This window comes from Microbacterium sp. NPDC003461 (assembly GCF_053588335.1).
On the sequence record NZ_JBSFPT010000003.1, the window covers coordinates 112,892 to 161,674 of the forward strand.

The following is a 48,783-nucleotide window of genomic DNA, read 5'->3' on the forward strand; positions in this document are numbered from 1 at the left end:
TCGCCGCGGGGGCTCCTAGGCTGGGGGCATGGCGACGCCCGACTTCATCCTGCGGCTGCGCGAGCGGATCGGGCACGATCCGCTCTGGCTCACCGGCGTGACCGCCGTCGTCGTGAGGGACGACGCGGTGCTGCTCGTGGAGCGCGCCGACAACGGCAGCGTCACGCCCGTCACGGGCATCGTCGATCCGGGCGAGGAGCCCGCCGTCGCGGCCGTGCGCGAGACGCTCGAGGAGGCCGGCGTCGTCGCCGAGCCCGAGGCCCTCGTGTGGGTGCACGCGCTGCCGCCCATGCGGTACGCGAACGACGACGTCGCGCAGTACCTCGACATCACCGTCCGCTGCCGCTGGGTGTCGGGCGATCCGCACCCCGCCGACGGCGAGAACGTGCGGGCCTGGTGGTGCCCGATCGACCGGCTGGCCGACGAGCGGATGAGCGACGACATGCGCGAGCGGATCCGCGTGGCGCTCGAGCACCCCGGATCGGCGCGCTTCGAGACGACGACCGGCCTCGAGAACGCGGCGGAGCCGGCGTGAGCGCGCATCACGCGCTCGACCACGCCGCGCGCGTCGTCACCGTCAGCGCCGTCGTGCTGCGGCACCCGGAGACCGGCGACATCCTGGCCGTGCGCAAGCGCGGCACGAGCACGTTCATGCAGCCGGGCGGCAAGCCCGAGCCGGGCGAGTCGGCGCTCGACGCGGCCGTGCGCGAGCTGCGCGAGGAGCTGCAGCTGGAGCTCGACCCGGATCGGATGACGCTGCTGGGCACCTTCGACGCGCCGGCGGCGAACGAGTCGGGATGGACGGTGCGCGGCACGGTGTTCGTGCACCCGCCCGTGTCGGAGATCCGCCCCGCCGCCGAGATCGAGGAGATCCGCTGGGTGCCCGACACGGCCGAGCCGGCAGGAGACCTCGCACCGCTCATGATGACGAGGATCCTGCCGGCCCTGCGTGAGGCCGGGCTCTAGCCAGCCGATCAGGCGAAGGCCTCGATCGGCGGGCACGCGCACACGAGGTTGCGGTCGCCGTAGGCCTGATCGATCCGGCGCACCGGCGGCCAGTACTTGGCCGCCGTGATGCCGGCCGGGAAGACCGCCTCCTCGCGCGAGTACGGGTGATCCCACTCGCCCACGAGCGCGGCGGCGGTGTGCGGCGCGTTCACGAGCGGGTTGTCGCCCGCCGGCCACTCCCCCGCAGCCACGCGCTCCGCCTCGGCTTTGATCGCGATCATCGCCTCGACGAAGCGGTCGAGCTCGGCGCGGTCCTCCGACTCCGTCGGCTCGACCATGAGCGTGCCCGCCACGGGGAACGACATGGTCGGGGCGTGGAAGCCGTAGTCGATGAGCCGCTTGGCGACGTCGTCGTTCGAGATACCCGTGACCGCCTTGAGCGGGCGCAGGTCGAGGATGCACTCGTGCGCCACCCGTCCCTCGGCGCCTGTGTACAGCACCGGGTAGTGCTCGCCCAGGCGCGCGGCGATGTAGTTGGCACCGAGCACCGCGGCGTCGGTCGCCTCCGTGAGGCCCTCGAGCCCCATCATCCGGATGTACGCCCACGAGATCGGCAGGATCGACGCGGATCCGTACGGTGCGGACGACACCGGGCCGATGCCCTCGGTCGCATCCTGCGCGAGCGGGTGGTTCGGCAGGAACGGCGCGAGGTGCGTCTTCGCCGCCACCGGGCCGACGCCCGGGCCGCCGCCGCCGTGCGGGATGGCGAACGTCTTGTGCAGGTTGAGGTGCGACACGTCGCCGCCCAGGTCGCCGAAGCGGGCGTGGCCGAGCAGGGCGTTGAGGTTGGCGCCGTCGATGTACACCTGGCCGCCGGCCTCGTGCACCGCGGCCGTGATCTCGAGCACGTCGGCCTCGTACACGCCGTGCGTGGACGGGTAGGTGATCATGAGCGCGGCGAGCGTATCGGCGTGCTCGGCGATCTTCGCGCGCAGGTCGCCGAGGTCGACGTTGCCGAGCTCGTCGCAGGCCACGACGACCACGCGCATGCCGGCCAGCACCGCCGAGGCGGCGTTCGTGCCGTGTGCCGACGACGGGATCAGGCAGACGTCGCGGTGCTCGTCGCCGCGCGAGAGGTGGTAGCCGCGGATCGCGAGGAGCCCGGCGAGCTCGCCCTGCGATCCGGCATTCGGCTGCAGCGAGACGGTGTCGTAGCCGGTGAGGTCGGCGAGCCATCCCTCCAGCTGGTGGATGAGCTCGAGCGAGCCGGCCACGTCCTCGCGCGGTGCGAACGGGTGGATCCGCGAGAACTCCGGCCACGACACCGCCGCCATCGCGGTCGCGGCGTTGAGCTTCATCGTGCAGGAGCCGAGCGGGATCATGCCGCGGTCGAGCGCGTAGTCGCTGTCGGCGAGGCGCTTGAGGTACCGCATCATCGCCGTCTCGGAGTGGTGCGTGCGAAAGACGGGGTGCGTGAGGATCTCGTCGGTGCGGCGGAGCGGGTCCGGCAGCGCGTCGGATCCCACTCCGAAGGTGCCGAAGGAGCGTTCCTCCGGCCCGCCGAAGGCGAGCGCCACGCGATGCAGGTCGGTCAGCGTCGTGGCCTCCCCGACCGCGATGCCGACGGTGTCGACGTCGACGAGCCGGAGCTGGACGCCGAGCTCGCGTGCGCGGGCGACGATCGCGTCGGCCCGACCCGGGACGCGCGCCTCGACTGTGTCGAAGAAGCTGCCGTGCACGACCTCCGCGCCGGTCTCGACGATCCAGTCCGCCAGCAGGCGGGCTCGGGACGCGATGCCCGAGGCGATCGAGCGGAGCCCGTCCGGCCCGTGGTACACGGCGTACATCGCCGCCATGACGGCCAGCAGCACCTGCGCCGTGCAGATGTTGCTCGTCGCCTTCTCGCGGCGGATGTGCTGCTCGCGCGTCTGCAGCGCGAGGCGGTAGGCGGGAGCGCCGTCCGCGTCGACCGAGACGCCGACGAGGCGCCCGGGCAGCTGGCGCTCGAGGCCCTGCCGCACGGCCATGTAGCCGGCGTGCGGGCCGCCGAAGCCGAGCGGCACCCCGAAGCGCTGCGTTGATCCCACGACGATGTCGGCGCCCATCTCACCCGGCGAGCGCAGCAGCACGAGCGCCATGATGTCGGCCGCGACGACCACCTGGCCGCCGGCGACGTGCACGGCGTCGATCGCGGCGGACGGGTCCCACACCCGCCCGGAGGCACCGGGGTACTGGATGAGCGCGCCGAACAGCTCCTCCGGCAGCGTCTCACCCGCGGCGAGGTCCACCTCGACGAGCTCGATGCCGAGCGCCTCGGCCCGCACGGCCAGCACGGCCTTCGTCTGCGGCAGGGTGTCGGCGTCGACGGCGAACAGGTTCGATCCGCCGCGCACCGCCCGGCGCGCCAGCAGCATGCCCTCGGCGGCGGCCGTGGACTCGTCGAGCATCGACGCGTTCGCGACGGGCAGGCCGGTGAGGTCTCCCACCATCGTCTGGAAGTTCAGCAGCGCCTCGAGACGCCCCTGCGAGATCTCCGGCTGGTAGGGCGTGTACGCGGTGTACCAGGACGGGTTCTCGAACACGTTGCGCTGGATCACGCTGGGCGTGATCGTATCGCTGTATCCGAGCCCGATCATCGGCGAGAGCACCCTGTTCTTCGCGGCGAGCGCCCGCAGCTCGGCGAGCGCCTCGGCCTCGCTCACGCCGGTGCGCGGCATGACGCCCGACGTGGCCTCGTCCGCGCGGATCGCGGCGGGCAGCGCCTGCGCGATGAGCCGCTCGGTCACCCGCACCTCGTCGCGCGCCGGCTCGATGCCGATCGCCTCGAGCATCGCCGCGTGGTCGGCCTCCGAGGTGCCGATGTGGCGGCGGACGTAGTCGCTCACGCCTCGCCACCCGTCAGGGCGACGTACGCCGCCCGATCCATGAGGCCGGCGAGCGGCTGGCCCGACAGCTGCACGCGCACGAGCCATCCCTTGCCGTACGGGTCCTGGTTGACGAGCGACGGGTCGGCGTCGACCTCGCCGTTCAGCGCGATCACCTCGCCGTCGACGGGGGCATAGAGCTCCGAGACCGACTTGGTCGACTCGATCTCGCCCATCACCTGGCCGGCCGTGAGCGCGGCGTTGTCGGCGGGCAGGTCGACGTAGACGACGTCGCCGAGCTGGTCGGCGGCGTAGTCGGTGATGCCGATCGTCGCGACGTCGCCGTCGACGGCGACCCACTCGTGCTCGGCGGTGTACTTGAGGGCGGCGAGGTCGGTCATGAGTTCCTCCGGTAGAAGGGCAGGGCGGCGACGGCAGCGGGGATGCGCGTGCCGCGGACGTCGATGGTCAGGTCGGTGGCGGAGGCGGCGTCCGGGCGGACGTACGCCATGGCGATGGGGTGGCCGAGGGTGGGGCTGAGGGCGCCGCTCGTGAGCTCGCCGACGCGCTCGTCGCCGCGATAGACGGGGTAGCCGGCGCGCCCGGCGCGGCGGCCCTCCGTCGTCAGGCCCACCAGGACCGGCGCCTCGGGGCGCGGTTCCTTCGCCGCCTCGCCGATGAAGCCGGTCTTGTCGGCCGGGATCACGCGACCGAGCCCGGCCTGCGCCGGGACGACGTCGCGCGAGAGCTCGTGGCCGTACAGCGGCATGCCCGCCTCGAGGCGCAGCGTGTCGCGCGCGGCGAGTCCCGCCGGCACGAGCCCGTGCGGCTCGCCCGCGGCGAGCACCGCCCGCCACAGGGAAGCGGCGCGGTCGACGGGGATCATCAGCTCGAAGCCGTCCTCGCCGGTGTAGCCGGTGCGCGCGATGAGCAGCGGCGCGCCGTCGAAGCGCGCGCTCGCCCAGGCGTAGTACCGCTGCTCGCCCCAGGGGGTGTCGAGCTCGGCGATACCGGGGGTCGCCTCGAGGATCGCCTGGGCCGCAGGGCCCTGCACCGCGAGGAGGGCGTGGAGATCCGACATGTCCTCCACGGCCACGCCGGGCTTGCCCACGACAAAGGCGAACGACCCGCCGTCCGAGACCTGCGCCCGGGTGTCGCGGAAGTCGAACTGCTGCACACGTGCCTGCAGCGCCTGCGCCACCGCATCGCGGTTGCCGGCGTTGGCGACGACGAGGAAGCGGTCGTCCGCGAGCCGGTAGACGATGAGGTCGTCGATGATCCCGCCGTCCTCGGCGAGGATCATCGTGTACTTGGCCTTGCCGACGGCGAGCGCCGACAGCCGGCCCGCGAGCGCGAAGTCGAGGAATGCCCCGGCGCGCTCACCCGTGACGAGGATCTCGCCCATGTGAGAGATGTCGAACAGCCCGGCGGCGGTGCGCACGGCGTGGTGCTCGGCGAGGTCCGAGCCGTACCGGACCGGCATCATCCAGCCGCCGAAGTCGGTGAAGCTCGCGCCGAGCGCGTCGTGCTCGGCGCGCAGCGGGGTGTCGCGCGGGGCGACGGGCGGTGACTCCATGCGGGGCTCCCTGAGTCCGGCACGCGCCGAGCGGCGCCGTGCGAACTCCCCCTCTGTCATCGGCCTGAGAGTTTCGACGGGCCGAGCCCGTCTTTCACCGTCGGCGGGAGCGTGGGCTCCGCTTTCCAGAGTGGCCCGATCTGCGCGGTACGCATACCTGAGAGATTGGCGGGGAGGCTTGCTCCTTCGGTGCCCGGCGCGAGGACCGGGGCTCTCCCGCGACAGATCATGGGGCCCGTGTGCTGTTGTGGCTCCATGCTAGGCCACGCACGTTTCGCGCGGATGACGGAACGCGCCGTCACACAGCGTCACGCGGATTCGGCGGATCGGAGCGGATCGGGGAGGATCGAAGGGTCGACACCACCGGCGGAGCGGCGCGCCGGCGGCGTGCCGCGATCTGAAGCAGGCACATGATCACCATCACCCACCTCGTCAAGAGCTACGGCCCCACGCGCGCCCTCGACGACGTCTCGCTGACCGTCGAGCGCGGCGAGATCTTCGGCGTCGTCGGCACGTCCGGCGCCGGCAAGTCCACCCTCATCCGGGCTGTGAACGGCCTCGAGAAGCCCGACTCCGGCACGGTCGAGGTCGACGGCAGGGCCATCACCGGCCTGAGCGGCGCCGCGCTGCGCGAGGCGCGCCACGGCATCGGCATGATCTTCCAGCACTTCAACCTGCTCTCGCGGCGCACGGTGGCGGGCAACGTCTCGCTCGCGCTCGAGGCGCAGGGCCTCGGCCGCGCCGCCCGCCGGGCGCGCGTCGCCGAGATCCTCGACCTCGTCGGCCTGGCCGACCGCGCCGGCCACTACCCGGCCCAGCTCTCGGGCGGGCAGAAGCAGCGCGTCGGCATCGCCCGCGCGCTCGCGACGAACCCGAAGGTGCTGCTGAGCGACGAGGCCACGAGCGCCCTCGACCCCGAGACGACCGCGAGCATCCTCGCCCTGCTGCAGCGCCTCAACCGCGAGCTGGGGCTGACGATCCTGCTCATCACGCACGAGATGGACGTCGTCAAGCAGATCTGCACGTCGGCCGCGCTCATGCAGAGGGGCCGGATCGTCGAGGCGGGCCGGCTGCGCGAGCTGCTGCGCACGCCCGGATCCGTCATCGCCCGTCAGCTGTTCCCGCTGGGCGAGGCGCCCGCCACGCCGGGTTCGACCGTGCTCGACCTGACGTTCACGGAGCTGACGGCACAGGATCCCGTGATCGCGCGGCTCGCGCGCGAGCAGGGGCTCGACATCGGACTGCTCGGCGCGGCGATCGAGACGATCGACGGCGTGCAGTCGGGCCGCACGCGCCTCGAGCTGCCCGCGGGCGCCGACGTGGCGCGCGCGATCGCGTCCCTGCGCGAGCAGGGCATCGTCGTCGAGGAGGTGGCCGCGTGATCGACGTGAACGCGCCGGATTTCTGGCCCACGCTGTTCGCCAACCTCTGGAAGGCGACGCTCGAGACGCTCTACATGGTCGGAGCCACGATGGTCGTCACCTTCGTGATCGGCCTCGTGCTGGGCGTGCTGCTCGTGGCGACCGATCGCGGCGGCGTGCTGGAGCGCCCCTTCGGCAGCCGCGCCGCGGGACGGGCGATCAACATCGTCCTGTCGGTCGTCGTGAACATCACGCGCTCGATCCCGTTCCTCATCCTCATGATCGCGCTCATCCCGTTCACGTTCCTCGTGCTGGGCACGTCGTTCGGGTCGACGGCGGCGATCGTGCCGCTGTCGATCTCGGCGATCCCGTTCTTCGCGCGGCTCGCGGAGATCGCGCTGCGCGAGGTGCCGGACGGGCGGATCGAGGCGGCCGAGGCGCTCGGCTGCACCCGCTGGCAGATCCTCACGAAGGTGCTCGTGCCCGAGTCGCTGCCCGCGATGATCCGCGGCTTCGCCACGACCGTCGTCTCGATCATCAACTTCTCCGCGATCGCCGGCACGATCGGCGCCGGCGGGCTCGGCGACCTCGCCGTGCGCTACGGCCACCAGCGCTACAGCACGGAGTACATCATCTGCGTGGTCATCGTGCTCGTCGTGCTCGTGCAGGGACTGCAGACGCTCGGCGAGTGGCTGGCCAAGCGCCTCGACCACGAGCGCTCCGCCGGTCGCGCCGCCGTCACCGCCGTCGTGGCCTCCTGATCCTTCTCACCGCCCCACCGAAAGGCACCACCATGTCCCGATTCACCCGCTCCGCGGCCGCCGTCACCGGCGTCGCCGCGCTCGCCCTGGGCCTGACGGCCTGCGGCGGATCCTCCGACGCCGAGGGCGAGGGCCTCGGCACGATCTCGGTCGGCGCCACCGCCGTGCCGGCCGGCGAGCTGCTGCAGTTCGTCGCCGACGAGCTGGCCCCCGCCGAGGGCCTGACGATCGAGATCCAGGAGTACAGCGACTACAACACCCCCAACCCGGCGCTGTCGCAGGGTGCGAACGACGCGAACCTCTTCCAGCACGGGCCGTTCCTCGACCTCTACAACGAGGACGCGGGCGACGACCTCGTCAATGTCGGCCCCGTGTACCTGCCGCCGCTGGCGCTGTACTCGGAGAGCGTCGAGTCGCTCGAGGACCTGCCGGAGGGCGCGACGATCGCGCTGCCGAACGACGCCTCGAACGAGTCGCGCGCGCTGCTGCTGCTCGCCTCGGCCGGCCTCATCGAGACCACCGACGCGCCCACGACGATCAGCGACATCACGGCGAACCCGAAGGGCTTCGAGTTCAGCGAGATCGACGCCGCCACGCTGCCGGCCGCGCTGCAGCAGATGGACGCCGCCGTCGTCAACTTCAACTTCGCCTCGGCCGCGGGCATCTCCAGCGACCTGCAGCTGCTGAGCGAGGGCCAGGACAGCGAGTACTTCAACATCCTCGCCACGCGCCCGGAGCTCGAGGACGACCCCCGCGTCGAGAAGCTCTACGAGCTGCTCACGTCGGACGAGACGAAGGCGTGGATCGAGGAGACCTACGACGGTCTCGTGATCCCGGCCGAGTGATCTCAGCAGTGTGATCGCCGCCGAGTGATCCCGGCCAATCCGGACCTGCCCGCCGACGCGGATACCCTCGTAGCGTGAGTGAGGGTATCCGCGTCGCGGTCTCGACCGTGATCTTCTCCCTGCGGTCGCGCCCGGAGGCCCCCGACGCGCTCATGCTGCCGCTCGTGCGGCGCACGCGAGACCCGTTCCGCGGCGACTGGGCGATCCCGGGCGGCTGGCTGCGCGAGGACGAGGGGCTCGACGACGCCGCGGCGCGCACTCTCGACGGGACGACGGGGCTGAACGCCAGCTACCTCGAGCAGCTCTACGCGTTCGGCGACGTCGACCGCTCCCCCGGCCGCGTCGTCTCGATCGCGTACTGGGCGCTGCTGCGTCAGGACCTCGTCGACGCGCAACTGTCCTCGCGCCCCGCGCCCGAGAACGTCGCGTGGTTCGACGTCGACGCGCTGCCCGCGCTCGCGTTCGACCACGACCGGATCGTCGCGTACGCGCTGTGGCGGCTGCGCAACAAGGTGGCCTACAGCCGCATCGCGGCCGGCCTGCTGCCCGACGAGTTCACGCTGACCGAGCTGCGCGAGGTGTACGAGGCGGTGCTCGGGCGGCGCCTGGATCCGTCGAACTTCCGCCGCCTCATCGAGGGCTCCGAGGCGCTCGTGCCCACCGAGTCGTTCCGCACGGGCAAGCACCGCCCCGCCCGGCTGTTCCGCTACAACGCCGAGGTGGCGCTGGCCGAGAACGGTCCCCTCGCGTGAGCGGCGCGGCGGTCACGGTGATCGTGGCCGGCTGGAACATCGCCCCCTACGCCGACGAGGCACTGACCTCGCTGCGCGCCCAGACCCGCGAGGACTGGCGCGCGATCCTCGTCGACGACGGCTCGGACGACGGCACCGGGGCGGACTTCGACGGCTTCGCGGCGCTCGATGCGCGCTTCACCGTCGTGCACCACCCGGAGCGGCGCGGACTGGGCGCGGCGCGCAACGCCGGGCTGGAACGGATCGACACCCCCTTCGTCGGCTTCCTGGACGCCGACGATGTGATGGAGCCCGACGCGCTCGCCCTGCTCGTGGGCGCGCTCGAGCGCAGCGGCAGCGACATCGCCGTCGGCGCCTATCGGCGGCTGCGCCCCGCCACGCGCGGCTACCTGCTCGGCGACGTGCAGCCGTGGGTCGCCGCCTCGACCGCGCCACCGCGCGCGGGCGCGACGCTGGCGGAGCATCCGGAGGTCGTCAACAACATCGTCGCGTGGTCGAAGGTCACCCGCGCCGAGATGTGGCGCGGGCTGCGATTCCCGGCGGGGCTGTACGAGGATCAGCTCATCGCGCAGGAGCTGTACACGCGGGCGCGGCGGATCGACACGGTCGCCGATCCCGTCGTGCGCTGGCGGGTGCGCCCGGACGGATCGTCGATCACCCAGGGCGAGGCCCGCATCGAGGTGCTCCGCGCGGTGCTGGCCGCCATGCGCGCCGGTCTCGAGGTGCTGCGCGAGCGCGGCCCGGAGGCCGCGGTCCTCGCGCGCGCCTCCACGATCCTCGGCATGGACGTGCCGCGTCTCGGGGGGCACGCGCTCGACCACCCCGATCCCGCGTACCCGGCCGAGCTGGAGGCGTTCCGCCGCGAGGTCGCCGCGCTGCTGCCCTGATCGGGCATCAGGCCTCGGGCACCTCCGGATCGGCGGGCGGGAGCGCGATGGCGCCGGTCGCGAGCGCGGTCCCCTCCGCGGCGGGCTCGTCGGGAGCGCGGTCGGCGCGGCGCCCGGCCTCGGCCGGTCCCTCCTCCGCGGCGACCTCCGCCTCGATCTCGTCCTCCGTCTCGAGCACCCGCGTGGAGGCAAGCTGCTCGGCCGCCAGCTCGGCGTACAGCCCGCCGCGCGCCAGCAGCTCGGCGTGCGTGCCCGACTCGACGATCCGGCCCGCCTCGACCACGTGGATCACGTCGGCGTCGATGACGGTCGAGAGCCGGTGCGCGATCGACAGGGTCGTGCGGCCGCGCGCGGCCGCCTCCAGCGCCTCCTGCACGATCCGCTCCGACACCGTGTCGAGCGCACTCGTGGCCTCGTCCAGCAGCAGCACGGGCGGGTCCTTCAGCAGCACGCGCGCGATGGCGATGCGCTGCTTCTCGCCGCCCGAGAGGCGGTAGCCTCGCTCCCCCACCACCGTGTCGTAGCCCCGCTCGAAGCCCGCGATGACGTGGTGGATGTTCGCCTGGCGGCACGCCTCCTCGATCTCGGCGTCGCTCGCGTCCGGCTTGGCATAGCGCAGGTTCTCGCGGATCGTCGCGTGGAAGAGGTAGGTCTCCTGCGACACGATGCCGACGTGGTCGATGATCGACTCCTGCCGCAGCGCGCGCACGTCCGCGCCCGCGAAGAGCACCGATCCGGACGAGGCCTCGTACAGCCGCGGCGTGAGGTACAGCACGGTGGTCTTGCCCGCGCCGCTCGGCCCCACGAACGCCACCTGCTGGCCGGGCTCGGCGACGAAGCTCACGCCGTCGAGGGTGGGGCGCGAGTCGCCCGACGCGTCCGGGTAGCGGAAGGTCACGTCGCGGAACTCGATCCGCCCCAGCGGCCCGGGCGCGTCGGCGACGGAGATCGCGCCGGGGGCGTCGGTGATCGCGGGCTTCAGGTCGAGGTACTCGAAGATGCGCGCGAACAGGGCGGCCGAGGTCTGCACCTCCAGCGCCACGCGCATGAGGCTCGTGAGGGGCTGCAGCAGGCGGGCCTGCACCGTCGTGAACGCGACGATCGCGCCGGCCGTGATCGCGCCGGGGTCGCCGACCATGATGACGCCCGCCACGAGGTAGATGACGGCGGGCACCGACGCCATGAGCACGTGCACGACGGCGAAGAAGCCCTGGCCGCTCATCGCCTGGCGCACCTGCAGGCGGATCTGGTTCGCGTTCTCCGTGGCGTACCGTGCGGACTCGGCGCGCTGGCGGTTGAAGGACTTCGACAGCAGGATGCCCGAGACGCTCAGGGTCTCCTGCGTGATCGCGGTCAGCTCCGACAGCGATTGCTGGGTCTGCGACGCGATCCGCGCCCGCACCTGGCCGACCCGGCGCTGCACGAACACGAGCGGGGGCATCACGACGAGCGCGATGAGCGTGAGGCGCCAGTCGATCAGCAGCATCGCGACGAGCGACGCGATCACCGTGACGGTGTTGCCGAGGATGCTCGTGAACGTGCTCGTGAGCACGCCCGAGACGCCGCCGACGTCGTTCTGCAGGCGGGACTGGATGACGCCCGTCTTCGTGCGCGTGAAGAAGCCGAGCTCCATCGCCTGCAGGTGCTCGAACATGCGCACGCGCAGGTCGCCCGTCACGCGGTTGCCCACGTTCGAGGTGAACCACGTCTGCACGACGCCGACGAGCGCGCTCAGCACGTAGAGGCCGATGATGAGCGCCACGAGCCGGCCGAGCAGCCCCATCTGCACGCCGCCCTCGGCGGGGAACAGCGCGTCGTCGAAGACGCGCTCGATGATCAGCGGCGGCACGACGCCGAGGGCCGCGCCCACCACGACGAGCAGCGCCGTGACCGCGATCCGCCCCCGGTACGGCGCGAACAGGGCCACGACGCGCCGCCCGAGGTCGGGCACGGCCGGCGCCTCGGCGTTCTCGCGGCGCAGCGCCGCCTCGTCCACGCCGCGCATGCCACCGCGGCCGCCTCCCATGCCTCGCCCCATGCTCACCCGCTCAGACTAGGGCCGGCCTGCGACGCGGTCTCTGAGGGTGGCGTCAGTTGACGAGCGAGTGAATTGTCCGCGGATCGGGAATCGAGCGGATCGGGCCGCAGTTAGGGTTGATCGTCGCCCGCGAGAGGACGAATCTGGGATCCTCTGGCCCGGGGCGACTTGTCTTCTTCAGCACGGAGTACTCCTTGACGACTGATACCGGAACCGTTCGCGCCGTGCCGGCGCCCGACACCATCGACCCGCGCGGCATGCGGGTGATCTGGCTGCTGCTCATCGCCGCCTTCGTCGCGATCCTCAACGAGACGACGATGGGCATCGCCATCCCGCACCTCAACGAGGACCTCGGCCTGCCGCCCGAGCTCGGCCAGTGGATGACGAGCGCCTTCATGCTCACGATGGCCGTCGTCATCCCCACCACGGGCTTCATGCTCGTGCGCTTCACCACCCGCCAGGTGTTCCTCGCGGCGATGATCTCGTTCACGCTCGGCACGCTCATCTGCCTCGTGGCGCCCGGCTTCACGCTGCTGCTCGTCGGCCGCGTGGTGCAGGCCGCCGGCACCGGCGTGATGATGCCGCTGCTCATGACGACCATGATGAACGTCGTGCCGCCGCATTCGCGCGGTCGCATGATGGGCCGCGTCGGCCTGGTCATCTCGCTCGCCCCCGCCATCGGCCCCACCCTCTCGGGCGCCGTGCTCGAGACGCTCAGCTGGCGCTGGCTGTTCGCCATCGTGCTGCCGATCGCGCTCATCGCGCTCGCGCTGGGCGCCAAGTGGATGCTCAACCTCGGCGAGACCACCCACGCCCCCATCGACATCCTGTCGATCGTGCTCTCGGCGCTCGCCTTCGGCGGCATCGTCTTCGGCCTCAGCCAATTCGGCGGGCACGGCGAGGGCGCGGCCGGATCGGCGACGATCGGCTGGATCGTCATGGCCTTCGGCGCCGTGGCGCTGGCCCTGTTCGTGTGGCGCCAGCTCGCGCTCCAGAAGAAGGACGACGCCCTGCTCGACCTGCGCGTGTTCCGCTCGCGCAACTTCGTCGTGGCGGTGACGATCATGGCCGTCGTCGCCTTCTCGATGTTCGGCACGCTGTCGCTGCTGCCGCTGTACCTGCAGAACGTCGCGGGCCTGGACTCGCTGCAGGCCGGCCTCGTGCTGCTGCCCGGCTCGGTGCTCATGGGTCTGCTCGGCCCCGTCATGGGGCGGATCTACGACGCGCGCGGCCCGAAGACGCTGCTCGTGCCGGGCACGATCATGATCGCCGCGGCGCTGTTCGTGTACTCGACGCTCGGCGAGAACACGCCGATCGGCGTGCTGATCGCCGTGCAGATCGTCATGTCGCTGGGCCTGGCCAGCTCGTTCACGCCGCTGTTCTCGGCCTCGCTCGGCTCGCTCGAGCGCCGGCTGTACTCGCACGGCTCGGCCGCGCTCAACACGCTGCAGCAGGTGGCGGGCGCCGTGGGCACGGCCCTGCTCGTCTCGCTGTACTCGACGGCGCTGCACCTCGGCGAGGCCGAGGGCATGTCGATCGCCGACGCCGGCGCCCCCGGCGCGCGCACCGCGTTCCTGCTCGCGGCGATCGTCGCGCTCGTGCCGGTCGTGCTGGCCTTCTTCATCCGCAAGCCCGCGGATCAGGAGGGACCCGGCATCCCCGCCGGACACTGATCGAAACGCGGATCCCCGGGGGCGGGCTCAGGTCAGCCCTCGGGGATCTCGCATACCCCGCCCGCGCACATGCCCGCGCCGTGCGCCCCGCCCACGAGGGTGAGGGGCTTCGGCGCGAGGGGTGTCGCGGGCGTCGCCGCGGGATGCGCCGCCGGGTTCGCGCCGTCGTCGGCGCCGTGGTGGTGCTCGAATGCCATCGCGCCAGGCTAGACCCGCCGCAGCCGCACTCAGCGACGGCGCGCGGCACTCACCGTCGCGGCGGCCGTCACTCACCGGCGCGGCCGCGGCCACCGTCCACATCTGCGCGCATGCCGGCGCGACCGGTCTAGCGACGCGTGTCGGCACACGCAACCCCCGTGACGCGGCGCGGCGCCCTTCGTAATGTCGGCCATGATCCCCCGAAACGACGAAACGAGGAGGCACCATGGCCGAACTCACCGGCAAGCGCGTGGCATTCCTGCTGACCGACGGCTACGAGGACAGCGAGCTGACGAGCCCGTGGCAGGCCGTCACCGAGAGCGGAGCCGAGGCGGTTCTCGTCTCGCCCGCAGAGGGCCAGATCAGCGGCAAGAACGGCCACACCCAGCCCGTCGACCTGCCGGTCTCGCAGGCGACCAGCGGCGACTTCGACGCCCTCGTCCTGCCCGGCGGCGTCGTGAACGCCGACCACCTGCGCATGGACGGCACCTCGGTGGAGTTCGCGCGCTCGTTCTTCACCGAGCACAAGCCCGTGTCGGTCATCTGCCACGGCGCGTGGATCCTCATCGAGGCCGACGTCGTGCGCGACCGCACGATCACGAGCTACCCCAGCCTGCGCACGGATCTGCAGAACGCCGGCGCGAACTGGGTCGACGAGGAGGTCGTCGTCGACGCGGGGCTGGTCTCGAGCCGCACGCCCGACGACCTGCCCGCCTTCTGCGACAAGACCGTCGAGGAGATCGCCGAGGGCAAGCACGCCGAGCAGCACGCGTGACCCGTCGGCGGCCGCCGTCCCGCGGGTCGGCGGCCGCCGCGGCGCGCGTCCGCGCGATCGACGCCCGCGGCCGCGCCCACTCACCCTGGCACTCAGCGTTTGGACCGCCGGGCCGTGCAGGATCGGGCGAAACCTACCATCGAGAGCGCGGCCGCATCGAGCCGCGGCGAGCTGCATGACGCAGAGATGAGGGGCGGCCCGATGACCACGACGCTGAACGACCAGGCATGCCTGGACCTGCTGGCCACGGGATCGGTCGGCCGGTTCGGCTTCGTGCGCGACGGACGGGTGCTCATCATCCCCGTCACCTACCGCTACGACGGCTCGGACATCATCGTGCGCACGGGGACCGAGGGCGTGCTCGCCGGGCTGCCCGACGAGGACGCGCCCGTGACCTTCGAGGTGGACTACCACGACCCCAACCGCGGCGCCGGCTGGAGCGTGCTGATGCACGGCTCCGTCACGACGATGGACGACGACGAGGTGGCGGCCAGCCCGGCCGCGCGTGGGCTGGTGCCGTGGGCGGGCGGCGACCGGCCGCGCTACCTGCGCTACCGCATCGCGGCCGTCTCGGGCCGGCGCGTGCGGCGCGAGGACGGTCACGCCTCCGGCTGATCCGCCGGGGCGGATCGGTCACTCCGTCGCGTCGGCCTCGGTCTGCTCGAGGTGCGTGCGCGCCGCCGCGACGACCGCGCCCAGCCCCTCGTCGTCGCTGACGCGCTCCTCGCCGACGGCATCGGAGGTCGCGTAGCGATGCACGACCTCCACGAGATCGAGCGTGAACTGTGCACGCTCCTTCCGCCCCATCGTCTTGAGCTGCTGTTCGATCTCCGCCGCGAGCATGGTGTCGAGTGCCATGCCGCGACCGTACGCGCCGCGCGGGCCCGGCCGCCAGGGCTTGCGCTCCCGGCCGGGCGCGGTTAGCGCGCGGCCGGGAGCCGGGCGCTCAGGCGGCGTCGCGCGGGGCGACGCGCTCGGTGCGCGCGTCGCGGTCGTACTCGTACACCGTGCGGCCGTCGATGAGCACCCGCGCGGGCCGCGCCATGACGTCGAGCGGCTCGCCGTTCCACACGACGAGGTCGGCCCGCTTGCCGGCCTCGATCGATCCGAGCTCCGCGTCCACACCGAGCACCCGCGCCGGGTTGATCGTGATCGCCTCGAGCGCCGTGCGCTCGTCGAGCCCCTCGCGCACCGCGAGCGAGGCCTGGTGCACGAGGAAGTTGATCGGGATGACGGGGTGGTCGGTGATGATCGAGATCTCGACGCCCGCCGCCGCGAGCTTGCCGGGATTGGCGATGGAGCGACCGCGCAGCTCCATCTTCGACTTCGTCGTGAACAGCGGCCCGATCAGCACGGGCACGTCGCGCTCGGCGAGATAGTCGGCGACGACGTGTGCCTCGGTGCCGTGGTCGATGACGAGGCGGTAGCCGAACTCGTCGGCCAGGCGCACGGCCGTGACGATGTCGTCGGCGCGGTGCGCGTGCTGACGCCACGGGATCTCGCCGCGCAGTACCGCCGCGAGCGCCTCGTTCGTGAGGTCGACCTCGGCGGGCTTGCCCTCCTCGGCGGCGTCGTGCTTGCGCATGTAGTTCTGCGCCGCGACGAAGGCCTCGCGGATGATCTTCGCGTTGCCGAGGCGCGTCGAGGGCGTCTGCTTCTTCTCGCCGTAGACGCGCTTGGGGTTCTCGCCGAGCGCGGACTTCACGCCGGCCGGGGCGCGCAGCACCATGCGGTCGACGATGCGGCCGTGCGTGCGCAGCACCGTCGCCTGCCCGCCGATCGGGTTGCCCGATCCCGGGTTCACGCCCACCGTCGTCACGCCGCCGGCGAGCGCGACGTCGAAGCCCTCGTCGAACGGATCGATCGCGTCGATCGTGCGCACGGCCGCCTGGTTCGGGCCGGTCATCTCGTTCGTGTCGCTCGCGGCGGCGCCGTCGCCCTCGGGGTGCACGCCGAGGTGCACGTGCGCGTCGATGAGCCCGGGCGTCACCGTGGCGCCCTGCAGGTCCACGACCTCCGCGCCCTCCGGCACCTCGACGTCCGCGCCGGCGGCGGCGATGCGGCCGTCTTCGCCGACGACGATCGTGCCGTGGTAGGGATCGCCCACCACGGGGATCACGTGCGCGTTCGTCAGGGCAAGGGTCATGGGAAACCTCCATCGGCGGCGGGTGCGAGCGGGGCACGGACCCTCCCGATCCCGCTGACACGGCGATCCGACGGTCGTGCGCCCCGTCTCATCCTGGCACCGGCACTCCCGGTGGCCGCGCAGGTCGCCGCGCGTCAGGCCAGGCCGAGCGCGTCGGCGACGCGCAGGACCTCGTCGCGCGCCTCTTCCCGGAGGCCGCGGATCGGCAGCGGCAGGCAGTCGGGCGGCACGAGCCCGCGGTGCTCGGCGATCGCGGCGATCACCCGCACGCTGCCGCCGTGGGCGATGAACAGCTTCCATAGGGGCGCGAGCCGCGCCGATTCCGCCCGCGCGGCCTCGGCGTCGTCGCCCGCCGCGGCGCGCGCGATCCGCAGTGCCGCCTCGGGCAGGGTGCCGGCGATCACGGAGTACCAGGCGTCGCAGCCGGCCAGCAGCCCCTCGGCGGCGAGCGCGTCGCCCGAGACGCCGATCGTGACGTGCGGCGGGATCACCGCGCGGATCGCCGCGACGTGCGCCCGGGCCGCGAATGGCTCCGTGGGGACCCCGGGGATCTTGATCGAGGCGACGCCCGGCAGCTGCGCGATCCTGCCATACAGGTCGTTCGTGAAGGCGAAGCGCGTGGTGCGCGGGTTGTCGTAGACGACGATCGGGAGCGTCGTGGCCTCGGCGACCGTGCGGAACAGCTCGAACACGTCGTCGTCGGTGAGCGGCTGGTACGTCATCGGCGCGAGCAGCACGCCCGCCGCTCCCGCGTCCTCGGCGTCGGCGACGTGGCGCAGCACGTGCGACGTGCGCAGCGCGCCCACGCCGACGAGCACGGGGGTGTCGCCCGCGCGCTCGACGGCGATGCGGGCGACGCGAGCGCGCTCGTCCGCGTCGAGGTACGCGTAGGAGCCGGTCGAGCCCAGCGCGGTGATCGAGTCGACGCCCGACGCCGCGAGTCGCTCGACGAGGCCGGCGAAGGCCGTCTCGTCCACGCGATCGTCGCGCAGGGGCGTGAGGGGGAACGCACTGAGGCCGCGGAAGGGTCCGGTCATCCCCTCATCCTCCCGCACCGCGCGGCTCAACCGTCCTGCTCGATCCCGGCGAGCAGGTGCGACAGGCCGTACTCGAACGCGCGCTCGACGTCTCCCCCGAGGCGGAAGGCGCCCGCCAGCTCCATCTGCAGGAAGCCCGTCGCCCAGGCGGTGAGCAGTCGCGCGGCGTCGAGCGCGTGCTCCTCGCCCACCTGCGCGGCGGCGGCGCGGATGACCGGCTCCGCCGAGCGCTGCAGCGCCCCCTGCGGCGCGGAGGGGGTGAACATCAGCCGGAACGCCTCGGGGTGCTCCTTGGCGAACGCGCGATACGCGGTGGCCAGCCGGGGCAGGCTCGGGGCAGCCGCCTCGAACCGCTCGGTGAGATCTGCGATCGCCGCCTCCGTCACCGCGACGAGCAGCGCATCCCTGCCCGCGAACCGCTTGTACAGCGACGGCGCGCGCACGCCGACACGCTCGGCGACCGCCTGCATGGTGAGCCCGGCCGCCCCGGCCGTCTCGACGATCTCGCGCGCGGCGGCGACGACCTCCTCGTTCGTGGTGCGCGAGGACGGGTTGTTCACCCGGTGCCCGAGCTCGAGCCGCTCGAGTCCGCCCTCGGCCAGCGCCCAGTCGGCCACGGTCGCCGCGGCCCGTCGCATCCAGCCGCGGCCGCGCGAGGCCGCCGCCATCCAGTACCAGAACCACCCGTTCCGGTTCTTCTCATCCACGCTCACGCACACGAGGCCGGCGAGCCCGTCGTCGGTCGCGACGACCCACGGACGATGCGCCGACCCCGGCGCCAGGAGATTCCCCACGTACCGCTCGGCATCGGCCGGCGTCGCCACGTCTCCCTGTCGAGCCATGTCGGCGTTCGAGCGGAAGGCGGCCGGCACTCCGCCGGCGTCATCTCGGCGCAGCGGCCGCAACCACACGCCCTCATCCGTCGTCATGCCCTTTCCCCTCCTCATCGACCGAGATCGCATTGTCGCATTTCGCGCGATGTCGGCGCCGCCGTCGAGCGCTGGCTCCAGGCAGAGCCCGCGCACCGAGTCGGCCGCGCCCGCGTCGATCCGCCCCGCTAGAGTCACGGTATGGCGAACGCAGAGCGCCCGAGGCGCATGATCCATGCGACGGATGTCCTCGAGGGCCGGTGGACGGGCGACGGGTATCCGTTCCGCTACGTCGTGGTCTGGTACAACAAGGAGCTCGTGGCCAAGGCCCGCAACAAGATGATGGACACCCTCCTCTCCGCGGTGGAGCTGCTCGAGACCCGCGGCTGGGAGCTCGTGACCGTCGACGAGGCCGTGAGCGTGGCGTGCCTGCGGCGAGCACACCCCGCTCCCCCGCCGTTCCCGCCGCGCTGATCCGCAACGCGCGAGGACCCCGGCACCCACCGAGGTCCTCGCCTTGGCATCAGCCGGCGTACGCGGAGGCGACGTCGACGCTCCACGTGACGCCGAACGCGTCGGTGAGCATGCCGAAGCCGGCGCTCCACTCCGACGCCGCGAGCGGCTCGACGATCGTCGCGCCCTCCGCGAGCTTCTCCCAGTAGCCGCGTGCCTCGTCGAGCGAGTCGGCGCGGACGGCGACGAAGAACGGCTGATCGGTGTTGGTCGTCCCGTGCTCGCGGGCCGTGCTGCCGGCGAAGGGCTCCGAGCGGCCGGGGATGTCGTACGCCATCACGCGGAAGCCGTTGTCGGCCTCGACCGATCCGAAGACGACCTTGGCCGCGTCGGGCGCGTCCTGCGGTATGCCGACCTCGCCGTAGGTCGTGACGTGGATCCGCCCGCCGAAGACGCCCTGGTAGAACGTGAGCGCCTCGCGCGCGGTGCCGGGAAGGTTGAGGTGGGTGGTGGTGGAAAGGGACATCGATCGCTCCTGATGACGGATTGTCGGCGGCGTTCTCGCCGTCGTCAGCGATCCTCACCGATGTTGAGGACAGGACCGCTCCGCTACTGCGAGAATGGTGATCCCATGAAGACGACGGCCCGCCTGCTGACGCTGCTGTCGCTGCTGCAGGTGCCGCGCGACTGGCCGGGCGGCGTGCTCGCCGAGCGCCTCGGCGTGACGACGCGCACCGTGCGGCGCGACGTGGATCGGCTGCGCGAGCTGGGGTACCGCATTCACACGCTGAGGGGCCGCAGGGGGCCGACCACGTCGTAGCGGGCGATGACGAAGTCGCCGTTGCGGTCGCACTCCTGCAGCGCGAGGTCGTAGGCACCGCCGAACAGCGGCTTGCCCGAGCCGAGCGTCACGGGCGCGATCGACACCATCACCTCGTCGAGCATCCCGGCCGCGGCGAACTCCGCCGCGAGGCCGCCGCCTCCCATCACCCACACGTCGCGACCGTCGGCCGCCGCCTCGAACACCGCGCGATGTTCGGCAGGCGATCCGGAGACGAACGACACGTGCTCGTTCGCGGGTTCCAGCTCGCGATGCGTGAACACGTAGGTGGTCATCTCAGGCAGCCAATCGGGTTCATGCTCGAGCACCCATGTGTAGGTGGTCGACCCCATGACCTGCGCCCCCACCTCGGCGAGGAACGCGGTGGTGTTGCCCGGGCCGTCCTCCTGCAGCTGCTGCTTGAAGAGCCAGGCGAGCGAGTCCTCGTCGTCGGCGAGGAACCCGTCGAGGGTGGTGGCGGTGTAGTAGCGGTAGCGAGTCATGGCGTCCTCCTGGACGGCACGCTAACCGCCACCACCGACATCCGCGTGACTCGTCGTCAGCCGTCGCCCTGGAGCACGTCGCCGCGGGGGATCGGGATGACGGCATGCGCCTCGTAGCCGGCGGGAACGGCGTGCCCGAGTGTCGGGCCGAACCCGTCGAGGAGCGCGCCGATCCACTCGCCGGCGGTGGGGTCCGGATCCCACGAGGCTCCCGCGGCCGTCAGGTGCTCATCCATAGACGGCACGCTATCCGTGGGCGACCACGGTCATCGAATGATCCTTCACCCGTTGGCCTTCCACGGATCGACCAGTTCAACGCCGGTATGCGCGAAGTCCTTGGCGTTCCGCGTCGCGCAGGCCGCCTCGTGCGCGAGACAGATTGCGGCGATCTGCGCGTCGGCGGTGCTGATCGGCATACCCACCGATTCCCGCTTCACGAGCAGGTCGGCGTAGCGTTCGGCCGCCTGGTCGTCGAAAGGCAGGACGGCTCGACTGGCCCGGTACGGGTCGAGCGCTGCGGCGATGCGCCTCGTCAGCTCTTCCTTTCGCCGACCGTCCGGAAGCCGGTGCACACCCGCGAGCAGTTCCGCGAGCGTCACGGACGTGATCGCGACGTCACCCGTCAGCGAAGCGAGCCAATCGACCACGCGCGGCTCCGGCGAGGGCCGGAAGATCTCGGAGATGACGTCCGTGTCGAGGACGATCACTCGAAGTCCACCACTCGCGCGACGTCATCGCGCTCCGGGATCTTCAGCTCTTCGACGCCACCGACACCCTGCGCGGCCGCCAGCAACGCCATCCCGATGTGCGGCCTCCGCGCAGCCTTGGTGAGAATGTCGCGAACCTCGGCCTCCATGGACCGACCGTGTTCCTTCGCCTGCCTAGCGAGCTGTTGCTTTACGGCGTCGTCGAGACCGCGAACGATGATGGACGACATCCGAGACCACCTCCTCTGCTATCAGACATGATAGCGGCGCGCAAAGGCGCGCCGGCAACTGCACACATCGCGCCTTCGGACACGCGAATCGTGCGGATCCCTGTGCCCCAACGCGAGATCTGTTGCTCAACGCGCGCCGCGCGACGCGATCACACGTCGAAGCGGAACTCCACAGCGTTGACAGCAGAGCACCGTCTCACCCGCCTCCGCTATGGAGTCGCCAGATGACCCCAGAGGCCAGCGCCAGCAGGCCCGCTCTCTCAGCGTCAGGTTCGAGCGCGCACGTGCGCCGCGCATGCTTCGACGATCGCGCGGGCTGCCTCGATCCCCTCGGAGACATCCTGCGGGGTCGCGGTCGGACGATCATCGTCCGGGTACTCGGTGGCGTTGCGCACCTGCCGCATCCACTCGAACTCGCCGAGCGCGTCGTCGTGAACGAACTGCGCCGCGGCGGTCGCCGTGTTCCGGTGAGCACCGCCGACGGGCCGCACCCTCAGGCCTTCGATCGCGAGCACCGCGGTGAGCGCCTTGCGCGCGCCGTCGTACGCCGCGGTGAACGCCATCGCGTGATCGTCGGTCTCAGCAAGGGCGGCCGCCGTATCGATGTGGCGCTCGGACATCGCGATCACACTCACGGCGTGCTCGTGGTTCACGGCGACGCGCTCGAGCCGTCGGCCGGCGATCATCGCGGCGATGGCATCAGCCATGGACATCGCCGGTCAGCACATCGACGATCGGGCGCGAACGGATCGTCTCGACAAACGGCGAAGGACGATCGGCGCGCCATTCGTCGGATCCCATCCGCGTGACGTTCACCGGCACATCAAGACGTGCGCTCGCTTCCGCGGCGAGGTCTGCGAGGGTGCGGCGAGGCGCCGAGCCCACCACGAGCACGTCGACGTCGTTCGGGAAAGCGCCACTCTCCCCCGCTCGGCGCGCCGCCCACGAGCCGTAGATCAGCAGCTCGTCGACACCATCGACACCGTCGAAGAGCTCGCGCAGCACGGGAACCGGGCCGTACGTCGCCGCGATCAGCTCGCGCATCGGGGCGAACAGCGGGTGCTCGTCGTTCGCGCGCACCATCCGGTTGCGACCCTCCTGGCGGTCGCGGAGCACATCGTTGTCGACGAGGCGACCGACCTCGCGGTGCACGACGGTCCCGCTCACGCCCGTGCGGCGCCCGAGCTCAGACAGCGAGAACTCCCGGTCGGGATGCCCAAGCGTCTCCGCCAGGATCGCCCCGACGGCGTCGGAGCGCACGAACGGCGTCAGCTGCGGAACCGGATTCTTCACAAAACAGGAAGATATCTTCCGGTTATGGGAACAGTCAAGGGGTGGAATTCAGGCGTTGAAGAACTCCACCGCATGCCGAAGCCGTTGCCTCCGCTCAGGAAGGTCGCGGACGGAGAAGGCACTTCTCACTCGAGATCGCACTCACCACCGCGCTTGTCGTCTCGGATGACGACTGCGCCGTCGTGTCGATGACGTGGCGCTCATAGTCCCCGAGGTCCTCGAACTGTCTCCACATCGAGTCGATGGCCTCGGCGTCGACCAACGCTCCCGGCGCTGTCCGCCCCTGTGCCCGCCGAAGCGTCTCATCACGACCCGGCCGAAGCACGACATAGTGAACCGCCGGGGCCGTCTGCTGGTTCGCAGTCGGCACGAAGTAGTCGATCATCCACGGCCCGACGATGCCGTCGACGACCGTGACGAATCCGCCTTCGGCGTATGCCAATGCCGCGTCGCGGATCACTCGCATCACCGTGTGGTTCTGCGCGTCGGACTCCGGCAGGTAGGGAGGGATCGCACCGGCTGCGATGTATCTCCAGAAGTCATCGGTGTGCAGATGCACGGCACGTTCGTACCGCCGGGCAAGCTCGCGCGCCGTGGTCGACTTGCCCGCGCCCGGAGGGCCAGTCAGAACGATGACATCGGCAACCACGGGCCCACTTTACGGGGCCGGGCGCGTCCTGCGCGCTGCCGTTGAGGCGCCATCGAGGACGTCGATGTCCAGATCCGACGTCGTGCTAGCCGTTCGTCACGCGACTCGCAGCGGAGTGATCTCGTTGATCGCGCCGTGGTTGCGCCGCTCGATCCGCAGGTCGTAGTGCGACTGCAGGTTCATCCAGAACTCCGGGGACGTGCCGAAGTACTTCGCGAGCCGGAGAGCCGTGTCTGCCGTGATCCGACGCTTGCCGTGGACGATCTCGTTGATGCGCCGTGGAGGCACGCCGATCGACACGGCGAGCTTGTTCTGCGTGATCCCGAAGCCCTTGATGAAGTCCTCCATGAGCACCTCACCCGGGTGGATCGGATCGATCAGGTCGCCGTCAGTGGTAGTCCGTGAGCTCGACATCGTCCGCACCTCCATCTCTCCATACGAAGCAGATCCTCCACTGGTCATTCACGCGGATGCTGTACTGACCACGACGGTCACCGCCGAGGCGTTCCAGCCGGTTGCCCGGCGGGATCCGCAGGTCCTCGGCGTCTCTGGCCGCGTGGATGAGCTCAAGCTTGCGCAAGGCCGTCCGCTCGAGGTTCCGATCAACGCTCTTCACATACTGCTCGTGCCAGATCCACTCGGTCACCTTGTCCCCGAACGACCTGATCACATGACCAGGGTATAACGCGACGCGTCATTAACGCGCGGCGTTAAACCGGAACTCCCGGACAACGGCGTGGATCACGCGCTCTGAGTCATCCGCTCCGACTTCTCCCATGCCGTGGCCGCAGCAAAGCGGCGCACCTGCACACATCTCGCCTTCGCGCACACGAATCGTGCGGATCCCTGTGCCCCAACCCGAGATCTGTTGCTCAACGCGCGCCGCGCGACGCGCTCACACGTTGAAGCGGAACTCCACCACGTCGCCGTCCTGCATGACGTAGTCCTTGCCCTCCATGCGGACGCGGCCGGCGGCCTTGGCCTCGGCCATCGAGCCGTACTGGTCGAGGTCGTCGAACGAGACGATCTCGGCCTTGATGAAGCCGCGCTCGAAGTCGGTGTGGATGACGCCCGCGGCCTGCGGGGCCGTCCAGCCGCGGCGGATCGTCCAGGCACGGGCCTCCTTCGGCCCGGCTGTGAGGTAGGTCTGCAGGCCGAGGGTCTCGAAGCCGACGCGGGCGAGCTGGTCGAGGCCCGACTCCTCCTGGCCGAGCGACTGCAGCAGCTCGAGGGCCTCCTCGGCGTCGAGGTCGATGAGCTCCGACTCCACCTTGGCGTCGAGGAACACGGCCTTCGCCGGCGCGACGAGCGCGGCCAGCTCCGCCATCCGATCCGCGTCGGTGAGCACGCCCTCGTCCACGTTGAAGACGAACAGCGTCGGCTTGGCCGTGAGCAGGCCCAGCTCCTTGATGGGCGTGACGTCGAAGCCTGCCTGGAACAGCGTCTTGCCCGAGTCGAGCACGTCCTTGGCGGCCTTCGCGGCGTCGAACACCGAGGCGTCGGTCTTCTTGCCCTTGACCTCCTTCTCGAGGCGCGGCAGCGCCTTCTCGAGGGTCTGCAGGTCGGCGAGGATCAGCTCGGTGTTGATCGTCTCCATGTCACTGGCGGGGTCGACCTTGCCGTCGACGTGCACGACGTCCGAGTCGCTGAAGCCTCGGACCACCTGGGCGATCGCGTCGGCCTCGCGGATGTTGGCGAGGAACTGGTTGCCGAGCCCCTCGCCCTCGCTCGCACCGCGGACGATGCCGGCGATGTCGACGAACGACACCGGAGCGGGCAGGATCTTCTGCGATCCGAAGATCTCGGCGAGGCGATCCAGGCGCCGATCGGGAAGCTCGACCACCCCGATGTTCGGCTCGATCGTCGCGAACGGGTAGTTCGCCGCGAGCACGGTGTTCTTGGTCAGGGCGTTGAAGAGCGTCGACTTGCCCACGTTGGGGAGTCCGACGATACCGATGGTGAGGGCCACGGGAGTCCAGTCTAGGTGCGGCCGCCTGCGGGCACGCCAAGCGCCCGCCCGGCCCGCAAGCCCCTCGCGCATCCGACGCACGGGTGGAACCATCGAGGGCATGAGCACCGCCGAGCCGTCGCCGTACCCGCCCGCCGACGGATCGGCGGATCCGACCCCCGCGGCACGCGTGCGAGACGACCGCCGGTTCTTCGGGCACCCGCTGGGGCTGTTCACCCTCTTCACCACCGAGCTGTGGGAGCGGTTCAGCTATTACGGCATGCGCGCCATCCTGCTGCTGTACCTCACGGCCGAGATGGCCGAGGGCGGCCTGGGCCTCGACACCGCCACCGGGCAGGCGCTCGTGGCGATCTACGGCACGGGCGTGTACCTGCTCACGATCGCGGGCGGCTGGCTGGCGGATCGGATCATCGGAGCCCGGCGATCCGTGCTGTACGGCGGCGTCGTGATCGCGAGCGGGCACGTCGTGCTCGCCATCCCCGGGGCCGGGTTCTCGTTCGCGGGCGTCGCGCTCGTGGCGATCGGCACGGGCCTGCTGAAGGCGAACGTGTCGTCGATGGTCGGCGAGCTCTACGAGCGCGAGGACGAGCGCCGCGACTCGGCGTTCTCGATCTTCTACATGGGCATCAACATCGGCTCGTTCTTCTCACCGTTCATCGTGGGGTTCGTGCGCGGCCTGTGGGGCTTCCACGCCGGCTTCCTCGTCGCGGCGGTGGGCATGGCGATCGCCGTGGCGTTCTACATCGGGGGCCGTCGCGCGCTCGGCGGCGCGGGCGACACCCCGCCGAACCCGATCGCCCGCGACGAGTGGCCGAAGGTGATCCGCCTGTTCGCCGTGGTCATCGCCGGCCTCGCGGTGCTCGCCGTGATCGCCTCGCTCGTGAGCGGCGGCTTCGGCATGACGACCCTCGTCGACACCCTCTCGTACGCGGCGTTCGTCGCGCCCGTCGCGGCGTTCGCCGTGATGTACCGCTCCCCCAAGGTCACCGCGCCGGAGCGGCGGCGGCTGCTCGCCTACATCCCGCTGTTCGTGGCGGCCATGCTGTTCTGGATGATCTTCGAGCAGGCCGCGACCACCCTCACGACATACGCGGCCGAGCGCACGGAGCTGAACGTGTTCGGCATCCCGCTGCAGCCGGAGTTCTTCCAGTCGATGAACCCGCTGTCGATCATCATCCTCTCGCCCGTGTTCGCGTGGCTGTGGCTGCGGACGCACGACCGCCCCGCACTGCCGTACAAGTTCGCGATCGGACTGCTGCTGGCCGGGGTGTCGTTCCTCGTGCTCTCGGCCGGCGCGGCGCTGGCCGGCGGCGACCGCACGCCCGCACTGCTGCTCATCGGCGTGTACGTGATCCAGACCCTCGGCGAGCTGTTCCTCTCCCCCGTGGGCCTGGCGGCCACCACGCTGCTGGCGCCGCGCGCCTTCCGCGGGCAGGCGATGGGCCTGTGGTTCCTCGCGCCGGCGGCGGGCACGGCGATCACCGCGCAGGTGGTGCAGGTGACGCAGGACGTGCCCGACACGGCCTACTTCGGCTGGACGGGCGTCGTGGCGGTCGTGTTCGCGGCGGCGCTGTTCCTGCTCGCGCCGTGGGTGAAGCGCCAGGTGCACGCGGCCGACGCCGAGGAGGGCGTGCGCACCGCGGGCGACTGAGCGGCGCGGATCGTGGCTCGGCGCGCCCGGATCGGCAGGGTCCGGATCGGGATCGGCGAGCGGTCCGGATCAGGATCGGCGACCTGCCGCTGGATCCCGATCAGGCGACGGGTGCGGGGATCGGCTGGATCGCGCGGACGGCGACGCCGATCCGCGCGGCGAGGTCGTCGAGGTCGGCGGCGGCGTGGCGGCGGGCGGCGTCGATGACGATGTGCGCGCACGCGAGCGCGTCGGCGGCCGCGTCGTGGTGGGCGAAGCCCGTGAAGCCGGCGGCCTCGGCCGCGAGCGGCAGCTTGTATGACGGCAGGTCGTACACCTTGCGCGCCACCTGCAGCGAGCACAGGTAGCGGTACTCGGGGCACGCGTCGCCTGAGACGGAGGCGGCCTTGCGCAGCACGCCGGTGTCGAAGCCGGCGTTGTGGGCCACGAGCACGTCGTCGCCGATGAAGTCGCACAGCTGCGGGAACTGCTCGCGCCAGCCGAGCGCGCCCGCCACGTGATCGGCCGTGATGCCGTGGATGCGCGTGTTCCACACGTTGAACTCGTCGTGGCCCGAGACGGGCCGGATCAGCCACGAGGCGGTCTCGACGACCGCGCCGTCGCGCACGCGGGCGAGGCCCACCTGGCAGGCCGACGCGGGCGAGGAGTTGGCCGTCTCGAAGTCGATCGCACAGAAGTCCACGCCCACGGCTCCAGTGTGCGCGCGGGCGCGCCGCTGCCCCGGCGGCGCGCCGGGGGCGGGGTCGGTCTGCGGCGTGTCGCGCGCGGCGTGCCCGGCGCGCCGCGGATCGGGCGGCGATGTCGGAGGCCCCGCCCATGATGGGACGCATGGATGCGACGACGGTTGTTCTCGTGGTACTGGCCCTGCTCGCCGGGGCCGCGGTCGGGTGGCTCGCGCGCGCCGCGCGGGCGGGCCAGGCTGAGGGCCGCGGGGCGGCCGCGCTCGCGGCGAGGGACGCCGAGCTGGCGGCGCTGCGCACCGCGCTCGAGCGCGCGGAGGACCTGCGGCGCGACGCCGTGGAGCACGCCCGCGCCGAGCGCGCGCAGGACGCGGAGCGCTCGCGGCAGGAGGCCGCCGTGCTGCGAGCCCTCTCACCCGTGCAGGAGAGCCTGCGGCGCATGCAGGAGCGCGTCGACGCCATGGAGAGCGCCCGGCAGGAGCAGTTCGGGCAGGTCGCCGAGCAGCTGCGCGCCGCGCAGGCGGCCGATGAGCAGCTGCGCGTCACGACCGAGTCGCTCGCCGGCGCGCTGCGCTCCACGACCTCGCGCGGGGTGTGGGGCGAGACGCAGCTGCGCCGCATCGTCGAGTCGGCGGGGCTGCTGCACCGCGTCGACTTCGACGTGCAGGCCTCGATCTCCTCCGACGCCGGCGCGGGTCGCCCCGACATGGTGGTGCACCTGCCCGGCGGCACCTCGATCGCCGTGGACGCGAAGGCGCCCCTCGACGCGTTCCTCGACGCCGCGGCGATCCCCGACTCGGCGGGCGCCGACGAGCTCGCGCGCCGCCAGGCGCTGCTGCAGAAGCACGTGCGGGCCGTGCGCGCCCACGTCGACGCGCTCGCGAAGAAGTCCTACTGGTCAGGCCTCGACGCCGGGCCCGAGTTCGTCGTCTGCTTCATCCCGTCCGAGGCCGTGCTCTCGGCCGCCCTCTCGGAGGACCCCACCCTGCTGGAGCACGCGTTCGCCAAGCGCGTGGCGCTCGCCTCGCCCGTGAACCTCTGGGCCGTGCTCAAGACCGTGGCGTACTCGTGGACGCAGCAGGAGGTCTCGCAGGAGGCGCGCACGCTCTTCGACCTCGGCAACCAGCTCTACGAACGACTCGGCTCGCTCGCCACGCACGCCAACGGCATGCGCCGGGCCATCGAGCGCACCGTCGAGGCGTACAACCAGCTCGTCGGCTCGCTCGAGAGCCGCGTGCTCGTCACGGCGCGGCGCTTCCCGGGGATCGACGCCTCCAAACTGGGGCAGACCGAAGCCCCTGCCCCGCTCGAGGCCACGCCGCGTCCCCTCACGGCGCCCGAGCTGCTCGGCACCGACGCGGGCTCCGACGAGCAGGGCGACGCCGCGCGCGAGGCGGCGACGATCGCGGCCGACCTGGGCGACGTGCGCGGCCGGCTCTGACCCGCGCGCCGAACCCGCGCGCCGGGCATCGGGCGTCTGCGCGGGAGCCGCGCGATCAGGGGATGAAGCTGAGCAGCGTCACCACGGCGACGGAGAACACGACGAACGCGCCGATGTTCCACCAGGGGCTGAGCTCCTCGCCGGGCTCGCGCCGCACGCGCAGCAGCACGTCCGGTCGGCGTGCGGGGTCGACCGCGCCCTTCACGACCGCCTGCGCGCCCGTGACGGGTCCTGATGCCTTCTGCGTGCTCATATGCGTTGCTCCCGGCGCCCGCATCGCGGAAGCGATGCCCCTTCCCGAGCGCCTGTCTCGATTGTGCCACGCGCTCCCGTGAGAGAGCCGTCACGGCCGGATCACGATCCGGCGGCGCGCCGGACCGGCGGTGCCCGGGCGGACGGATGGCGCCCGCCCGATCCGGGCCCCCTCAGCGGATCCGGATCAGAGCCACTTCGAGACGAGGTGCTCCGACGACACCCGGCGCAGCGTGCCCGAGTGGCTGCGCAACACGACGCTCTCGGTGTACACGTAATCGCCGCTGCGACGCACGCCCGCGACGAGCTGCCCGTCGGTCACGCCCGTCGCGACGAAGAGGGTGTTGTTGCCGCTGACGAGCTCGTCCGCCTCGTAGACGTGGTCCATCTTCAGGCCCGCGTCGATGCCCTTCTGCCGCTCGTCGTCGTCGCGCGGCCACAGCCGGCCCTGGATGTGCCCGCCGAGCGCCTTGATGGCGCACGCCGTCACGATGCCCTCCGGGCTGCCGCCGATGCCCACGCACATGTCGGTGCGCGCGTTGTGGCGCGCCGCGTTGATGCCGCCGGCCACATCGCCGTCGGTCATGAGGCGCGTGCCGGCGCCGGCCGCGCGGATCTCCTCGATGAGCGCGTCGTGCCGCGGCCGGTTCAGCACCGAGACCACCATCTCGTCCACCGGCTTGCCGAGCGCCTTCGCCAGACGGCGGACGTTCTCGCCGATCGGCAGGCGGATGTCCACCACACCCACGCCGGCCGGACCCGTCACGAGCTTGTCCATGTAGAACACGCTCGATGCGTCGAGCATGGTGCCGCGGTCCGAGAGCGCGATCACCGAGAGCGCGTTCTGCCGACCCGCGGCGGTCAGCGAGGTGCCGTCGATCGGGTCGACCGCGATGTCGTACGCCCGGCCCTTCCCGGTGCCCACGTGCTCGCCGTTGTAGAGCATCGGCGCGTTGTCCTTCTCGCCCTCGCCGATCACGACGACGCCGTCGAAGTCCACCGTCGAGAGGAAGGCGCGCATGCCGTCGACCGCCGCGCCGTCGGCCGCCTCCTTGTCGCCGCGGCCGATGAACGGCACCGAGCGGATCGCCGCCGCCTCGGTGGCGCGCACCAGCTCGAGGGCGATGTTGCGATCGGGACGGAGGGGGATCATGTCGTCGGCGGTCTGCATGCTGCGAGCCTAGGCGTGCCGCCCCCGCCGCGCCCGGCATCCGACGGCCGCGGAGCGCGAAGGATCCGCAATTCTTTCGCTCCTGTCATCTTGGGCCGGTGATCCGCCCCCGCTCGCCCGGGTATCCGGGCGGCCGCCGCTGAGTAGAGTGAGACGCGACAGACGTCGACCGGAGGAGCCAGACATGCCCGTCGCCACACCCGACCAGTACGCAGAGATGCTCGACCGCGCGAAGGCGGGCGGCTTCGCCTATCCCGCCATCAACGTGTCGAGCTCGCAGACCATCAACGCCGTGCTGCAGGGCCTGACCGAGGCCGGTTCCGACGGCATCCTGCAGGTCACCACGGGCGGGGCCGACTACTTCGCCGGCCACACCGTGAAGGGCCGCGCCACGGGCGCGATCGCGATGGCGCAGTACGTGCGCACCGTCGCGAAGAACTACCCCATCACGGTCGCCGTGCACACCGACCACTGCCCCAAGGACGCCCTCGACGGCTTCCTGCTGCCCGTGCTCGAGGCGAGCGAGGAGCAGGTCAAGGCCGGCGGCGAGCCGCTGTTCAACTCGCACATGTGGGACGGATCGGCCGTGCCGCTCGACGAGAACATCGAGATCGCGAAGACCCTCCTGCCCCGCACCCACGCGATCGGCTCGATCCTCGAGATCGAGGTCGGCGTCGTCGGCGGCGAGGAGGACGGGGTCGTGCACGAGGGCTCGAACGAGGCGCTCTACACGACCGTGGGCGACGTGACGAAGGCCGTCGAGGCGCTCGGCCTCGGCGAGCGGGGCCGCTACATCTCGGCCCTCACCTTCGGCAACGTGCACGGCGTGTACAAGCCCGGCGGCGTCAAGCTGCGCCCCGAGCTGCTCGGCGAGATCCAGGAGGGCATCGCAGCGAAGTTCGGCACCGGCCCCAAGCCGCTGGACCTCGTCTTCCACGGCGGCAGCGGATCGAGCGCCGAGGAGATCGCCACGGCGGTCGCCAACGGCGTGATCAAGATGAACATCGACACCGACACGCAGTACGCGTTCACCCGCGCGGTCGCCGGCTACATGCTCTCGAACTACGAGGGCGTGCTGAAGGTCGACGGCGAGGTCGGCAACAAGAAGCAGTACGACCCGCGCGCGTGGGGCAAGGTCGCCGAGACGGCGATGGCCGCCCGCGTCGTCGAGGCCGCGCAGCAGCTCGGATCGGCCGGCCACAGCAAGGGCTGAGCCGCATCGACGAAGCGCCCGGTGCCTCACGGCACCGGGCGCTTCGTTCTGTGCGGGCCGCCGTTACGGGGCGCCGGCGCTCAGGAGCGCGTCGAGCACGGCGGGATCGTTCAGCAGGGGCACCGTGAGCAGCCCGCCCGAGATGCCGAGGAACACGATCGCCCCGACGATCGGGATCCAGAACGCGAGCCGTCCCGCGCGCAGGCGGAGGTACGAGAGCACGGCGGTGAGGAGCCACCCGAGGCCCATCACGAGGGCGGCGGCCAGGCCCCAGCCCCGCGCACCGGCGGGGTCGGACAGCGTCGCGTCGACGCCCATGAGCGACAGCAGCGTCTCGGCGTACGTCGCGTAGTCGGTCATCTGCGGGATCGAGACGACCGTGTTGACGAGGCCGTACACGAGCAGCCCCACCGTGATGATGCGATCGGCCATGCGCCCGTTGCGGGGGCGCGCACCGGCGACCGGGACGCGAGCCGCCTGCGGCTCGGGCGCGGGCGGCGGCACGGGAAGCGGGTTCGCCTGCATGCGTCGGCGCTGCTCCTCGGGGGTGGCGAGCTCACCGAACTGCGGGCGCGGCGGCGTCGGCTGCTCGTCGCGGTGCGGGCGAGGGGGCAGCGCGTCGCTCACGCCGAGGCCCCGACCCGTCCGCCGCGAGGCTGTCCGTCGCCGCGGAGCTCCTTGGGCAGCGAGAAGATGAGGTCCTCCTCGGCCGTCTTCACCTCTTCGACGTCGGCGAAGCCGGCGTGCGCGAGATCCCGCAGCAGTTCCTGCACGAGCACCTCGGGCACCGAGGCGCCGCTGGTCACACCCACGGTCTCGACGCCCTCGAGCCACTCCTGCTTGACCTCGTCGGCGTAGTCGACGCGGTAGGCGGCCTTCGCGCCGTACTCGAGCGCCACCTCGACCAGGCGCACGCTGTTCGAGGAGTTCGCCGATCCGACGACGATCACGAGATCGGCGTCCTTCGCGACCTTCTTGATCGCCACCTGGCGGTTCTGCGTGGCGTAGCAGATGTCGTCCGACGGCGGATCCTGCAGCTGAGGGAACCGCTCGCGCAGGCGGCGCACGGTCTCCATGGTCTCGTCGACCGACAGCGTCGTCTGCGAGAGCCACACGAGCTTCGACGGGTCGGCGACCTCGACGGTGTCGGCCTCGTCCGGGTTGTTCACGACGGTGACGTGCTCGGGGGCCTCCCCCGCCGTGCCCTCCACCTCCTCGTGGCCCTCGTGGCCGACGAGCAGGATCTGGTAGTCGTCGCGCGCGAAGCGCTTGGCCTCGCGGTGCACCTTCGTCACGAGCGGGCACGAGGCGTCGATCGCCTGCAGCCCGCGGTCGGCGGCCGCGCCGACGACGGCGGGTGAGACGCCGTGCGCGCTGAAGACGACGTGCGCGCCCTCGGGCACCTCGTCGACCTCCTCGACGAAGATCGCGCCCTTGTCCTCGAGCTCACGCACCACGTGGATGTTGTGGACGATCTGCTTGCGCACGTACACGGGGGCGCCGTAGCGCTCCAGCGCCTTCTCCACGGTGATCACCGCGCGGTCGACGCCGGCACAGTAGCCGCGGGGCGCGGCCAGGAGCACGCGCTTGTGTCCCTGCACCCCGTTATCCTGGAGGCGCTCACGACGTGCCGGAATGCGCGGCATGGGAAGCGAGATGGCGGTGGTGCTCACCCACCCAGTCTACGGTCGCCACATGAGCATCGGCCGAGTCCACGACGTCAGGAAGGCAGCCGCGTGACCACCTTCCAGGCCGACCCGGTGCCGGGTCAGGCGCCCCCGCCCGACAGCGTCTCGCCACGCGATTCCTCCCCCGAGGCGCCCACCTCGGTCGCCCGGCTGAACCAGACGATCCGCGGCTTCATCGAGCGCTGGGGCTCCGTGTGGGTCGAGGGCGAGATCACGTCGTGGAACGTGCGGGCGGGCAACGTCTTCGCGCGCCTGAAGGACGTGCAGTCGGACGCGCAGATCTCGATCCGCATCTGGTCGAGCGTGCGCGGGCGGATCCCCGCGGACCTGAAGATCGGCGACCACGTGGTCGCCTGTGTGAAGGCCGACTACTTCGTGCGCGCCGGCGACTTCTCGTTCCAGGTGACGGCCATGAGGCACGTGGGGCTCGGCGAGCAACTCGAGCGGCTGGAGCGGCTGCGCGCGCAGCTGCGCGCCGAGGGACTGTTCGACCAGGACCGCAAGAAGCCGCTGCCGTTCCTGCCGCACTGCATCGGCCTCATCACGGGCGAGCGCAGCGACGCCGAGAAGGACGTGCACCGCAACGCCGAGCTGCGCTGGCCGGAGGTGCGCTTCCGCACCGAGTACGCCGCGGTGCAGGGCGACCGCTGCGTGCCGGAGACGCTGGCCGCGCTGAAGCGGCTCGACGACGACCCGGACGTCGACGTCATCGTGATCGCCCGCGGCGGCGGCGATCCGCAGACCCTGCTCGGCTTCAGCGACGAGCGCCTGCTGCGCGCGGTCGCGGCGGCGCGCACGCCCGTCGTCAGCGCGATCGGTCACGAGAACGACCGCCCGCTGCTCGACGACGTGGCCGACCTGCGCGCCTCCACGCCCACCGACGCCGCCAAGCGCGTGGTGCCAGACGTGGGCGAGCAGCGCGCGCTCGTCGGCCAGCTGCGCTCCCGCGCCCGGATGCGGCTGACGCAGCGCGTGCAGCACGACATCGCCCAACTCGAGCAGCTGCGCTCGCGCCCCGCCCTGCGCGATCCCGAGCGGATGGTGCGCGACCGCTCGCACGAGGTCTTCCTGCTCGCCGCGCGCGGCCGCGATCTCGTCGCCCGCGGCATCCGCACCGCCGAGGCCCGCACGGCCGAGCTTCGCGCCTCGTTGCGGGCGCTCTCCCCCGCCGCCACCCTCGCCCGCGGCTACGCCATCGCGCACGCGGACGGCGGCGTGATCGTGCGGGACGCGGCGCAGGCGCCCGCCGGCACGCGGCTCGTCGTCACGCTCGAGAGCGGCTCGATCGCCGCGGTGAGCGAGGGCCCGGTCGACGAGGGCCCGGCGGCCACGGGCCCCGCCGAATAGGATGGATGCGATGACCGATCAGCCCGCCCCCGCCGACGTGGCGGAGCTCTCGTTCGAACAGGCGCGCGACGAGCTGGTGCGCGTGGTGGCCGAGCTCGAGCAGGGCTCCCCGACGCTCGAGCACTCGCTGGCGCTCTGGGAGCGCGGCGAGGCGCTCGCGGCGCGCTGCGAGGAGTGGCTCCGCGGCGCGAAGAGCCGCCTCGACGCCGCGCGTCCGAGCGCGGACGAGGGCGACTGATGGCCACGCTCCCGGAGCAGTCCGCCGAGGACATCGCGGCACAGAAGGCCGCCCGCTCCGCCGCGTACCGCCAGAGCCAGACGTTCACGAACCTCGTCATCGCGCTCGTCGTGAGCATCGCCGTCGTCGCCGTGATCTTCCTCGCGGTGCCGCGCGGCACGCCGCCCGAGCGGCCGGCCATCGACGTGGCCGCGGTCGCCCAGCGGGTCTCGGAGTCGTATCAGCGCGAGGTCGTCGCGCCCGCGGTGCCGGAGTCCTGGGGCGTCAACGCGGCCGACGTGACGCCCGACGCCCCCGCCGTCTGGGAGGTCGTCTACGTCACCCCGGACGACGAGAACTTCCTCAACCTCGCGCAGGGCTTCGACGCCGACGAGACGTGGGCCGCGCAGCAGCTGGGCGGCACGGCCCCGTCGGGGACCGTCACGATCGACGGCGTCGAGTGGCAGGAGTACGAGATCTCGCGCCCCGACCGCAACCGGAACATCTCCTACGCGCTCGGCACACAGGCCGGAGCCGACCACGTGCTGCTGTACGGGTCGGCGCCGGCCGAGTACGCCGCCGAGCTCGCGGAGCTGGTCGGCGATCAGGTGCGCGCGCTGCAGGAAGGAGCACGATGACCGATCCGATCACGCCGGCACGGGCGTGGGACGACATGATGGCGGGCAACGCCCGCTTCGTCGCCGGCACGCCCGCCCACCCCCACCAGGACGTCGCGCGACGCGCCGAGGTCTCGGCCGCGCAGACCCCTCGGGCGGCCCTGTTCGGCTGCTCCGACTCGCGGCTGGCCGCGGAGATCATCTTCGACATGGGCCTCGGCGACCTCTTCGTCGTGCGCAACGCCGGCCAGGTCACGGGCGAGTCGATCATGGGATCGCTCGAGTACGCCGTCGAGGTGCTGAAGGTGCCGCTCATCGTCGTGCTCGGGCACGACGCGTGCGGCGCCGTGCGCGCCGCGATCGACAGCTTCGACGTGGCCCAGCCGCCGCTGCCGCCGCACATCTGGCGCACCATCTCGCCGATCGTGCCCGCCGTGCGCGCCGAGCTGCACGCCGGCGCCGCCGAGGGCGTCACGTACGAGACCGTCGACGCCGAGCGGGTAGGCCACCGCCACCTGCGCCAGACCGTGACGGCCATCCTGCAGTCGTCCGAGCTCATCAGCGACGCCGTCGCCGAGGGCCGCCTCGGCGTCGTCGGCGCCAACTACCGCCTGGCGGAGGGCACGGTCGTGCCCGACGTCGTCCTGGGTGCCGCGTCCGCGGCCTGATCCTGACGGAGGAAGAAGTGACCGAGACCGAGTACCGGATCGAACACGACACCATGGGCGAGGTGCGCGTTCCGAAGAACGCACTGTACCGCGCCCAGACCCAGCGCGCGGTCGAGAACTTCCCGATCTCGGGCACGGGCCTCGAGTCCCGCCAGATCGCCGCGCTCGCCCGGATCAAGAAGGCGGCGGCGCTCGCGAACAAGGAGCTCGGCACGCTCGACGGCGAGATCGCCGACGCGATCGCGTGGGCGGCCGACCAGGTCGTCACCGGCGCGCACGACGCGGAGTTCCCCGTCGACACGTACCAGACCGGGTCGGGCACCTCGTCGAACATGAACATGAACGAGGTGCTCTCGACGCTGGCGACCCAGCACCTGGGGCGCGACGTGCACCCCAACGACCACGTCAACGCCTCGCAGTCCTCCAACGACGTCTTCCCCACCTCGGTGCACGTCGCCGTGACCGAGGCGCTCACCTCCGACCTCGTCCCGGCGCTTGAGCATCTCGCGGCGGCCCTCGAGCGCAAGGCCGAGGAGTGGAAGTCGGTCGTCAAGTCGGGCCGCACCCACCTCATGGACGCCACGCCCGTCACGCTCGGCCAGGAGTTCGGCGGCTACGCCCGCCAGATGCGCCTCGGCATCGAGCGCATCCAGGCCGCCCTGCCGCGCGTCGCCGAGGTGCCGCTCGGCGGCACGGCCGTCGGCACGGGCATCAACACGCCGCTGGGCTTCCCGCAGAAGGTCATCGAGCTGCTCGTGGCCGAGACGGGCCTGCCCATCACCGAGGCGCAGGACCACTTCGAGGCCCAGGCGAACCGCGACGGTCTCGTCGAGGCGTCCGGCGCCCTGCGCACGATCGCCGTCTCGCTCACGAAGATCAACAACGACCTGCGCTGGATGGGCTCAGGCCCGAACACGGGCCTCGGCGAGCTGCACCTGCCCGACCTGCAGCCGGGCTCGTCGATCATGCCCGGCAAGGTCAACCCCGTCGTGCCGGAGGCGACGCTCATGGTGTGCGCGCGCGTCATCGGCAACGACGCCACCGTCGCGTGGGCCGGCGCCTCGGGCTCGTTCGAGCTCAACGTCGCGATCCCCGTCATGGGCACCGCGCTGCTGGAGTCGATCCGCCTCCTCTCCAACGCCATGCGCGTGCTGGCCGACAAGACGATCGTGGGCCTGAAGGCCAACCTCGAGCGCGTCACGGCGCTGGCGGGCATGAGCCCGTCGATCGTCACGCCGCTGAACAAGGTGATCGGCTACGAGGCCGCCGCGAAGATCGCCAAGCACGCCGTCGCGAAGGGCATCACGGTGCGTGAGGCCGTGATCGACCTCGGCTACGTGGAGCGCGGCGAGATCAGCGAGGCCGAGCTGGACGAGCGCCTCGACCTGCTCTCGATGACCCACCCGGGCTGATCCGGATCCACGAAGGGGCGGCGGGCTTCGGCTCGCCGCCCCCTCGTCGTTGCGGAGCGGCGGGCGCACGGTCGCGCCGCTCGCCCGCAATAGGGTGAGGGGATGCGCTATCCCGAGGTCCGTCGCGACGACGCCATCGACGAGTTCCCCCTCCCCGACGGATCCGTGGAGCGGATCGCGGCGCCGTACCGCTGGCTCGAGGACGCCGACAGCGACGAGACGCGCGCCTTCATCGAGGCGCAGAACGCCTTCGCCGAGCCGATCCTCGCCGCCCTGCCCGCGCGCGAGGCGTTCCGCGAGCGACTGAGCGCGCTGCTGTCGCAGCCGACGCGCGGCGTGCCGCGGCAGCGCGGCGGCCGGCTGTTCGCGTGGCACGGCGACGGCCGCAACCAGGACGTGCTCGTCGTGGCCGACGACGCGGACGGGCTCGAGGGCGCGCGCGTGCTGCTCGACCCGAACGAGCTCTCGAGCGACGGCACCGTGGCCGTGACGGCCAGCTCTCCCAGCCCCGACGGATCGCTCCTCGCGTACGGCCTCGCCGACGGCGGCAGCGACTGGCGCACCATCCGCGTGCGCGACGTCGCCACGGGCGAGGACCTCGACGACGAGATCCCGTGGACGAAGTGGAACCTGCCGCTGTGGCAGCCGGACGGCCGCTCGTTCACGTACTGGGCGTACGACGCCCCGAGCGACGACCCGCTCGTCGACGAGATGGGCGCCGGCCGGCTCATGCTCCACCGGATCGGCACGCCCGTGTCCGAGGACGAGCTGCTGTTCACGCGCCCCGAGGAGCCGCGCACGTTCGGGCGCCAGTGGCCGCGCGACGACGAGTGGTTCGTGTTCTCGACCGACACCGGATCGTCCAGCGGCAACGACCTCGCGGTGCGCCGCCACGACGAGCCGATGTCGGCCCTGCGCCCGCTGGCCACCGGACACGAGCGCGAGTGGACCGCGGTGGGCGTGCGCGACGACGTGCTCTACGTCGTCACCGACGCCGACGCCCCGCGCTACCGGCTCGTCGCGTTCGACCTCGCCGCGGCCGATCCCGCCGCGACCCTGCGCGAGGTCGTGCCGCAGCACGCCGAGGACGTGCTGCTCGACGCCGCGCTGACGGCCGGCGGGCTCGTGCTCACCTACTCGCACGACGCTCAGCACCGCATGCAGCTGGCGACCTTCGACGGCGCCCTCGGCGAGGACCTGCCGATCGGTGCCGGCGTCTCGGTCGAGGGCTCCGACGCCGTCTCGTCCACCGACACGGTGTTCGTGAAGACGCAGGGATTCGTGGATCCGGGAACGCGCCACGAGATCGTCGTGGACGGGGCGCGCGTCGTCTCGCACCGCATGCTGCCCGATCCGGCCGCCGGCGCCGTCCGCGCGACGACGACGCGGATCGCGGCGACGAGCAAGGACGGCACGGTCGTGCCCGCATTCCTCGTCGCGCCCGAGAGCGCCCCAGACGGCCCGCGCCCGACCCTCATGTGGGGCTACGGCGGGTTCAACATCCCCATGAACCCCGCCTACCGCGCGATCTTCGCCGCGTGGGTGCAGGCGGGCGGCACGCTCGTCGTGCCGAACCTGCGCGGCGGCGGCGAGTTCGGATCGGACTGGCACAAGGCCGGCACGAAGGAGCGCAAGCAGAACGTCTTCGACGACCTGTTCGCCGTCGCGGAGCGGATCATCGCCGACGGCCTCACGACGCCGCAGCAGCTCGCCCTGCACGGCCGCTCGAACGGCGGGCTGCTCGCCGCCGCGGCGCTCACGCAGCGGCCCGAGCTGTGGGCCGCCGTGCTGCCGGGCGTCGGCGTGCTCGACATGCTGCGCTTCCACCGCTTCACGATCGGCTGGGCGTGGACGAGCGACTACGGCGACCCGGACGACCCCGAGGCGTTCGCCTACCTGCGCGCGTACTCGCCGCTGCACAACGTCGTCGCGGGGCGGTCCTATCCCCCGACCCTCATCACCACCGGCGACCACGACGACCGCGTGGTGCCCGGCCACTCGTTCCAGTTCGCCGCGGCGCTGCAGCACGCGCAGGGCGGGGATGCGCCGATCCTGCTCTCCGTCGACACGCGAGCCGGCCACGGCATGGGCAAGCCGCGCGACGCCCAGGTGCTCGAGTTCGCGGATCAGCTGGCGTTTGCGGCGCGCTTCACGGGCCTCTGAGAGCGCCGCTCAGCCCAGGGCGTCGGCGAGCTGCGTCAGTGCCGGGAGCCCGACGAGGTCGTCGACCAGCGGCACGCGGGTGAGCGGCGCCCCGAGGTCGAGCTGCGCCAGAAGCTCCTCCTCGCGGGTGCGTCGCGCCGGCATCGCGTCGGTCGGGGACAGGCGATTCGCCACCGCGCCGATGAGCCCGACGCCCAGCCGCGCCAGCTCCGCGGCGACCTCCCGGCTCTCGGCGATCGGCAGAGGCTCGGGCACGAAGACGAGCACGAAGCCGGAGCGCCCCGCGTCGGCGAGCATCTCGCGCATGAGGGCGAAGCGCTCCCTGCGCCGCAGCAGCACGCGCCGCAGCCCCGCGTCGCGGTCCGCGGTGTCCTTCGTGCCGCCCAGCGCGCCGTAGGCCACGGCGTAGCGCTCGGAGCGGTCGCGGTTCGCGAGCAGCCTCTCCGTCCAGTCCGTCATCCGCTCGGGCATGGCGAGCAGGTGCAGCGTGTGGCCCGACGGCGCGGTGTCGAACAGCACGAGGTCGTAGGCGTCGAGCCCCGTCTCGAGCGTCTCGGCCACGCGGTCGAGCACGGCCGCCTCGTGCGTGCCGGGTGCGTGCCGCGCCGACTCGAGATGCTCGCGCGCGGGCCGGTGCAGGCGCTCGGGCAGCAGCCGCAGCATCGTCTCGGACACCGCGGCGAGGTGACGGTCCACCGTGCGCGCGGGATCGATCTCCACGCCGTCGACCCGGCCTGCCCCCTCCGACCACAGGCCGATGACGTCGTCGCCGACCGCCCTCTCCCACAGGTGGCCGAGGTTGTGCGCGGGGTCGGTCGAGACGACGAGCACGCGCGATCCCGCCCGGGCGCGGGCGAGGGCGATCGCCGAGGTGAGCGACGTCTTGCCGACGCCGCCCTTGCCGCCCACGAAGACGGCGCGGCGCGCGGCGATGTCGTTCAGCAGCATGAGATGTGGTCCAGGGGGCTGCGGGGGATCCCCGCGCGGCGGTGCCACGCGTGGAAGTCCTCGTAGACGGCGGGCAGCAGCTCGGCCGAGTAGTAGGCGGCGGGATCGGGCACGCCGAGCGACTCGGCGAGCACGACGAGCATGAAATGGTCGTCCTCGTCGCGCTGGGCGCGGGCGAAGGTGCGGCGGTACGGGCCCTGATAGAACTCGTTCAGCCCCCTCGCAAATGCGGCCCAGCGCGACGAAGACACGACGTCACCGGGCCGTGGGAATGGTCCCGGTCAGGTGATCCGCGAGGTCGGCGTCCTCCGTCTCGGGCTCCTCGCTCGCCGCGCGGCGCATGGCCGCGATGCCCTCGACCGCGACCCAGACGGCGGCGACGATGATGATGAGGTCGACGATCAGCAGCAGCCAGTTGGTGTCGACGCCGCCGTTCCAGAACGTGCCCACCTGCACGATCGCCGCCCAGAACGCCGCGACGAAGACGAACGCGAGCGGGATGAGCGTGACGAGCACGTTCCGGCGCTTGCGGATGAGCATGATCGACACGATGATCAGCGTCAGCGAGGCCAGCAGCTGGTTGGTCGTGCCGAACAGCGGCCAGATCGTGAGGCCGCCGGACCCGTCGACGCCCTGGCTGAACACCAACCCCATGCTCACGACGAGCACGAGCACGGTGCCGACGAGCGTGTTGAGCTTGATGCCGACGATCTCGCCGGCCTCCTGGAACACGAAGCGCAGCAGGCGCACGCCGGTGTCCATGGTGGTCGCGGCGAACAGCACGCCCATCGTCGCCAGCACGGTCGCCGCCAGCGAGGCGGGAAGGCCCAGCCCGAGCTCGACGATGTTCCCGCCGCCCTCGACGAACGCGGCCATGCCGCCCTGGTTGAAGGCCGAGTAGATCTCCTCCCAGCGGGCGGCACTCTGGATGCCGGCGGTGGCGGCGATGATCGCGCCGAGCGCGAGCATGCCCTCGCCCACGGCACCGAAGTAGCCCACGAAGCGGGCATCGGGCTCCTTGTCGAGCTGCTTCGACGTCGTGCCGCTGGCGACCGCGCCGTGGAAGCCGCTGATGGCGCCGCACGCGATCGTGACGAACAGCAGCGGCCAGATGTCGGGCGTGCCCTCCGGGACGGCCGTGTTGATGGCGGGCGCGACGAAGTCGTTGCCGAAGAACAGGCCGGCCGAGAGCGCGCCGACGAACAGGATCGCCAGGCCGATGAACAGCTGCACGCCGTTGATGTAGTCGCGCGGCTGCAGCAGCAGCCACACCGGCAGCAGCGACGCGATGCCCGCGTACAGGAACAGCGCGACGATCCAGAACGTGCCGGGGCTCATCCCGAGGATCGGATCGGGCAGCACCACCGGGAAGCGGTCGCCCACGACGATCAGCGCGTACAGCGCGACGACGCCGACGATCGTGACGACGCCGAGGTTCCAGCGCAGCCTGTACACGGCGATGCCGACGAGCAGCGCGACGACGATCGCGCCCCACGCCGGGATGACGGTGGTCGGGCTGCCGATGAGCAGGTTCGTGATCACGACGGCGAACGCCGCGATGACCATGAGCAGCAGCAGCGCGATGACGAGCAGGAACACATACGAGCCGCGGCGGCCGATGTAGCGGGCGGCGAGCGCGCCGATGGAGCGGCCCTTGTTGCGCTCGGAGGCCCACAGCGCGCCGAGGTCGTGCATGCCGGCGAAGAACACCGTGCCGATCGTGACCCAGAGGAAGGCGGGCAGCCAGCCCCAGATCACCGCGACGGCGGGCCCGACGATGGGCGCGGCGCCGGCGACCGACGTGAAGTGGTGGCCCCACAGCACGAACTTGTTCGTGGGCACGTGGTCCACGCCGTCGTTCTTCTCGTGCGCGGGGGTGCGGAACGCCGGGTCGAGGCGCAGCACCCGGTTGCCGAGGTACTTCGAGTAGATGAGGTAGCCGGCCGCGAAGATCGCGAGGCCGACGAGCAGCAGGATCACGGAACCCATGCGATGCCCTTTCTGTCGTCATTGACAGCGCAGCGGATGGCTGCACGACGCCCGCGCCTGACGGCTCTCGGGCAATTCACAACTTTAGCGGGCGCGCGGGCCCCGCCGCGCATACGGCGACGCTCCGGCTCCGGCGCGTCGCGCGGGAACCGGAGCCTCGTCCGGATACGGATCAGGCGAGCTCGCCGACCTCCAGGAGGTCGGTCACGAGCGCCGCGATGGCCGAGCGCTCCGAGCGCGTCAGCGTGATGTGGGCGAACAGGCCGTGTCCCTTGAGCGTCTCGATCACGCTGGCGATGCCGTCGTGGCGGCCGACGCGCAGGTTGTCGCGCTGCTGTACGTCGTGCGTCAGCACCACCTTCGAGTTCTGGCCGATGCGGCTGAGCACCGTGAGCAGCACGTTGCGCTCGAGGGACTGCGCCTCGTCGACGATCACGAACGCGTCGTGCAGCGAGCGGCCGCGGATGTGGGTGAGCGGCATCACCTCGAGCAGGCCGCGCTCCACCACCTCGTCCAGCACGTTCTGCGACACCACCGAGCCGAGCGTGTCGAACACCGCCTGACCCCACGGGTTCATCTTCTCGGCCTGGTCGCCGGGCAGGTAGCCGAGCTCCTGCCCGCCGACGGCGAACAGCGGCCGGAACACGATGATCTTCTTCTGCTGCTGCTTCTCGAGCACCGCCTCGAGGCCCGCGCACAGCGCGAGCGCCGACTTGCCCGTGCCCGCCTTGCCGCCCAGCGAGACGATCCCCACATCCGGGTCGGTGAGCAGGTCGATCGCGATCCGCTGCTCGGCCGAGCGGCCGTGCAGGCCGAACACGTCGCTGTCGCCGCGCACGAGGCGGTACGAGCCGTCGCCCGTGACCCGCCCGAGGGCCGAGCCGCGCTCCGACTGGATGACGAGGCCCGTGTTGACGGGGATGCCCACGACGTCGTCGTGCGTGCCGACCTCCGTCTCGTACAGGTCGGCCATCTCGTCGCCCGAGAGCGCGAGGGTGGCCAGGCCCGTCCAACCCGAGTCCACGGCCTGCTCGGCCAGGTACTCCTCGGCGGCCAGGCCGAGGGAGGCGGCCTTCACGCGCATCGGCAGGTCCTTGGAGACGACGGTCACGGACTGCCCGTCCTGCAGCAGGTGCATCGCCACGGCCAGGATGCGGCTGTCGTTGTCGCTGAGCCGGATACCGCTGGGCAGCACCGACTGGTCGGTGTTGTTGAGCTCGACGCGGAGCGTTCCGCCCTCGCCCACGGGCACGGGGAAGTCGAGGCGCCCGTGCTCGATGCGCAGGTCGTCGAGGTGACGCAGCGCCTGCCGGGCGAAGTAGCCGAGCTCGGGGTCGTGGCGCTTGGCCTCGAGCTCGCCCACCACCACGACCGGGATGACGACGGAGTGCTCTGCGAATCGGAAGAGTGCGCGCGGATCGCTCAGGAGGACCGACGTGTCGAGCACGTAGGTTCGCAGATCCTGATCCCGATCCTGCGCGTGCACCGTCTCGCGAGCGGAACGCTGCCGACGCTGCACCGTGTTGCCAGTGGTCACAACCCACTCCCCGCCCCGGGCTCTGCCCGGCTCACTGCGAGTCGACCGTTGGCCACGAGTCGAGGTCCGTACGGCCGACTCGATCGGACACCTTGCCCGATGCCACGAACGTACGACCGCGCGCCGGTCCCGTGGCACGACGCGCCGGGCGTGGCGGATTACGTGTTCGTGAATTCCGGGGAACGCGGGCGCCCCGCTGCTACGACGAGACGCGCGGCGCGGCGGCGAGCGCGTCCGCGAGCATGCCGAGCGTCTCGTCGTCGGTGCCCACGTGCGGGGCGACCCGGATGAGGTTGCTGCGGGAGGTCACCGTGACGCCGCTGTTGGCGAGCGCGGCCGCCATGGGCGCCACGTCCTCCTGGCGCGGCGCGAGGGCGACGAACCCGGCGCGCCGCTCCGGCTCGCGCGGCGTGACCACGCGGATGTCGTGGGTGTCGGCGAGCGCGATCACGCGCGCTGTGAGCGCGGCGAGCTCGTCCTGGATCGCGGCGACGCCCACCGCCGCGACCTCGCTCGCGGCGACGGCGAGGCGGCTCGCGGCCAGCCAGTCGGGCTCGGAGAGCCGGTACGCCTGCGCCGTGGGGTGCGGGGCGGGAACGTCGTCGAAGGTGATTCCCGTCGCGGTGGCGACGTGGCCGGACAGCACGGGCCGGATCGCCTCGCGCGCCCGCGGCCCGAACCACGCGAAACCCGTGCCGCGTCCGGCGCGCAGCCACTTGTAGCCGTGCCCGCACACGACGTCGGCCGCGGCGTAGTCGGCGTCGATCGCACCGAAGCCCTGCGTGTCGTCGACGAGCAGGAGCCGGTCGTCGCCGAGCACCTCGCGCAGCCCGCGCAGGTCGGCGCGGAAGCCCGTGCGCGAGTCGACCGAGCTGACCACGAGCGCGCGCGTGTCGTCGTCGAGCGCGTCGGCCACCGCTTCGGGCGTGACGAACCCGGACGGCGGGGTCATCCACTGCGGCGTGATCCGCCCGAACGCCTCGGCGGCGCGGACGAGGAGCGTGGGGATGGTGGGGAACTCGGCGGCCGAGGCCAGCACGCCGCCCTCCAGGCCGTACACGGCCTGCGCCAGGCCGTGGCTCGTCGAGGCCTGCAGCGTGACCTCGTCCACCGACGCGCCCAGCAGCCCCGCCACCGCCTCGCGCGCCTCCCGCACCCGTCCGGCGACGTGATCGATGCTCGAGGCCCTGCCGGTGCCGAGCATCCCGACGTCGGCGACGACCTCGTCGCGAACGGTGCTCGACAGCGGCCCGAAGGCCGCGAAGTTCAGGTAGCCGGGCTCACCCGTGAAGGTCGCGCGATACTCCGAGATGCTGCTCATCCGCTCATCATGACAGAGCGGCGCCGCGGGGGTGGATCGCGCGTCAGCCGCCGAAGCGGCGCTCGCGGGTGGCGTAGTCGCGGATCGCGCGCAGGAAGTCGATGTGCCGCAGGTCGGGGCCCAGCGCCTCCACGAAGTAGAACTCGCTGTGCGCGCTCTGCCACACGAGGAAGTCGCTGAGGCGCTGCTCGCCGCTCGTGCGGATGACGAGATCGGGATCCGGCTGGCCGCCGGTGTACAGGTGCTCGCCGATCACCTCGGGCGTGAGGCTCGCCGCCAGCTCCTCGAGCGAGCCGCCGCGCTCGTCGTGCTTCTGGATGATCTTCCGCACCGCGTCGACGATCTCGGCCCGCCCGCCGTAGCCGACGGCGAGGTTCACGTGCAGCCCGGTGTTGGACGCGGTGCGCGCCTCGGCGTCGCGCAGCGCCATGACGAGCGAGTCGGGCAGGTCGCCGTCGCGGCCCACGTGCTGCACCCGCCAGTCGCCGCGCCCCGCGAGCCGGTGCGCGAGGCCCTCGATGATCTCGATCAGGTCGCTCAGCTCGGCGGCGTCGCGCTTGCGCACGTTGTCGTTCGAGAGCAGGTAGAGGGTGACGACGCCCACGCCGAGCTCGTCGCACCACTCCAGGAACTCGACCATCTTGCGCGCCCCCGCCCGATGGCCGTCCGCCGCCGTCCGCAGGCCGAGCTGGCGTGCCCAGCGCCGGTTGCCGTCGATCATCATCGCGACGTGATGCGGCACGGCCGCCGGGTCGATCTCGCGCCGCAGCCGCGCGGTGTAGAGGCGGTAGAGGGGCCCCAGGCCCTGCCCCGAACGTCCGCTGTTCACGGATCCACCCTAGTCAGGTGCGATGCGGGGATCGCCTGGGGATCGCCCGCGCGTGCGCCGCGCGGCATGTGCCGCCGCGTAGTCTCGGGATCATGAGCCGTCGTGATCGCGCCCCCGAGGTCCCGCAGCTGCCCCTCCTCGAGGCCTCCGCCGTCGATGCGGTGGTCGACATCAAGCCCAGCTGGCGCGGCTGGATCCACGCGGCGACCTTCCCCGTCGCGCTCGTGACGGGCGTCGTGCTCATCACCCTGGCGCAGGGCGCCACGGCCAAATGGGCGTCGGCGGTCTTCATGGCCTCGTCGCTGCTCCTGTTCGGCAACTCGGCGATGTACCACCGCTTCGACTGGAGCCCGACGGTCAAGGCCGTGCTGAAGCGGATCGACCACGCGAACATCCTGCTGCTCATCGCCGGCACGTACACGCCGATCGCGCTGCTGGCGCTGCCGTTCCCGCAGGGCACGATCCTGCTCGTCGTCGTCTGGATCGGCGCGCTCGTGGGCATCCTGTTCCGGGTGCTGTGGATCGGCGCCCCGCGCTGGCTCTACGTGGCGCTGTACCTCGCGCTCGGCTGGGCGGCCGTGATGTACATGCCGCAGCTGTTCGAGGCGAACCTGGCGATGGTCATCCTCGTGATCGTGGGCGGCCTGCTCTACACCGTGGGCGCCGTCGTGTACGCGATGAAGCGGCCCAACCCGTCTCCGAAGCACTTCGGCTTCCACGAGATCTTCCACGTGTGCACCGTGCTGGCGTTCCTGTGCCACTGGACCGCGGCGCTGCTGCTGGCGATCAACCCGCCGTTCAACGGCCCGGCCTGACGGGGAGCCCCGGCGTGACGCGGCTCAGCGCGCGGCGTCGTCCTCGGACGACTCGCCCCGGGCGGCGGCCTCCTCGGCGTCGAGCGCCTCGTTCGCCTCTTCGCGATAGCGCACCCGGCGCACGCGGCGCAGCATGTCGAGCACGAGCAGCACGACGGCGAGGACGAGCAGCGCGACGACGCCGAAGCCGAGCGGACCGGGCGTGACGAGGTCCGGGTCGACCGTGGGGGTCGGGGTGGGCGTGACCGCCTGCGCGACGATCCAGCCGAGTCCGTGCATTCTGTCCTCATCTTCCCGACGTAGCCTGGAGTACCAGCCTACGTTCCCCCTCCCCCGGAGATCCCCGTGACCACCAAGGCCCAGCTCGACGAGCGATACGGCCGCACGCGCGGCGGCCGCAGGGCGGGCTGGCTGATCGTGGGCGCGCTCGCGGCGGCGGCCGTCGGCTGGCTCGTGTGGACCACGGTGGCCTCGACCATCGACGACGTGAGCGTGGACGACCTCGGCTTCGAGGTGACCGGCGAGCACGCCGTCGACGTGTCGTTCCAGTTCACCGCTCCCCCGGGCCGCGACGTCGTGTGCGTGCTCGAGGCGCTCGACGAGGACTTCGGCGTGGTGGGCTGGAAGGTGTTCGCGTACCCGGCGGCCGAGCGGCACGCGCAGCAGCACAGGGAGACCGTGCCGACCGTCGCCGAGGCCACGACCGGTTTGGTGAACTCCTGCCGCGTGTCGTAGGCTGACGCACCAGAACCTCTGACGCCCCGGCCGGTGCCGGGGCGTCTTTCACATCCTGCTACGAAGGGATAGAGCCGTGTCGAACGACACCACGTTCCTCACTCAGGAGGCCTACGACCGCCTCGCCGCCGAGCTCGAGCACCTCAGCACGGTGGGCCGCGAGGAGATCGCCAAGCGCATCGAGGCCGCCCGCGAGGAGGGCGACCTTCGCGAGAACGGCGGCTACCACGCCGCCAAGGACGAGCAGGGCAAGCAGGAGGCCCGCATCCGCACGCTGCAGGCGCTCCTCAAGGACGCCGTCGTCGGAGAGGCGCCGCAGTCGGACGGCACCGTCCAGTCCGGCACCGTCGTGACGGCGCTGATCCTGGGCGACGAGGAGCGGTTCCTGCTGGGCAGCCGCGAGATCGCCGGCGGCACCGACCTCGACGTCTACAGCGAGAAGAGCCCCCTGGGCGCCGCGATCCTCGGCCTCAAGGAGGGCGACAAGACGTCCTACGAGGCCCCGAACGGCAAGCAGATCCCGGTCGAGATCGTCAAGGTCGACACCTTCCTGGGCTGACCCGCCCCGCGTCGCCGGATTGCGGTGGTCGCTTCATCTCCGCGGCCTGCGGCCGCTCCGTTCAGCAACCGATCACTGTGCGAGCGAAGCGAGCGTGCGGCCGCTCATGCGGCCTTCGCCTCGTCGTCGTTGACCGAGACGACCAGCCGGCCGCCGCCTTCCAGCGGCACGCGAAC

The 48,783-nt window shown here is 71.8% G+C and carries 57 protein-coding genes and 2 riboswitches; of the genes, 24 read left to right on the forward strand and 33 right to left on the reverse strand.

Features of this window, described 5'->3' with window-relative positions:
• Window positions 1–28 precede the first annotated feature (28 nt).
• Together ACWDR7_RS02715 and ACWDR7_RS02720 are read left to right on the forward strand one after the other, a co-directional pair.
• On the forward strand, window positions 29–535 hold the full coding sequence (locus ACWDR7_RS02715; RefSeq protein WP_449853400.1) for an NUDIX hydrolase: 507 nt from the start codon (window positions 29–31) through the stop codon (window positions 533–535).
• A complete protein-coding gene (locus ACWDR7_RS02720) occupies window positions 532–966 on the forward strand; it encodes an NUDIX hydrolase (RefSeq protein WP_449853401.1) in 435 nt (144 codons plus the stop codon). Before ACWDR7_RS02715 ends, ACWDR7_RS02720 begins: the two co-directional genes overlap by 4 nt.
• A gap of 8 nt (window positions 967–974) precedes the next feature.
• Here ACWDR7_RS02720 and gcvP read toward each other — a convergent pair whose 3' ends face one another.
• Genes gcvP through ACWDR7_RS02735 form a run of 3 tightly spaced genes read right to left on the reverse strand, consistent with a single transcriptional unit; the run spans window position 975 to window position 5,388 of the window.
• Window positions 975–3,920 (reverse strand): aminomethyl-transferring glycine dehydrogenase, encoded by a 2,946-nt coding sequence (gcvP, locus tag ACWDR7_RS02725; RefSeq protein ID WP_449853402.1) that lies wholly within the window; start codon window positions 3,918–3,920, stop codon window positions 975–977.
• On the reverse strand, window positions 3,830–4,213 hold the full coding sequence (gcvH, locus tag ACWDR7_RS02730) for a glycine cleavage system protein GcvH (RefSeq protein ID WP_449853403.1): 384 nt from the start codon (window positions 4,211–4,213) through the stop codon (window positions 3,830–3,832). The genes gcvP and gcvH overlap by 91 nt, the downstream gene beginning before the upstream one ends.
• Complete coding sequence (locus ACWDR7_RS02735; protein WP_449853404.1) at window positions 4,210–5,388, reverse strand: glycine cleavage system aminomethyltransferase GcvT; 1,179 nt, start codon at window positions 5,386–5,388, stop codon at window positions 4,210–4,212. The genes gcvH and ACWDR7_RS02735 overlap by 4 nt, the downstream gene beginning before the upstream one ends.
• 43 nt (window positions 5,389–5,431) lie before the next feature.
• A riboswitch (glycine riboswitch) is annotated at window positions 5,432–5,523 on the reverse strand.
• Window positions 5,524–5,617: riboswitch (glycine riboswitch) on the reverse strand. It abuts the riboswitch before it with no gap.
• A gap of 181 nt (window positions 5,618–5,798) precedes the next feature.
• On the opposite strand from ACWDR7_RS02735, the gene ACWDR7_RS02740 reads away from it, so the two are divergent.
• The 5 genes from ACWDR7_RS02740 (at window position 5,799) to ACWDR7_RS02760 (ending at window position 9,994) form a co-directional block, all read left to right on the forward strand.
• Window positions 5,799–6,770, forward strand: coding sequence for a methionine ABC transporter ATP-binding protein (locus tag ACWDR7_RS02740; protein ID WP_449853405.1), 972 nt, complete (start codon window positions 5,799–5,801; stop codon window positions 6,768–6,770).
• Window positions 6,767–7,510, forward strand: coding sequence for a methionine ABC transporter permease (locus ACWDR7_RS02745; RefSeq protein WP_449853406.1), 744 nt, complete (start codon window positions 6,767–6,769; stop codon window positions 7,508–7,510). Before ACWDR7_RS02740 ends, ACWDR7_RS02745 begins: the two co-directional genes overlap by 4 nt.
• A gap of 32 nt (window positions 7,511–7,542) precedes the next feature.
• Window positions 7,543–8,355, forward strand: coding sequence for a MetQ/NlpA family ABC transporter substrate-binding protein (locus ACWDR7_RS02750; RefSeq protein WP_449853407.1), 813 nt, complete (start codon window positions 7,543–7,545; stop codon window positions 8,353–8,355).
• 152 nt (window positions 8,356–8,507) lie between these two features.
• Complete coding sequence (locus ACWDR7_RS02755) at window positions 8,508–9,107, forward strand: NUDIX hydrolase (protein WP_449853453.1); 600 nt, start codon at window positions 8,508–8,510, stop codon at window positions 9,105–9,107.
• Complete coding sequence (locus ACWDR7_RS02760; RefSeq protein WP_449853408.1) at window positions 9,104–9,994, forward strand: glycosyltransferase family 2 protein; 891 nt, start codon at window positions 9,104–9,106, stop codon at window positions 9,992–9,994. The genes ACWDR7_RS02755 and ACWDR7_RS02760 overlap by 4 nt, the downstream gene beginning before the upstream one ends.
• A gap of 7 nt (window positions 9,995–10,001) precedes the next feature.
• Here ACWDR7_RS02760 and ACWDR7_RS02765 read toward each other — a convergent pair whose 3' ends face one another.
• A complete protein-coding gene (locus ACWDR7_RS02765) occupies window positions 10,002–12,032 on the reverse strand; it encodes an ABC transporter ATP-binding protein (RefSeq protein WP_449853454.1) in 2,031 nt (676 codons plus the stop codon).
• A gap of 257 nt (window positions 12,033–12,289) precedes the next feature.
• Between ACWDR7_RS02765 and ACWDR7_RS02770 the strand changes: the two genes are divergently transcribed.
• Window positions 12,290–13,705 carry a DHA2 family efflux MFS transporter permease subunit gene (locus tag ACWDR7_RS02770; protein WP_449853455.1) on the forward strand — a complete coding sequence of 472 codons (1,416 nt, stop codon included), beginning with the start codon at window positions 12,290–12,292 and terminating at the stop codon, window positions 13,703–13,705.
• Between the two features lie 32 nt (window positions 13,706–13,737).
• Here the strand turns inward: ACWDR7_RS02770 and ACWDR7_RS02775 are convergent, their stop codons facing one another.
• On the reverse strand, window positions 13,738–13,902 hold the full coding sequence (locus tag ACWDR7_RS02775; RefSeq protein ID WP_449853409.1) for a hypothetical protein: 165 nt from the start codon (window positions 13,900–13,902) through the stop codon (window positions 13,738–13,740).
• A 227-nt stretch (window positions 13,903–14,129) separates the two neighbouring features.
• Between ACWDR7_RS02775 and ACWDR7_RS02780 the strand changes: the two genes are divergently transcribed.
• Window positions 14,130–14,678 (forward strand): type 1 glutamine amidotransferase domain-containing protein, encoded by a 549-nt coding sequence (locus tag ACWDR7_RS02780; RefSeq protein WP_449853410.1) that lies wholly within the window; start codon window positions 14,130–14,132, stop codon window positions 14,676–14,678.
• A 201-nt stretch (window positions 14,679–14,879) separates the two neighbouring features.
• Window positions 14,880–15,293 carry a pyridoxamine 5'-phosphate oxidase family protein gene (locus ACWDR7_RS02785; RefSeq protein WP_449853411.1) on the forward strand — a complete coding sequence of 138 codons (414 nt, stop codon included), beginning with the start codon at window positions 14,880–14,882 and terminating at the stop codon, window positions 15,291–15,293.
• Between the two features lie 18 nt (window positions 15,294–15,311).
• Here the strand turns inward: ACWDR7_RS02785 and ACWDR7_RS02790 are convergent, their stop codons facing one another.
• From ACWDR7_RS02790 to ACWDR7_RS02805, 4 genes are all read right to left on the reverse strand, one after another.
• Window positions 15,312–15,536 (reverse strand): hypothetical protein, encoded by a 225-nt coding sequence (locus ACWDR7_RS02790; RefSeq protein WP_449853412.1) that lies wholly within the window; start codon window positions 15,534–15,536, stop codon window positions 15,312–15,314.
• An 88-nt stretch (window positions 15,537–15,624) separates the two neighbouring features.
• Window positions 15,625–16,824 (reverse strand): amidohydrolase, encoded by a 1,200-nt coding sequence (locus ACWDR7_RS02795; RefSeq protein ID WP_449853413.1) that lies wholly within the window; start codon window positions 16,822–16,824, stop codon window positions 15,625–15,627.
• A 134-nt stretch (window positions 16,825–16,958) separates the two neighbouring features.
• On the reverse strand, window positions 16,959–17,861 hold the full coding sequence (locus ACWDR7_RS02800) for a dihydrodipicolinate synthase family protein (RefSeq protein ID WP_449853414.1): 903 nt from the start codon (window positions 17,859–17,861) through the stop codon (window positions 16,959–16,961).
• A gap of 26 nt (window positions 17,862–17,887) precedes the next feature.
• Window positions 17,888–18,790: a GNAT family N-acetyltransferase gene (locus ACWDR7_RS02805; RefSeq protein ID WP_449853415.1), complete on the reverse strand. Its 903-nt coding sequence runs from the start codon at window positions 18,788–18,790 to the stop codon at window positions 17,888–17,890.
• 141 nt (window positions 18,791–18,931) lie between these two features.
• On the opposite strand from ACWDR7_RS02805, the gene ACWDR7_RS02810 reads away from it, so the two are divergent.
• On the forward strand, window positions 18,932–19,204 hold the full coding sequence (locus ACWDR7_RS02810) for a hypothetical protein (RefSeq protein ID WP_449853416.1): 273 nt from the start codon (window positions 18,932–18,934) through the stop codon (window positions 19,202–19,204).
• 49 nt (window positions 19,205–19,253) lie between these two features.
• On the opposite strand, the gene ACWDR7_RS02815 is transcribed toward ACWDR7_RS02810, so the two are convergent.
• On the reverse strand, window positions 19,254–19,709 hold the full coding sequence (locus ACWDR7_RS02815; RefSeq protein ID WP_449853417.1) for a VOC family protein: 456 nt from the start codon (window positions 19,707–19,709) through the stop codon (window positions 19,254–19,256).
• Window positions 19,710–19,814: 105 nt separating this feature from the next.
• On the opposite strand from ACWDR7_RS02815, the gene ACWDR7_RS02820 reads away from it, so the two are divergent.
• Complete coding sequence (locus ACWDR7_RS02820; RefSeq protein WP_449853418.1) at window positions 19,815–20,003, forward strand: helix-turn-helix domain-containing protein; 189 nt, start codon at window positions 19,815–19,817, stop codon at window positions 20,001–20,003.
• Here the strand turns inward: ACWDR7_RS02820 and ACWDR7_RS02825 are convergent.
• From ACWDR7_RS02825 to ychF, 10 genes are all read right to left on the reverse strand, one after another.
• Entirely contained in the window at window positions 19,964–20,506 is a 543-nt protein-coding gene (locus ACWDR7_RS02825; RefSeq protein WP_449853419.1) for a dihydrofolate reductase family protein, read from the reverse strand. The genes ACWDR7_RS02820 and ACWDR7_RS02825 overlap by 40 nt on opposite strands.
• Before the next feature lie 56 nt (window positions 20,507–20,562).
• A complete protein-coding gene (locus tag ACWDR7_RS02830; RefSeq protein ID WP_449853420.1) occupies window positions 20,563–20,742 on the reverse strand; it encodes a hypothetical protein in 180 nt (59 codons plus the stop codon).
• A gap of 45 nt (window positions 20,743–20,787) precedes the next feature.
• Window positions 20,788–21,213, reverse strand: coding sequence for a PIN domain-containing protein (locus tag ACWDR7_RS02835; protein WP_449853421.1), 426 nt, complete (start codon window positions 21,211–21,213; stop codon window positions 20,788–20,790).
• The gene (locus tag ACWDR7_RS02840; RefSeq protein ID WP_449853422.1) at window positions 21,210–21,443 is read right to left on the reverse strand and encodes a FitA-like ribbon-helix-helix domain-containing protein; all 234 of its coding nucleotides are present in this window, start codon (window positions 21,441–21,443) and stop codon (window positions 21,210–21,212) included. Before ACWDR7_RS02840 ends, ACWDR7_RS02835 begins: the two co-directional genes overlap by 4 nt.
• A 266-nt stretch (window positions 21,444–21,709) precedes the next feature.
• Window positions 21,710–22,150 carry a HEPN domain-containing protein gene (locus ACWDR7_RS02845; protein WP_449853423.1) on the reverse strand — a complete coding sequence of 147 codons (441 nt, stop codon included), beginning with the start codon at window positions 22,148–22,150 and terminating at the stop codon, window positions 21,710–21,712.
• Window positions 22,143–22,736: a hypothetical protein gene (locus ACWDR7_RS02850; RefSeq protein WP_449853424.1), complete on the reverse strand. Its 594-nt coding sequence runs from the start codon at window positions 22,734–22,736 to the stop codon at window positions 22,143–22,145. Before ACWDR7_RS02850 ends, ACWDR7_RS02845 begins: the two co-directional genes overlap by 8 nt.
• 94 nt (window positions 22,737–22,830) lie before the next feature.
• Complete coding sequence (locus ACWDR7_RS02855) at window positions 22,831–23,385, reverse strand: AAA family ATPase (RefSeq protein ID WP_449853425.1); 555 nt, start codon at window positions 23,383–23,385, stop codon at window positions 22,831–22,833.
• 96 nt (window positions 23,386–23,481) lie between these two features.
• Window positions 23,482–23,799, reverse strand: coding sequence for a HigA family addiction module antitoxin (locus ACWDR7_RS02860; protein ID WP_449853426.1), 318 nt, complete (start codon window positions 23,797–23,799; stop codon window positions 23,482–23,484).
• Entirely contained in the window at window positions 23,774–24,055 is a 282-nt protein-coding gene (locus ACWDR7_RS02865; RefSeq protein WP_449853427.1) for a type II toxin-antitoxin system RelE/ParE family toxin, read from the reverse strand. The genes ACWDR7_RS02860 and ACWDR7_RS02865 overlap by 26 nt, the downstream gene beginning before the upstream one ends.
• A 225-nt stretch (window positions 24,056–24,280) precedes the next feature.
• Complete coding sequence (gene ychF, locus ACWDR7_RS02870; protein ID WP_449853428.1) at window positions 24,281–25,354, reverse strand: redox-regulated ATPase YchF; 1,074 nt, start codon at window positions 25,352–25,354, stop codon at window positions 24,281–24,283.
• 100 nt (window positions 25,355–25,454) lie between these two features.
• Between ychF and ACWDR7_RS02875 the strand changes: the two genes are divergently transcribed.
• Window positions 25,455–27,005, forward strand: coding sequence for a peptide MFS transporter (locus ACWDR7_RS02875; protein WP_449853429.1), 1,551 nt, complete (start codon window positions 25,455–25,457; stop codon window positions 27,003–27,005).
• Window positions 27,006–27,105: 100 nt separating this feature from the next.
• On the opposite strand, the gene ACWDR7_RS02880 is transcribed toward ACWDR7_RS02875, so the two are convergent.
• Window positions 27,106–27,693: an exonuclease domain-containing protein gene (locus tag ACWDR7_RS02880; RefSeq protein ID WP_449853430.1), complete on the reverse strand. Its 588-nt coding sequence runs from the start codon at window positions 27,691–27,693 to the stop codon at window positions 27,106–27,108.
• Window positions 27,694–27,833: 140 nt separating this feature from the next.
• On the opposite strand from ACWDR7_RS02880, the gene ACWDR7_RS02885 reads away from it, so the two are divergent.
• Window positions 27,834–29,126, forward strand: coding sequence for a DNA recombination protein RmuC (locus ACWDR7_RS02885; RefSeq protein ID WP_449853431.1), 1,293 nt, complete (start codon window positions 27,834–27,836; stop codon window positions 29,124–29,126).
• Window positions 29,127–29,181: 55 nt separating this feature from the next.
• On the opposite strand, the gene ACWDR7_RS02890 is transcribed toward ACWDR7_RS02885, so the two are convergent.
• Window positions 29,182–29,379, reverse strand: a complete 198-nt coding sequence (locus ACWDR7_RS02890) for a UDP-N-acetylmuramyl pentapeptide phosphotransferase (RefSeq protein ID WP_449853432.1) — start codon at window positions 29,377–29,379, stop codon at window positions 29,182–29,184.
• 186 nt (window positions 29,380–29,565) lie between these two features.
• A complete protein-coding gene (glpX, locus tag ACWDR7_RS02895) occupies window positions 29,566–30,549 on the reverse strand; it encodes a class II fructose-bisphosphatase (RefSeq protein ID WP_449853433.1) in 984 nt (327 codons plus the stop codon).
• 184 nt (window positions 30,550–30,733) lie between these two features.
• Between glpX and fbaA the strand changes: the two genes are divergently transcribed.
• On the forward strand, window positions 30,734–31,762 hold the full coding sequence (fbaA, locus tag ACWDR7_RS02900; protein WP_449853434.1) for a class II fructose-bisphosphate aldolase: 1,029 nt from the start codon (window positions 30,734–30,736) through the stop codon (window positions 31,760–31,762).
• Window positions 31,763–31,825: 63 nt separating this feature from the next.
• Here the strand turns inward: fbaA and ACWDR7_RS02905 are convergent, their stop codons facing one another.
• Window positions 31,826–32,389, reverse strand: a complete 564-nt coding sequence (locus ACWDR7_RS02905) for a DUF6264 family protein (protein WP_449853435.1) — start codon at window positions 32,387–32,389, stop codon at window positions 31,826–31,828.
• Window positions 32,386–33,408 (reverse strand): 4-hydroxy-3-methylbut-2-enyl diphosphate reductase, encoded by a 1,023-nt coding sequence (locus tag ACWDR7_RS02910; RefSeq protein ID WP_449853456.1) that lies wholly within the window; start codon window positions 33,406–33,408, stop codon window positions 32,386–32,388. The genes ACWDR7_RS02905 and ACWDR7_RS02910 overlap by 4 nt, the downstream gene beginning before the upstream one ends.
• 90 nt (window positions 33,409–33,498) lie before the next feature.
• Here ACWDR7_RS02910 and xseA point away from each other — a divergent pair, with 90 nt between their 5' ends.
• From xseA to ACWDR7_RS02940, 6 genes are all read left to right on the forward strand, one after another.
• On the forward strand, window positions 33,499–34,797 hold the full coding sequence (xseA, locus tag ACWDR7_RS02915) for an exodeoxyribonuclease VII large subunit (RefSeq protein WP_449853436.1): 1,299 nt from the start codon (window positions 33,499–33,501) through the stop codon (window positions 34,795–34,797).
• A 1-nt stretch (window position 34,798) separates the two neighbouring features.
• Window positions 34,799–35,035: an exodeoxyribonuclease VII small subunit gene (locus tag ACWDR7_RS02920; protein ID WP_449853437.1), complete on the forward strand. Its 237-nt coding sequence runs from the start codon at window positions 34,799–34,801 to the stop codon at window positions 35,033–35,035.
• Window positions 35,035–35,652, forward strand: a complete 618-nt coding sequence (locus ACWDR7_RS02925) for a DUF4245 family protein (protein ID WP_449853438.1) — start codon at window positions 35,035–35,037, stop codon at window positions 35,650–35,652. Before ACWDR7_RS02920 ends, ACWDR7_RS02925 begins: the two co-directional genes overlap by 1 nt.
• Complete coding sequence (locus tag ACWDR7_RS02930) at window positions 35,649–36,299, forward strand: carbonic anhydrase (RefSeq protein ID WP_449853439.1); 651 nt, start codon at window positions 35,649–35,651, stop codon at window positions 36,297–36,299. The genes ACWDR7_RS02925 and ACWDR7_RS02930 overlap by 4 nt, the downstream gene beginning before the upstream one ends.
• Window positions 36,300–36,316: 17 nt before the next feature.
• Window positions 36,317–37,711, forward strand: a complete 1,395-nt coding sequence (locus ACWDR7_RS02935) for a class II fumarate hydratase (RefSeq protein ID WP_449853440.1) — start codon at window positions 36,317–36,319, stop codon at window positions 37,709–37,711.
• 102 nt (window positions 37,712–37,813) lie between these two features.
• Complete coding sequence (locus ACWDR7_RS02940; RefSeq protein ID WP_449853441.1) at window positions 37,814–39,874, forward strand: prolyl oligopeptidase family serine peptidase; 2,061 nt, start codon at window positions 37,814–37,816, stop codon at window positions 39,872–39,874.
• Window positions 39,875–39,883: 9 nt separating this feature from the next.
• On the opposite strand, the gene ACWDR7_RS02945 is transcribed toward ACWDR7_RS02940, so the two are convergent.
• From ACWDR7_RS02945 to ACWDR7_RS02970, 6 genes are all read right to left on the reverse strand, one after another.
• Window positions 39,884–40,822: an ArsA family ATPase gene (locus tag ACWDR7_RS02945; protein WP_449853442.1), complete on the reverse strand. Its 939-nt coding sequence runs from the start codon at window positions 40,820–40,822 to the stop codon at window positions 39,884–39,886.
• Window positions 40,813–41,073 carry a cory-CC-star protein gene (locus ACWDR7_RS02950; protein WP_449853443.1) on the reverse strand — a complete coding sequence of 87 codons (261 nt, stop codon included), beginning with the start codon at window positions 41,071–41,073 and terminating at the stop codon, window positions 40,813–40,815. Before ACWDR7_RS02950 ends, ACWDR7_RS02945 begins: the two co-directional genes overlap by 10 nt.
• Window positions 41,074–41,077: 4 nt before the next feature.
• On the reverse strand, window positions 41,078–42,811 hold the full coding sequence (locus ACWDR7_RS02955; protein WP_449853444.1) for a carbon starvation CstA family protein: 1,734 nt from the start codon (window positions 42,809–42,811) through the stop codon (window positions 41,078–41,080).
• 172 nt (window positions 42,812–42,983) lie between these two features.
• The gene (locus tag ACWDR7_RS02960) at window positions 42,984–44,297 is read right to left on the reverse strand and encodes a PhoH family protein (protein WP_449853457.1); all 1,314 of its coding nucleotides are present in this window, start codon (window positions 44,295–44,297) and stop codon (window positions 42,984–42,986) included.
• Window positions 44,298–44,547: 250 nt separating this feature from the next.
• The gene (locus ACWDR7_RS02965) at window positions 44,548–45,669 is read right to left on the reverse strand and encodes an aminotransferase class V-fold PLP-dependent enzyme (protein ID WP_449853445.1); all 1,122 of its coding nucleotides are present in this window, start codon (window positions 45,667–45,669) and stop codon (window positions 44,548–44,550) included.
• Between the two features lie 43 nt (window positions 45,670–45,712).
• Window positions 45,713–46,498 (reverse strand): isoprenyl transferase, encoded by a 786-nt coding sequence (locus ACWDR7_RS02970; protein WP_449853446.1) that lies wholly within the window; start codon window positions 46,496–46,498, stop codon window positions 45,713–45,715.
• A 92-nt stretch (window positions 46,499–46,590) separates the two neighbouring features.
• Between ACWDR7_RS02970 and trhA the strand changes: the two genes are divergently transcribed.
• The gene (gene trhA / locus ACWDR7_RS02975; protein ID WP_449853447.1) at window positions 46,591–47,313 is read left to right on the forward strand and encodes a PAQR family membrane homeostasis protein TrhA; all 723 of its coding nucleotides are present in this window, start codon (window positions 46,591–46,593) and stop codon (window positions 47,311–47,313) included.
• A 24-nt stretch (window positions 47,314–47,337) separates the two neighbouring features.
• On the opposite strand, the gene ACWDR7_RS02980 is transcribed toward trhA, so the two are convergent.
• On the reverse strand, window positions 47,338–47,592 hold the full coding sequence (locus ACWDR7_RS02980) for a hypothetical protein (protein ID WP_449853448.1): 255 nt from the start codon (window positions 47,590–47,592) through the stop codon (window positions 47,338–47,340).
• A gap of 66 nt (window positions 47,593–47,658) precedes the next feature.
• Here ACWDR7_RS02980 and ACWDR7_RS02985 point away from each other — a divergent pair, with 66 nt between their 5' ends.
• The gene (locus ACWDR7_RS02985) at window positions 47,659–48,048 is read left to right on the forward strand and encodes a DUF4307 domain-containing protein (protein WP_449853449.1); all 390 of its coding nucleotides are present in this window, start codon (window positions 47,659–47,661) and stop codon (window positions 48,046–48,048) included.
• A gap of 76 nt (window positions 48,049–48,124) precedes the next feature.
• On the forward strand, window positions 48,125–48,607 hold the full coding sequence (gene greA / locus ACWDR7_RS02990) for a transcription elongation factor GreA (RefSeq protein WP_449853450.1): 483 nt from the start codon (window positions 48,125–48,127) through the stop codon (window positions 48,605–48,607).
• Window positions 48,608–48,711: 104 nt separating this feature from the next.
• Here greA and ACWDR7_RS02995 read toward each other — a convergent pair.
• The coding region (locus ACWDR7_RS02995; protein WP_449853458.1) for a DUF3117 domain-containing protein at window positions 48,712–48,783 on the reverse strand (72 nt) is incomplete at its 5' end.

Coding starts and splice junctions, on each gene's coding strand:
- ACWDR7_RS02955 (WP_449853444.1), bottom strand. CDS start 42,811: ATGGGTTCCGTGATCCTGCTGCTCGTCGGCCTCGCGATCTTCGCGGCC.
- ACWDR7_RS02790 (WP_449853412.1), bottom strand. CDS start 15,536: ATGGCACTCGACACCATGCTCGCGGCGGAGATCGAACAGCAGCTCAAG.
- ACWDR7_RS02735 (WP_449853404.1), bottom strand. CDS start 5,388: ATGGAGTCACCGCCCGTCGCCCCGCGCGACACCCCGCTGCGCGCCGAG.
- ACWDR7_RS02885 (WP_449853431.1), top strand. CDS start 27,834: ATGGATGCGACGACGGTTGTTCTCGTGGTACTGGCCCTGCTCGCCGGG.
- glpX (WP_449853433.1), bottom strand. CDS start 30,549: ATGCAGACCGCCGACGACATGATCCCCCTCCGTCCCGATCGCAACATC.
- ACWDR7_RS02980 (WP_449853448.1), bottom strand. CDS start 47,592: ATGCACGGACTCGGCTGGATCGTCGCGCAGGCGGTCACGCCCACCCCG.
- ACWDR7_RS02825 (WP_449853419.1), bottom strand. CDS start 20,506: ATGACTCGCTACCGCTACTACACCGCCACCACCCTCGACGGGTTCCTC.
- ACWDR7_RS02715 (WP_449853400.1), top strand. CDS start 29: ATGGCGACGCCCGACTTCATCCTGCGGCTGCGCGAGCGGATCGGGCAC.
- ACWDR7_RS02930 (WP_449853439.1), top strand. CDS start 35,649: ATGACCGATCCGATCACGCCGGCACGGGCGTGGGACGACATGATGGCG.
- ACWDR7_RS02925 (WP_449853438.1), top strand. CDS start 35,035: ATGGCCACGCTCCCGGAGCAGTCCGCCGAGGACATCGCGGCACAGAAG.
- ACWDR7_RS02770 (WP_449853455.1), top strand. CDS start 12,290: ATGCGGGTGATCTGGCTGCTGCTCATCGCCGCCTTCGTCGCGATCCTC.
- ACWDR7_RS02765 (WP_449853454.1), bottom strand. CDS start 12,032: ATGGGGCGAGGCATGGGAGGCGGCCGCGGTGGCATGCGCGGCGTGGAC.
- ACWDR7_RS02775 (WP_449853409.1), bottom strand. CDS start 13,902: ATGGCATTCGAGCACCACCACGGCGCCGACGACGGCGCGAACCCGGCG.
- ACWDR7_RS02815 (WP_449853417.1), bottom strand. CDS start 19,709: ATGTCCCTTTCCACCACCACCCACCTCAACCTTCCCGGCACCGCGCGC.
- ACWDR7_RS02945 (WP_449853442.1), bottom strand. CDS start 40,822: ATGCTGCTGAACGACATCGCCGCGCGCCGCGCCGTCTTCGTGGGCGGC.
- gcvH (WP_449853403.1), bottom strand. CDS start 4,213: ATGACCGACCTCGCCGCCCTCAAGTACACCGCCGAGCACGAGTGGGTC.
- ACWDR7_RS02830 (WP_449853420.1), bottom strand. CDS start 20,742: ATGGATGAGCACCTGACGGCCGCGGGAGCCTCGTGGGATCCGGACCCC.
- ACWDR7_RS02800 (WP_449853414.1), bottom strand. CDS start 17,861: ATGACCGGACCCTTCCGCGGCCTCAGTGCGTTCCCCCTCACGCCCCTG.
- ACWDR7_RS02840 (WP_449853422.1), bottom strand. CDS start 21,443: ATGTCGTCCATCATCGTTCGCGGTCTCGACGACGCCGTAAAGCAACAG.
- ACWDR7_RS02795 (WP_449853413.1), bottom strand. CDS start 16,824: ATGACCCTTGCCCTGACGAACGCGCACGTGATCCCCGTGGTGGGCGAT.
- ACWDR7_RS02740 (WP_449853405.1), top strand. CDS start 5,799: ATGATCACCATCACCCACCTCGTCAAGAGCTACGGCCCCACGCGCGCC.
- ACWDR7_RS02805 (WP_449853415.1), bottom strand. CDS start 18,790: ATGACGACGGATGAGGGCGTGTGGTTGCGGCCGCTGCGCCGAGATGAC.
- ACWDR7_RS02785 (WP_449853411.1), top strand. CDS start 14,880: ATGACCACGACGCTGAACGACCAGGCATGCCTGGACCTGCTGGCCACG.
- ACWDR7_RS02810 (WP_449853416.1), top strand. CDS start 18,932: ATGGCGAACGCAGAGCGCCCGAGGCGCATGATCCATGCGACGGATGTC.
- ACWDR7_RS02875 (WP_449853429.1), top strand. CDS start 25,455: ATGAGCACCGCCGAGCCGTCGCCGTACCCGCCCGCCGACGGATCGGCG.
- ACWDR7_RS02860 (WP_449853426.1), bottom strand. CDS start 23,799: ATGTCGAGCTCACGGACTACCACTGACGGCGACCTGATCGATCCGATC.
- ACWDR7_RS02940 (WP_449853441.1), top strand. CDS start 37,814: ATGCGCTATCCCGAGGTCCGTCGCGACGACGCCATCGACGAGTTCCCC.
- ACWDR7_RS02820 (WP_449853418.1), top strand. CDS start 19,815: ATGAAGACGACGGCCCGCCTGCTGACGCTGCTGTCGCTGCTGCAGGTG.
- ACWDR7_RS02910 (WP_449853456.1), bottom strand. CDS start 33,408: ATGCCGCGCATTCCGGCACGTCGTGAGCGCCTCCAGGATAACGGGGTG.
- fbaA (WP_449853434.1), top strand. CDS start 30,734: ATGCCCGTCGCCACACCCGACCAGTACGCAGAGATGCTCGACCGCGCG.
- ACWDR7_RS02750 (WP_449853407.1), top strand. CDS start 7,543: ATGTCCCGATTCACCCGCTCCGCGGCCGCCGTCACCGGCGTCGCCGCG.
- ACWDR7_RS02780 (WP_449853410.1), top strand. CDS start 14,130: ATGGCCGAACTCACCGGCAAGCGCGTGGCATTCCTGCTGACCGACGGC.
- ACWDR7_RS02890 (WP_449853432.1), bottom strand. CDS start 29,379: ATGAGCACGCAGAAGGCATCAGGACCCGTCACGGGCGCGCAGGCGGTC.
- ACWDR7_RS02965 (WP_449853445.1), bottom strand. CDS start 45,669: ATGAGCAGCATCTCGGAGTATCGCGCGACCTTCACGGGTGAGCCCGGC.
- ACWDR7_RS02845 (WP_449853423.1), bottom strand. CDS start 22,150: ATGGCTGATGCCATCGCCGCGATGATCGCCGGCCGACGGCTCGAGCGC.
- trhA (WP_449853447.1), top strand. CDS start 46,591: ATGAGCCGTCGTGATCGCGCCCCCGAGGTCCCGCAGCTGCCCCTCCTC.
- ACWDR7_RS02755 (WP_449853453.1), top strand. CDS start 8,508: ATGCTGCCGCTCGTGCGGCGCACGCGAGACCCGTTCCGCGGCGACTGG.
- ACWDR7_RS02920 (WP_449853437.1), top strand. CDS start 34,799: ATGGATGCGATGACCGATCAGCCCGCCCCCGCCGACGTGGCGGAGCTC.
- gcvP (WP_449853402.1), bottom strand. CDS start 3,920: ATGGCTCGTGCGCGTGCAGCTGTCGGGCCAGCCGCTCGCCGGCCTCAT.